A 43,147-nucleotide genomic window follows, 5' to 3' on the forward strand; every position below is an offset into this window, starting at 1 on the left:
GCGCAAAAGGAGTTGGTGGCGCAGCAGCAAACGCATGAGCAGGTGCAGATCATGCAAGAGCCACCGAAGGTGCGCTCGCTGGGGCTGTGAGGGATGGTGGGTCGCCGAAACTCCACAAGGATAACTTACACAACGGCGACTGATCAGCATTTTTAGCTATTGATAAGGTAGCTGACAACGCTTTTACCTTCTGCGCCAAGACTCAATTCAATGCCCCATAAAAAAGCCTGCACCGCCGTGATGGCAGGTGCAGGCAAAGGGCGGGGCACTGCCTCTTCAATGCATGTTCATGGTGGGTTCATGGCCAGTTCGTGGCGAACGCTTTTTTGAACACCATCATTTTTTCCTGGACGCTTCGTACGCTTGCACATAGCCCACGGCGATGGCCCGCACAGCGCGACCAATGGCTTCGTAAGCGTCGTCGTTCAGATTGGCAAACGACACCCGGGCCGACCAGCCTGGGGCATGAAAGCCGCTGCCATTGAGCAGCACGATGCCGTGGCCTTCGGCCAGCTTGAAGGCGATGTCCAGCGGGTGGATGTTTTTCTTCACCCAGTTCACCACGTCTTCGCCCACGTACTTTTTAAGCCAGAACTCGAAGTCGATGATGCCGTAATAGGCGTCGAAATACTGGTTCGGTTCGACCTCGATGCCCATGCCGTCGACCAGCAGCCTGAAGCGGTTTTGCACGATGGCGATACAGGCGTCCTGGTACGTGCGCTGGGTGTCCATCAGCTCGACCAGGGCAAACAGGCTCATCATCACCTGCTGCGGCAACGACAGGCCCGAGGTGTGGTTCAGCGCCACATCGCGGCTGTCGGCCACCACGCGGTCAATGAACTTGATGTGGCGCGGCTCCAGCGTCAACGGGCCGTAGCGGTAGTCGAGCTTGACCTGAACGTCTTCGGCGGCAGCGGCAATTTTCTTGTCCAGAATATTGTCTTCGTGCAAGGCAATCACGCCCAGCCGCCAGCCGGTGCAGCCAAAGTATTTGGAAAACGAATACACCCCCAGCGTGTTGTGCGGCAGCACGCTCATCACCGACTGAAAACCCTTGACGAAGGTGCCGTACACGTCGTCGGTCAGGATGATCAGATCAGGGCGTTTTTCCTTCACCAGCTTTTCCAGCCGCCCCAGCGTCTCAGGCTTCAGGGCCACGGCCGACGGATTGCCGGGGTTGACCAAAAATAGCGCCTTGACCTTCGGGTCTTCCAGCAGCTTGAAGTCGTTTTCGGTGTACTGAAGCTCGTCTTCTTGCTCGGCGTTCATGAACACGGTTTTAAGGGCGTAGTCTTCCAGCTCGGGCATTTCCAGATAAGGCGTGAAGATGGGCGTGGCCAGCGCGATGGTGTCGCCCGCGTTCAGCAAACGGTTGTTTTTCAGCGCCTTGAACAGGTAACACATGGCCGCCGTGCCGCCTTCGACCGGAAACAAATCGAACTTGCCCTCAGGGGGCTGGCCGCCCAACATGGCCCAGTCCAGATACTTGCGCACGATTTGTTCGTTGTGCACCAGCGCGCGGTCGGGCACCGGGTAGTTGTCGCCAATGACCGAGTCGGTCAGCTCGTGCACAAACTCATCGGGCTTGAAACCCAGGGTGTTGATGGCATGCGCCACCACCGCGCGCAAGGTGTCGGCCCCAGGCATGTGGGCCGCCTGCTGGCCGTCCAGCCATTGCATCAGCCGCCCGTGCGCGCCGCGCTTGGCGGGCATGCCGGCCAGGCCCACCGGGTCGTGAAAGACCCGCTTGGCTTCGGTCAGCGCAAACTGCCCCAGCAAAAAAAAGGCTTCGCGCGCGCGCGTGGCAATCCAGTTGGGGTTGCCGCGCCCGGCATTCAAAAAGGCGCGCGAGCCATGCCCTGTTTCGGCCTTGGCCAGTTGAATCAACTGATCCTTGATCTCGAACGGGCTGAGTTTGTCGAGTTTTTGATAGTCCACCAGTTTCATGTCGGATTTCTCCAGTATCAAATTTGAAAACTGCCGCACTCCAGGACTGCAAGTGCGGCACGCAACCGCACACATCCACTTCAATACGCCTCTTCAATGCGTCATTTCAGTGCGCAATCAACAACACAATCGCCAGCCCCCACAAGGTGAGCAGCGTGTTCGACACCGCATAGGGCACCGTGTAGCCCAGCATGGGCACGTTGCTTTTAGCCACCTCGCCCACCATGGCCACCGATGCGGTGCTGGTGCGCGCACCGCCGCAGCAGCCCAGGTTGATGGCAGGGTCAAACTTGAAGATGTATTTGCCAATGAACGGTGCCACCAGCATCGGCACGGCGGTGGCAAACAGCCCCCACAGGAAGATGGACACACCCGCTTCCTGCAAACCCTTGATAAAGGTTGGCCCGGCTGAAATGCCCACCACGGCAATGAACACGTTCAAGCCCACCGAATTCATGAACCACAGCGTGGCCGCTGGCACCGCGCCCATGCTGGGCAAAAAGCTGCGCAGCCAGCCAAACACAATGCCCGCAATCAGCACGCCGCCTGAAGTGGACAAGGTGATGGGAATGCCGTGCACCGGCATCTTCAGCGCACCGATCAGGCCACCCAGCACGATCGCCAGCCCCACCATGACCATGCTGGTCTGCGTGATCGGACGGTCGGCAAAGCCAATGGCCTTGATGAGCGCATCGGTGTGTTTTTTGGTGCCGGTGACCGAGATGATGTCGCCCCGGTGCAGCGCCGTCTTGGGCAACACCGGAATGTCGACCAGCAGCGAGCCGCGCTTGATGCCGTTGATGTACACACCGCGCGTGAACGGCTCTGTGGCCAGATCGTCCAACTGGCGGTTGGCGACCTTGCCGTTGGTGACCTGCACGCTCACGGTTTCCACCGGCACGTCCAGCAGATCGCGGTCATTCACGTCTTCGGCGTCGTTGGAAAAGTGTGACAGCACGTCGTAAGTGGCCGACACCGCCACCACGTCACCGGCTTGCAGCACCACCTCGGGCGTGGGGTCGATGATGTCCTGGCCGCGCCGGATGTTCTCTACAAACAGGCGTTCGCCACGAAAACTGCCCTCGGCCTGCGCCACCGTTTTGCCCACCACGCGGCTGTCAGCGTCCAGCAGATAGGCGCGCATCTCGTGCTGGTGCCAGGCCGATGCCGCATCGGCATTGGTGTTGCCGCCTTTCATTTGAAGCTCGTAGCGCGCACATTCCTTGGCCACATCAATGCCCAGCAAGGTGGGGCCAAGGTAAGCCAGAATCCAGCCGGTACCGATGGTGCCGAACAGGTAGCAAATGGCGTAGGCCACCGGAATGCTGTTCAACTCGGCCTTGGCCTGCGCCGGATCCATCCCCAGGTTGTTGATGGCGTCTGTGGCCACGCCGATCGAAGCCGAAATGGTTTGCGCGCCCGCCAGCAGGCCCGCAGCCAGACCGGGGCCGTAACCGGCCACCTTGGCCGCCACATAAACGCAGCCCAGGCACAGCAGACAGATCACCACCGCAAACAAAGCCTGCGGCGCGCCGTCGGAAGCCACGCCGCGCACAAACTGCGGCCCCACGCCATAGCCCACGGCAAACAGAAACATCAAAAAGAACAGCGACTTGACCTGCGGCGACACATCGATGCCCACCTGGCCAATCAGCACCCCGGCCAGCAAGGTGCCGGTCACCGCGCCCAGTGTGAACGAGCCGAACTTGACGGCCCCAATAAAGTAGCCCAGTCCCAGCGCCAAAAAGATGGACAACTCAGGGTAGTGCCTGAGCGTGTCAAAAAAATAGTCGATCATGAGAAGACTCCTGCGAATTCAGCAAAAAACTGCCCAGCGCTGTGCCATGCGCGCACCCTGGGCAGCGGTTTCAACAACGATTCATGACGCGCAGTGCCTTCAGCACTTGGTCACGGCCGTCACTTCGTCCGAATGCTGGCCGTGCAGCGCCGGCGGCGTGGCATTGCCGCCGTGCTTTTCCAGCCATTTGCAGGCGTTGATGATGTCGGTGGCCAGACCGCGAATCACCGTGCGGTTCAGGTGCGGGCGCACCACCACGCGCAGGCTGCGCACGTTTTGCGCGTTGGGTGGCATGCTGTAGGCCGACAGCACCCAGCCGCGCTCGCGCACCTTGGCAGACACATCAAATTCGCTGAAGTTGGTGTACTTCTCGTTCAGCGTCAGCGCCACGACGGGAATGCGCTGGGTGTGGTTCATGATCTTGAAGTAGCCGCTTTCCACCAACAAATCGCGCAGCAGTTGCGAGTTGTTGACCGTCTGGGTCATGATGGTTTTGTAGCCATCAAAACCCAGCCGCACGAACACGTAGTACTGGTAAGCGATCTGAAAGCCATTGCGGCTGAAGTTCAGCGTGGCCGTGGGCATCTCGCCGCCCAGGTAGTTCACATAGAAGATCAGGTCTTTGTGGAACACCGTGTCATCACGAAACACCACCCAGCCCAGCCCCGGCGGCACCAGGCCGAACTTGTGGCCCGAAGCGTTGATGGATTTGACCCGCGGCAGACGGAAGTCCCACTTGTAGTCGGGGTACACGAACGGGTTGACAAAACCGCCCGATGCGCCGTCGATATGCATGGGCACGTCGTGGCCAGTGCGCTTTTGGTAGTCGTCCAGCCACTTTTGTATGCCCTCAAAGTCATCGTCCTCGCCGGTGAAGGTCTGCCCGGCAATGGCCACCACGGCAATGGTGTTCTCATCCACGTAGTCGGCCAGCTTTTCTGCCGTCAGCGTGTATTTGCCTGGCTCCAGCGGAATGATGCGCGGCTCCACATCAAAGTAGCGCATGAACTTTTTCCACACGATCTGCACGTTGCCACCCGTCACCAGGTTGGGGCGGCTGGCGTCTTTGCCAGCGGCTTTGCGGGCCGTGCGCCAGTTCCACTTGTGCGCCAGCCCGGCCAGCATGCAGGCTTCGCTGGATCCCACGGTGGCCGTGCCATAGGGCGTGACACCTTCCGGGCCGTTCCAGAGCTGGTGCAGCCACTTGACCATGCGGTTTTCCAGCGCAAACAACTGCGGGTACATGTCATGGTCGATGTGGTTCTTCAGAAAATGGTGGTGCGCCACCTCTTCCGACTCCGGCTCGGTGAACGTGGTCACGAAGGACGACAGGTTCATCTCCGGCTGGGTGTCCGTCCAGGTCTCGCTGTTGACGATGGCCTGCGCCGCACGGGCATCCACACCATGTTCAGGAAACTTGTCCAACGGTAAATCCTCGTTGAACATGTGCCATGCATTGGGGGGGTTGTACGCCATGGTTCGATCCTTTCTTGAATATTACTTAAGTTAAATAAATATCACTCCCAACACCTTGGGAAGGTCTGCACAACCCCCGCTGCAGGGCGAGGTGACGCGTGAATGTTCACATGGCGAAACGAGCGTTGAATTTCTCATCGTTTTGCGCTGTTTTTGGTTCGCTTGACCCTGATTTTAGGCCCTTACCCACGCTGCAGGCGCACTCATGCTTGCAGCGCCTGCAAAATTCGTTTGCGCACCATCCACAGGTTTGACAGCGCAAACATCACCAACAACTGGCTGGTGTTCTTGGCCAGACCCCGGTAGCGCACCTTGCGATGACCAAACTGGCACTTGATCACCCGAAACGGGTGCTCGACCTTGGCCCGGATGCTGGCCTTGATCTGCTCCAGTTGCTCTTTGAGCGCGTTGACGGGTTGGCTCTGGTCCATGGCCTTGCGCTGGCCGGGCATCATGGCAATTTGCCAATCCACATCGGGGTGCTGCGCCTGGACTTCTTCGCGTTTGTGAACACCCCGGTAGCCCGAGTCGGCAAAGACCACCTCCTCTTGTCCATGCAGCAAGGCGTGTGCCTGTGTGATGTCATGGGCATTGGCTGCTGTGGTGGTGACGGTGTGCACCAGGCCCGAGTCGGCGTCCACGCCAATGTGCGTCTTCATACCGAAGTGCCACTGGTTGCCCTTCTTGGTCTGGTGCATCTCAGGGTCGCGCTCACCGCTGTGGTTCTTGGTGGAGCTGGGCGCAGAGATCAAAGTGGCATCAATGACCGTGCCTTGCTTGAGCATCAGCCCGCGCTCGGTGAGCTGGGCGTTGACCAGCGCCAGGATCTGCTGGCCCAGATCGTGTTGTTCAAGCAGGTGGCGAAAGCGCAAGATGGTGCTTTCATCAGGCAGGCGGGTAATGCCTGCATCCAGGTGGGCAAACTCGCGGTACAGCGGAATGTCATGCAGTGCTTCTTCCATGGCCGGGTCGGAGTGGCCAAAGAACTGCTGCAGCAGGTGAATGCGCAGCATCACTTCGATGGCAAAGGGCGGGCGCCCTGTGCGGCCCGCTGGCGCGTGCGGCGCAATCAGGGCCAGCAGATCAGACCAGGGGATGACTTGGTCCATCTCAGCCAAGAACGCACGCTTGCGCGTGCGTTTGGCTGCAAGCTCGAATCCAGTGGTGGCAAGGCTTGTCTGTTGCATCGCTCCACTGTCTCAGATCAGGCCGTCATGGGGCTGACTTTTGCAGACCTTCCTTACTAATAAATAAGCAGTAATATTAAAAGGTCGATCATGAAGCATTACTTTTTACATTTGCGCCTTTTCTGGTTGGCAGGGCTGTGCATGCTGATGTGGGGTGCGCGTCCGGCGTGGGCCGCCGATTGCATCAGCGGGGTGTACAGCACCTCGAGCAGTTGCACCGTGCCTGCGGGCGTGAGCAGTATCACCATTGAAGCCTGGGGTGGCGGTGGTGGTGGTGGCGCAGGCGGCTGGGTGGGTGATGCCAATTCTGGTGGTGGCGGTGGCGGTGGCGGCTCGTTCTGTCAGGGCACGTACACCGTTGCATCTGGTGCAACGCTGCAAATTCAGGTGGGCCAGGCAGGGCATGCAGGCGTGCAGGGTTCTGGTGCCGGGTCAAGCTTGAGTCAAGGCGGCGGCGGCGGTGGGATCTCGGCCGTGACGGGCGGTGGGGTTACCGGGTTGGTGGCCAATGGCGGCGGCGGCGGCAGTGGCGCGGGTGAATATTTCGGCGGATCACCCGGTGCTGGCGCATCCAACAGCGATGGCGGCGCAGGCGGCAATGCCAATGGCTTAAGCGCGGCAGATGGCGGTGACGGCGGCGATGGCGGGGTGCGTGGCGGTGATGGCGGCATGAGTTCGAGCATCGACGCGGGCATCAGCGGCACAGGTGGCGATGGCGGCAACGGCGGCAGCACGGGTGGCGATGGCGGCGATGGCGGCGATGCGCCAGCAGGCACCATAGGCGGTAATGGTGGCAACGGCGGAGGCGGTGCTACCGCTGGTGGTGCAGGCGGCACGGGTGGCACAGGTGACTCCACCGGTACCAATGGCGCAACAGGCCCGGTCGATCCAGCCACCTATATTGCCTACGGTGCCTGCACTGGATCAACGGCACTGGCAGGCCAGAGCGGCAGTGGCAGCGTAGGCGGCGCATCGGGCGGCGGCGCGATCAGCAACCCACCGACGGGCACGCCCGGCACTGGCGGCAGCGGCGGCATTGCCGGCACAGCCAGTGATTCGGGCACAGCGGGCTTTGCCGGATTGGTGCGCCTGAGCTTCACGCTGGCACCAGGGACGGCATCGACCGTGCCAGTGCCGGGGCTGACGGGCTGGCCGCTGGCTTTGCTGGCGGGCCTGCTGCTTTGGGTTGCGGCGCGTGCGCGCCCACGCCGCACCCGCTGAATTTCACGCGCCACCGGCGCACCTACAATGCCCGCATGATGGCGTCTGTAGATGTGTGCATTCGGGGGGCTGGCATCGTAGGCCGCACGCTGGCCTTGTTGCTGGCGCGCGAGCGTCTGCGCGTGGCGCTGGTGGCTGCGCCGCCGCGCCCTGACAACGTGCCCGATGTGCGCGCCTATGCCCTTAACCCGGCATCGCGGGCGCTGCTGCAAGGCTTGCGCTGCTGGCCCGACGAACGCGCCGCCACGCCGGTACTCGGCATGCAGGTGCATGGCGACGGCACGGGTCTGGTGCGTTTTGACGCCGCCACGCACAACGTGCCCGCACTCAACTGGATCGTGGACGTGCCCACACTAGAGCAGCAACTGGCTGAAGCCACGCGCTACCAAAGCGGCATCGAGATCGTCGAGCACCCCGTGCCCACACCTTTGACCGTGGTGTGCGAAGGCCGTGCCAGCGTCACCCGGGCCGAATTGGGCGTGGACTTTGACATCACCCCTTACCCGCAGCACGCCATTGCCACAAGGCTGGATTGCGAACGCCCGCACGGCCAGATCGCGCGCCAGTGGTTCAACACCGACGGCGACATCCTGGCTTTTTTGCCACTGGACGGCCCACAAGGCAGACAGGTGGCGGTAGTGTGGTCAGTCCACCACGCGCGTGCGCCCGAACTGCTGGCGCTGAATAACGACGACTTTGCCACCCGCCTGCTTGAAGCCAGCGGCGGTGGCCTGGGCGCGCTGCAAGCGGCCGCACCGCGCGCACGCTGGCCGCTCATGCGAGCGCGCGCCACGCGCTGGGTGGGCCGCATGCCTGCTCTGACCGAGGGCAGTTTTGCGCTGGCCGGTGACGCGGCCCACGCTATGCACCCGCTGGCCGGTCAGGGCCTGAACGTGGGTCTGGGCGACGTGGCCGCACTGGCCCAGGCACTGGCCGCGCGGGAATACTGGCGCAGCCCAGGCGATTTGAAGCTGTTGCGCCGCTACGAACGCGCTCGCCAGGGCGACTGGCTGCGCATGAGTCTGGCTACTGATGGCCTGCAACTGCTGTTTGGGCGGCCAGAAAGCGCCGCAGTCGCTTTGCGCAACTGGGGCATGAACCTGTTCGACGCCAGCGGACCTTTGAAATCGCGCGTAGCCAAAGTGGCCATGGGAACTGGTTGAACCTTTTGAGGTTCACACCACGTTGCAACATTTGTTGGGTCAATCGTTATGAAAAAACACGTCTTCGCCGCTGTTCTGCTGGCTGCGCCTTTGCTGGCCAGCGCGCAAGAAGCCACTATCCGCAAAAACCTGCCAGCGCGCATCCCTGGTCTGGCCGCCATTGACGAGGTGGCCAAAACCCCCATGGACGGGCTGTATGAGGTGCGCATCGACAACGAAATTGCTTACACCGACGCCGAAGGCAACTACCTGATTCATGGCACGCTGGTCGACACCCGCGCCATGAAAAACCTGACCGAAGAGCGCATCAACAAACTCAATGCCGTCAAATTCAGTGAGCTGGAGTTGAAAAACGCCTTCACCATGGTGCGCGGTAACGGCAAACGCAAGCTGGCGGTGTTTGAAGACCCCAACTGCGGCTACTGCAAACGTTTCGAGAAAGATCTGGCCAAGGTCGACAACGTGACGGTGCATCTGTTTCTGATCCCGATTCTGGGTGAGGACTCGATGACCAAATCGCGCCAGATCTGGTGCAGCGCCGACAAGGCCAAGACCTGGGTCGACTGGATGCAGCGCGACGTGACCCCAAAAGGCAATCCGGTGTGCAACACCGAGGCGCTGACCGCCAATCTGGAATTCGCACGCAAATACAGAATCACCGGCACCCCCACCGTAATCTTTGCCGACGGCACGCGCATTCCCGGTGCCATCAACACCCAGCAGATCGAGCAGCAACTGTCGCGCTGACCGCGTGGCGCGCTCCAGCGATTGACCATGCCTGTCGCCAAACCGCCATCACCAGCCGCGCACTACACCGTGCGCGTGGCTGATGCGGCGGCGCACCGCTTTGGCATCGAGTTGACCATCGCCCAGCCCGCTGCGATGCAACGCGTGTCGCTGCCGGTGTGGATACCGGGCAGTTACCTGGTTCGTGAATTTGAGCGCCATCTGAGCGGCCTCCACGCTGCGCAAGGCCGCAGTGCCTGCCCGCTGCACCAGGTGGACAAAACCACCTGGGACATCGCCTGCAACCCCAAGCGTCCGCTGCTGCTGCGCTACGAGGTGTATGCGTTCGACAACTCGGTGCGCGCCGCCTGGCTGGACGCGCAGCGCGGTTTTTTCAACGGCACCGGCCTGCTGCTGCGCGTGCATGGGCAACAAACGCAGCCGCACACCTTGACGCTGCAAGCACCGCGCGCGCACCCCAACTGGCACGCGGCCACCGCCATGACGGCGCTTGAAGTTGACGCGCACGGCTTCGGCACCTATCAGTGCGCCAGCTATGACGAGCTGGTCGATCACCCGGTGGAAATGGGCACGTTCTGGAGCGGCACGTTTGAAGCGCGCGGCATTCCGCATCGCTTCGTGGTGGCCTGTGCGCCGCCCGCATTCGATGGCCAGCGCCTGCTGCGCGATGCGCAGCGCATTTGCGAAACCGTCATCGACTTCTGGCGCAGCGACCCCGCGCAGCAGCCAGACCGTTATCTGTTCATGCTGAACGCCGTGGATGGCGACTATGGCGGCTTGGAACACCGCAACAGCACGGCGCTGATCTGTGGTCGCCGCGATCTGCCACGCAGCGGAAAATCCGGCCCATCGGGTACAGACCACGAGGGCTACACCACGCTGCTGGGACTGATCAGCCACGAATACTTTCACGCCTGGAACATCAAGCGCTTAAAGCCTGTCGAGCTGGCGCAGATCGACTACACGCGTGAAAACTACACCCGCCTGCTGTGGTTCTTTGAGGGCTTCACCAGCTATTACGACGACTTGCTGTTGCGCCGCGCGGGCCTGCTGGACGACGTGGCTTACTTCAAGCTCCTGACCAAGACGCTCAATCAGGTGTTGCAAGCGCCAGGGCGACACGTGCAGTCGGTGGCGCAAGCCAGCTTTGATGCCTGGGTGCGGTTTTACCGCCAGGACGAAAACACCCCCAACAGCACCGTCAGCTACTACACCAAGGGTGCTTTGGTGGCTTTGTGTTTTGATTTGACGCTGCGCCAGGAAGGCCGCACCACGCTGGACGAGGTGATGCGCGCGCTGTGGCGTCATTGCCAGGGCGGCCCGATGCACGAGGGCGACTTTGCCGCCGTGTTGGCCGAGCTGGCAGGCCGCTCGTTCGAGCGCGAAATCAGCGCCTGGGTGCACGGCACCGACGACTTGCCGGTGCGCCCCTTGCTGCAAGCGCAAGGCATTCAAGTGCGCGATGAACCTTCGCAATGGGCGCAAGCGCTGGGCCTGCGCGTGAGTGAATCGGGTGGCCGCGTGGTGCTTAAAGTGGTGCTGGATGGCGGCCCTGCCGCTCACGCAGGCATGGCCGCAGGCGACGAATGGCTGGGCATCGAGCTGTCCGCAAGCGCCACGCCAGGGCGCACGCGTACCGTGTCAGCCGCCCAGGGCTGGCGGCTGACACGGGTGGACGACGTGCCCCTGTACGCAGGCGATGCGCGCACCGTCACCGCCCTGGTCGCGCGCGATGCGCGCCTGCTGCGCCTGCCTTTGATGCTGCCACAACAGCCCACCACCTGGCGGCTGATTCCGCCTGATTCTTCCGGCCCAATCAACAGCGGCAGTGACCGCACGTGGCCCGGCTGCTGAACACAGCGTCCTGGCCATCAGGCCGCTGCGCGCTGTGGCTCAGCCTGGCGCTGACACTGTTGCTGCACGTGCTGGCGCTGGCACTGTTGCGCCACGCCTTGCAGCCTCCCAGCCTGCTGCTAGACATGGCTCCGGCCTTTTACACACGCACCATCACACCGGTCGCACCTGCCACGCCAGCGGTCGTGGTGCCAGCGCCCACCGACGCCCCACCGCCGCGCAGGCCCACGGCGCACATTCGCCAAACACCTGCGCAGCCTGCCAATCCGCCAGCTCCCATCCCCGCCGAACCCTCTTCAAACAACGCAACCCCAGCGGCAGAAGCACCGGAATTGCCCAAACCGCCCGCCAGCCAAGTTGCTCAAGCCATACCCGCCCTGTCCACGCCACCCGTTGTCGCGGCCAGCCATCCGCAACAGCCTCTTGTTGACGCTGCTGCAAGCGATGCTTCAGCTTCAGACGCGCAGCCCAAAGACATGAATCGGCTTGAAGCCACCATACAAGCACCCGCCGCAACATCCATCGCCGCTGCCAGTGCGCCTGCACTGGCCGCCTCCAGCCCTGACGTTGCCGAAGCCGAGGCTGCTTTTTTGACCACCTGGCCCAGCGACACCCGCGTCACCTACAAACTGGGCGGCAATTACCGTGGGCCGCTGGACGGAAGCGGCTACGTGCTGTGGCAGCGCGTGGGCACGCGCTACCAGGCCACGGTGGAACTCAGTGCCGGACTGCTGGCCTCGCTCAGCTTCAACAGCCAGGGCGAGATCACGCCCTTTGGCCTGCACCCCGAGGTGTACGAAGAAGACTTTCGCGGCCGCAGGCGGGGCGTGCGCCTGGGCGGCGATGAAGTGCAGTTGCATCGGGGCCAACGGGTGCCACGCCCGGTGGGCGTGCAGGACACAGCCAGTCAGTTCGTCGATCTGGGGCACCGCTTTGCCACGGGCCAGGTGGCGCTGGCGACGGGCACGCAAATCCGTTTCAGCATGGCGCGCCCCGGTGGCGTGGACGACTGGATTTACGACGTGGTCGGTCTGGAAACCCTGCACCTGCCCCAACTGGGTGCGGTGAGCGCCTGGCACCTCAAGCCGCGTCGGCTGGACAAGCCACGCGGCCCCTACAGCGCCGAAATCTGGTTCGCCCCCACGCTGCAATATCTGCCCGTGCGCATTCGCATCACGCAGGACGAAGACACTTACATTGAGCTGCTGGTCAAAACCATTGAGCAGCAATGAAATGAATCTGGTTGCATTGCTCCGCAAGTCATTTTGTTCAGCGTTGAATAAATAGGCACCGTGAAAGCAGCGCACGCCACAAAAGGTGTCCGCCCCGGGACAACCCGCTCAGACGAGTGCCCCAAGGTGTGGATACTTAAGGCACAAGCGCTGGCTTTCGCACCCCATGCCAGTTTTGATGACGACCACCCCGGAGACTACCCACCGCCATGACCCAAGCTACCCCCACCGCTGTCGCTGGCTCTCGCACCCCCCACATTCGCCATTACCAGAACTGGCTGCGCGACACACGCGGTCTGCAATTTGATGACTACCACGCTCTGTGGCGCTGGTCAGTGTCGGATCTGGACGCTTTTTGGCAAAGCATTTGGGACTATCTGGACATCCAGTCGCCCACACCGCACACGGCGGTGCTGGCCAAGAACGTGATGCCGGGGGCGGTGTGGTTCCCTGGCGCGCAAGTCAATTACGCGCGGCAGGTGATGCGCCACGTGCAGCCCGCGCACGCGGCGGGACAGCCAGCGCTGATCAGTGAGAACGAAAAAGGCCAGGTGAGCGAGCTGTCCTGGCCCGAGTTGCAGCGCCAGGTGGCCTCGTTGGCCTTGCACCTGAAGGCGCAGGGCCTGCAGCCGGGCGACAAGGTGGCGGCTTACTTGCCTAATATCCCTGAGACCATCATCGCCTTTTTGGCCACCGCCAGCATTGGGGCCGTGTGGAGCGTCTGCGCGCCAGACATGGGCAGCGGTGCGGTGCTGGACCGCTTCAAGCAAATTGCCCCTAAAGTGCTGATCGCCTGCGACGGCGTGACTTGGGCCGGACGCGACATCAACCGTCTGGATGTGGTGCAAGAGCTGCGCGCGGCACTGCCCAGCGTGCAGCACACGCTGCTGTATCGCAATCTTGGTACTACTGAAAATATAGCTGATATCGCAGATTTCACCAGTGCCACAGCCAGAAATGACGATCAAACAACGGGCTTCGAGCCAATGTGGCTGCCGTTCGATCATCCCCTGTGGGTGGTGTATTCCAGCGGCACCACGGGCTTGCCCAAACCCATCGTGCACGGTCACGGCGGCATGATGCTGGTGATGGCGATGCAGGGCCGCCTGCACAATGACATCGGATGCAGTTATGCGCCCGAGACTTTGGGCGAGCGCTTTCACTGGTACAGCTCCACCGGCTGGGTGATGTGGAACGCACAGATGGCTGGCCTGATGAGCGGCACCACCTGCGTCATTTTCGACGGCAGCCCCGGCGGCAGCAAAGACAAGCCCGACTGGACGGTGCTGTGGCGCTTTGCCGCACGCCACGGCGTCAGCTTTCTGGGCGGCGGCGCAGCGCTGTTTGCCAACTGCGCCAAAGCCGGGGTGAACTTGAGCCAGTGCGGCGATTTGTCGCGCATCTGGGCGCTGGGCAGCACCGGCTCGCCCCTGGCACCAGAGGTGCAGCAGTGGGGCACTGAGCAGTTCAGGCGCATCGCCCAAACGCCCGCGCAACAAGACATCTGGTGGGTCAACATTTCCGGCGGCACAGACTTTTGCGGGGCCTTCATTGGCGGCAACCGCGAACTACCGCAGCAGCCCGGTGTGATGCAGTGCCGTTTACTGGGTGCTGCCGTGGAGGCATGGAACGATGCGGGTGCCCCGGTGGTGGGCGAGGTGGGCGAGCTGGTTTGCAGCCAGCCCATCCCGTCCATGCCGCTGTATCTGGTCAACGATCCTGATGGCACGCGCTACCACGCCAGCTACTTCGAGATATACCCGCCCGGCCATGGCCGAAAGCCCGGTGGTGGCGACTTCGACAAAGCGGCCGGCAGCGTCTGGCGCCACGGCGATTGGTTGCGCATTGGCGATGAAAACGGCCAGGGCGAATGGTGCGTGATCTACGGCAGGTCTGATGCCACCATCAACCGCCACGGCCTGCGCATGGGCACCAGCGAGATTTACAGCGCCGTCGAAGGCGTTGACGAAGTGCTCGACTCGATGGTGGTCGATCTGGAATACCTGGGCAAAGACAGCTTCATGCCGCTGTTCGTGGTGCTGCGTCCGGGTATCGAGCTGAACGATGGGCTGAAAAAACGCCTGAGCGACGCCATTCGCACATCGCTCAGTCCGCGCTTTATTCCCGACGCCATCGTGCAGGTGAGCGAAATTCCGCGCACCCTGTCAGGCAAAAAACAGGAGTTGCCGATCAAAAAGCTGCTGCTCGGCCAGCCGCTGGACAAGGTGGTGAACAAAGAGGCCATGGCCAACCCTGGCTGTCTGCCCTGGTACGAGGCATTTGCCCAAGAGCACCAAAAAGAAGTGGCACAGCGCTGAGGCCCACTTCAAATCATTGAGCAAAAATAGCTGTCAGCGCAATAAATATATGCGTTTGCAGCTATTAAATTAAAAGCAAATAAATCGGATAGGTGGGCCACGATCTGCTTTGTCTCATCAACTGACGTCGTCCACCTTGACCACGCCGCGGCGAATCTGGTCCAACTCCATGGATTCAAACAGGGCCTTGAAGTTGCCCTCGCCAAAGCCTTCGTTGCCTTTGCGCTGAATGAATTCAAAGAAGATAGGGCCAAGCTGGTTTTCGCTGAAAATTTGCAACAGCAGCTCGCCCTGCGCACCATCGACCAGGATGTTGCGCGCTTGTAACTCACCAATCGGCTCTTTCAAATCCGGTATGCGTCCCGGCAGCAGCTCGTAATAAGTGTCGCTGGTGTTCAGCAGCTTGATGCCCGCCAGTTGCAGGGCGTCCACGGTGCCATAAATATCCGTGCTGGCCAGCGCAATATGTTGCACGCCTTCGCCGTGGTAGCTGTCGAGGTACTCGGCAATCTGGCCTTTGTTGTCGTTGCCTTCTTCGTTGATGGGGATGCGAATCTTGCCGCAGGGGCTGGTCAGGGCCTGGCTTTTCAGGCCGGTTTTTTGTCCCTCCAGATCAAAGTAACGGATCTCGCGGAAGTTGAACAGGCGCTCGTAAAAGCTCACCCACTCGGCCATGCGGCCACGGTGCACGTTGTGCGTCAGATGGTCAATCACTGTCATGCCGTAACCCTGAGGGTTGATGGCCGCCGCGCCACTGATGCCCGGCAGCGGCTCAAAGTCCACGTCGTAAAAACCAATGTTGCCGATGTCACCGGCTTGCGCGCCGTTCTTGCCACGCCAGCGGTCGATGAAGTAAATGATCGAGTCGCCAATGCCTTTGATGGCTGGAATGTTCAGCTCGCCCGGTGCGGCCGTTTCGGCATAGCCCCAGGCCCCCAGGCCAATGGCGCGTTCGTAAGCGGCTTTGGCGTCCTGCACCCGAAAGGCAATGGCGCAGATGCTGGGGCCGTGCAGCTTGGCAAAGCGCTGGGCAAAACTGTCTGCCTCGGCGTTGATGATGAAATTGATCTCGCCCTGCCGATACAGCGTCACGTTCTTGTGGCGGTGCTTGGCCACCGCCGTGAAGCCCATGCGCTCGAACAACGCGCCCATGGCCTGCGGATCAGGCGCGGCGTATTCGATGAACTCGAAGCCGTCGGTGCCCATCGGGTTGTCCCAAGGCTTGAAGGCGCTGGTGGGTTGGCTCATGGCTTGTCTCCTGTCTATGTGGTGATGGCGATCTTCGACGCCAGACACCTACTGTAGGGCGCAAGAGGCTCATGACACCAGCGTTTGGCGGCAATAATGGGCCAAATTACGCATAAAAAACGCGTCATACTCTTATATAACGATGATTTAATGCGTATAAATCGTTACCGTGGCTTCAACTCGCGATGAGCCTCGCATTGCATGGGCACCAACGCCATGACAGAACCTGCTTTAGACCGTCTGGACCGCGCCATCTTGCGCCAGTTGCAAACCGATGGCCGCACCACCTGCGACATGCTGGGAGTACAAATCGGCCTGTCGGCCAGCGCCGTGCTGCGCCGCATCAAAAAACTGGAAGACAGTGGCGTGATTGACCGCTACGTGGCCCTGCTCAAGCCCGAGGCGTTGGGCCTGGGGCTGATGGCCTATGTGAATGTGCGGCTGCAAAAGCAGGCCAGCCACGCCAAACGCAGCCCGATGGACGAGTTTTGCGCCAGCGTCCACACCTGGCCCGAGGTGGTTGAGTGCGTCGCCCTGACGGGCGAAATGGATTTTTTGCTGCGCCTGGTCATTCAGGATATGAATGAATACTCACGCTTCATGATGAACACTCTGCTGCGTCACCCCGCCGTGCAGGACTGCAAGACCAGTTTTGTGATGGATCGTGTCAAAACCACCACTGCATTGCCGATCGATGTCTGAATCACCGCATCGCCTGCCATCAAATTCAACGCTACCACTTGGCGCACGAAGCGCATGCAGTCCATGAAATCAAAAGACAATTTTGAGGCCGTCCTGTTCGACTGCGACGGTGTGCTGGTCGACAGCGAGCCACTCACCTTGGGCACCTTGCGCGACATGTTGGCCGAGCACGGCTGGAGCATGCCGCTGGCCGAATGCACACGCCTGTTTTTGGGCCGCATGGTGCGCAGCCAGAGCGCTCTGATCGAGGCGCACACCGGCCAGCCCCTGACCGATGCGTGGATGCACGCTTTCTACGCCCGCCGTGACGCCGCCCTGCACGCCCACTTGCAGGCCATGCCCGGCGCACTGGCCGCCGTGCAGGCTGCCCACGCGGCCACCAGCGGGCGCATCGCCTGTGCCTCGGGTGCCGACCGCGGCAAGGTTGAACTGCAATTGCACAAAGTCAGCCTGATGCCCTGGTTTGAAGGCCGCATTTTCAGCGGCCACGAGTTGCCCGCCAGCAAACCCGCACCCGATGTGTACTTGGCCGCCGCCGCCCATCTACAACGCGCGCCCGAGCGCTGCCTGGTGATTGAAGACACCACCGTCGGCGTGACCGCAGGCAAAGCCGCTGGTGCCACCGTGTGGGCGCTGTGTTCGCAAGGAGATGCCGATGCGCAACATGCTCTGCGCGAGTGTGGGGCGGATGCGGTGTTTGGTTCCATGCTGGAGTTGCCGGGGTTACTCACGCCACCTCGGTGAACTCGGGCGACGACCGTGGTTGCTGGTGATGACGGCCGCCACTACAGCGCGCCATCACCCAGCACAATGCCTTCGCGGCGCGGGTCAACACCGCCTTCCAGCACCGTCTTGCCGTCTTTTTGCACCCGCATGATGGTGGACACACCGCTGGACAGGGCCGAGTTGGACACCTGATGCCCCAAGGCCGTGAGGCCGTCGTTCAAACCTGTGAGGTCGAGCGTGGTGTTCGAGCCATCGACGTTGGTGCGCGCTGAGTTGCTGGCACCAAAGTTCACCAGCGATGTGGCTTGCTGGGCGTCGAGCTTCCAGTCCAGCGCGCCAATCACGGTTTTCAGCACATATTGAATGATGGTGCTGCCGCCCGGCGACCCGGTGGCCATCAAAAAGTTGCCGGGGGTAGTGCCGTTGAACACCAGCGTGGGGGCCATGGTGCTGCGCGGGCGTTTATTGGCAGCCACAGCGTTGGCGATGGGGTTGCCATCTGCGTCCAGCGGCTGGGCAGAGAAATCGGTGAGCTGGTTGGTCAGCAAGAAGCCATCCACCATGTGGTACGAACCCATGCTGGATTCCACCGTGGATGTCATCGATACCACATTGCCATAGGCGTCAACGATAGAAAAATGCGTGGTGCCGTGCTCGACGGTTTTATCGATGCCGGCAGCATCGGCACCAAAATCACCGGGGGCAGCGGTGCCCATGCTGGCGTCTGTCGAAATCAGCGATGCCCGACTTTGCAGGTACGCGGGGTCCAACATCGACGCCAGCCCGCTGCCTGGCAGGGGCACGAAGTCGGTGTCGGCCACATATCGGTCACGGTCGGCGTAGGCCAGCCGTTCGGCTTCAGACACCAGGTGCACGCCCAGCACGCTGGGAACCCCGCCTTCATTGCTGGGGTTGGTGGGCGCGTAGGCGCTGAGGTCAAAGTGGCTCAAGATGCCCAGGCTTTGCGCAATGGCAATGCCGCCAGAAGAGGGCGGTGCCATGGTGCAGACGTAATAGCTGCTGCGGTAGGTGGTGCAAACCGCGTCGCGTTTTTTGGCCTGGTAATTGGCCAGATCGTCCAGCGTCATCAGGCTGGGCGTGATGGGGGTTTGGCTGGCGTCGTCACCCACCGATTGCGCGGCCTTGGCAACGATGTTTTGCGCCAATGTGCCCGTATAAAGCGCATCGGCCCCTTGGTCGGCCAGCGTGCGCAGGGTTTGGGCGTAGGCCGCGTTGGTCATCGATTCGCCCGCCGCGCGTGGTGTGCCGTCGGCGTGAAAGTAAAGGGCCATGGCGTTGGCGTCCAGCGCCAGGTTGGCAGCGCTGCTCTGAATGGCGCTGCCCATGCGAGACGGGATTACAAACCCGTCAGAGGCTAGGCGAATGCCTTCGTCAAACAATTGGTTCCAGGCCAGTTTGCCGTACTCGTCATGGGCCATGTCCAGCATGCGCATCACACCGGGTACCCCGATGGAGCGCCCGCTGCGCCGTGCCGATGGCACGGGGGTGGCGGAGCTGGCATCGGCCTGATCTTGCCGCGTCAGGTAATAGCCGGTGGCGGCGGCCGGGGCGGTTTCGCGGCCATCGTAAGCGACGATTTTCTGGCTGGCCGCGTCGTAATGCAGCATGAAGGCGCTGCCCGCAATGGTGCTCGATTGCGGCTCCACCAGGCCCAGCACGGCTTGCACCGCAATGGCAGCATCCACGGCGCTGCCCCCGGCCTTGAGCACTTCGCACCCGGCCTTGGAGGCCAATGGGTTGTTGGCCACCACCATGTAACTGCTGGAATATTTGGCGCTGTAGCCGGTGCGGTAGCCCGACGGCGCTTCTGGTGCAGCCGGATCACCGGCAACGCCCGAACCCACCACCACGCTGGAGCCAGTGGACGACAGCACCTGGCAACTGTTGACATTGGTGTCGACGATCAGCGCGTCGCTGTTGCTGTCATCGTCGTTGTCGCTCGAGCTGCCACAACTGGCCAGCAAAACCACCATGGCCAGCGGTGCTAATTTAACGATGGGGTGAAGAGGCATGGCATCGGTCTCCAAATTGTTTTATGACGGGCGCTGGGCTGCATCCAAACAACACACCGGCGAAGCCCAGCAGAGCATCGTAATAGGGCGTCAACAGACTGTCTACAAACACATGCCGCGTGTGAACTTTGAGCTTCAGCGCATCTGAATTGCTACAAATTAAGCAGCTATCAACGCTTTTGTACTCTGCGTTAAGGCTTGATTTTCCTGGCCATTTCAGCCTATCAGTGCGCAGTCTCCAGAGCGACTTCGATGGCCGCGCCCAACGCCAGCAAATCGCGATCGCGCCCGCCTGCGGCTGCCAGCATCAACCCCACTGGTGCTTCACCTTCACGGTGGCAAGGCAGCGACAGTGCACAGCCGTCTAAAAAGTTGATGAAGCTGGGATTGCGCAGCATCAAGGCGTTGGCGGCAAAGTAAGCGTCGTCGCTGGCTTGCAGCTCGGCAATGGGCGGGGCGATGGTGGGCACGGTGGGCATGAGCAGCGCGTCAAAAGGGGCGATGCGTGCGCCCACCTGGGCGATCCAGTGCTGGCGCGCGGCTTGCAAATCGATGTAGTCGGCCGCGCTCATGCTGCTGCCCGCCTGAATGCGGGTGCCCACGCGCGGGTCGTAGTCGGCGGCGCGGTCGGCCAGTAGCGCGCGGTGCCAGGCCCAGGCTTCGGCACCAGCCAGGGTGCCACGGGCGTTGATCTGCGGCAGCTCGGCAAATTCAGGCACGGCGATGCGCGTCAGGCGTGCACCTGCGGCGTGCAGCAGGGCGCAGGCCCGCTCGAAGGCAGCGGTCACAGCGCTGTCCATGTCGCCCAGCACCACAGTCTCAACAATGGCCAAACGTGCATCGCGCAAGTGGCACGCGGGCAGTGGTTGCGGCGGCTCGCCCGCCAGCACGGCATCCACGGTGGCGCAACAGGCCACGCTGGCAGCCAGTGAGCCTATGGCATCGAGCGAGGTGGACAGCGGCAGCACGCCTTCGCGCGGCACACGCCGCTGCGTGGGCTTGAAGCCTGTGAGGCCGCACAAGGCAGCGGGGATGCGCACCGAGCCGCCAGTGTCGGAGCCGATGCCCACCACCGCCATACCGTCGGTCACCGACACCGCCGCACCAGACGACGAGCCGCCTGGGATACGCCGGGCGGCGCGGTCCCAGGAATTGGCGGGCGTGCCGTGATGCGGGTTCAGCCCCAGGCCTGAGAAGGCGAACTCGGTCATCTGGGTGCGCCCAACGATCACCGCGCCTGCGGCGATCAGGCGGTCAATGACTGTGGCGTTGCGTGCAGCAGGTGCAACGCTTTTCAGCACCACCGAGCCAGCGGTGGTGACTTGGCCTGCCACGTCGAACAGGTCTTTGACCGACACCGGAATACCTTCCAGCGGCGAGCGCACCATGCCCGCCGCACGCAGCGTATCGCTGGCGCGGGCAGCCGCCAGCGCGCGATCAGCATCCAGCCGCGTGAACACGCGCGTGCCTTCGCCGTCGGGGTCTTGCGCGCGCGCCAAGGCCGCGTCAGTCAAGGCCACGGCGCTGGTGCGGCCTGCACCCAAGTCGGCTTGCAGTTGTTGCACAGTGGGTAGCATGCAAAAATCCTTATGCAAGATGGGCCTGTGAAGCCTATTTAGCAAGCGCTGACAGCTATGATTTTTCAAGCTTAAAAACAGCCGTACCCGCCCGTAAGTTCGGCAGCCAGCGCACCGGCTGACCGTCGTGTACACCAAAGGCGTCGAGGATGCGCAGGCCGTTTTTACGCGCCAGCGCTTCAAAGTCTTTAAAGGTACCGACACGGATGTTGGGCGTGTCGTACCACTGATAGGGCAGGCGGCGTGTGACAGGCATGCGCCCGCGCAACACGCTCAGGCGGTTGGGCCAGTGCGCAAAGTTGGGAAAAGCGACGATGCCGATGCGGCCTACGCGCGCAGTTTCGCGCAGCATGACCTCTGCATTGCGCAGGTGTTGCAGGGTGTCGATTTGCAGCACCACGTCAAAGCTCTGGTCTTTGAAGGCGTTCAGCCCTTCGTGCAGATTGAGTTGCAGCACATTGACGCCACGCTGCACGCAGGTCAGCAAGTTGGCATCGTCGATCTCGATGCCGTAGCCGCTGCAACGGCGTTGTTTGACCAGTTGCTCCAGCAGCGCGCCGTCGCCACAACCCAGATCGAGCACGCGCGCGCCTTCGGGCACCAACTGGGCGATGACGCTGCGAATAGGGGCATCGCTCATGTGGCAGCTCCTTCGATGCTTTGAAAATAAGAGCGCACAACGCCCATGTAACGGGCATCATCCAGTAAAAAAGCATCGTGTCCGTGGGGTGCGTCGATTTCGGCGTAGCTCACGTCGCGCCGGTTGTCCAGCAGAGCTTTGACCATCTCGCGCGAGCGCGCGGGCGAAAAGCGCCAGTCGGTGGTAAAGCTGACCAGCAGGAATTTGCAAGTGGCGCGTGCCAGCGCTTGCGTCAAATCGCCACCAAAGGTGCGTGCGGGATCGAAGTAGTCCAGCGCGCGGGTGATCAGCAAGTAGGTGTTGGCGTCAAAGTAATCACTGAACTTGTCGCCCTGGTGGCGCAGATAGCTTTCAATCTGAAATTCCACATCTTGCGTGCTGTACTTGTAGCCGCTGGTGTGCTGGGTGACGGCTTGGCGAAGTTCTCTGCCGAACTTTTCGTTCATCACATCGTCGCTGAGGTAGGTGATGTGCCCAATCATGCGCGCAATGCGCAGGCCACGCTTGGGCACCACGCCGTGGCGGTAGAAGTGGCCGGCGTGAAAGTCGGGGTCAGTCACGATGGCACGGCGCGCCACCTCGTTGAAGGCGATGTTCTCGGCCGTCAGATTGGGCGCGCTGGCCACCACCACGGCGTGGCGCACCCGGCTGGGGTATTGCAGCGCCCAGCTCAGTGCCTGCATGCCCCCTAAGCTGCCGCCCATGACGGCGGCCAGTTGCTCGATGCCCAGTGCATCCATCAGGCGCGCCTGCGCGGCCACCCAGTCTTCCACCGTCATGACGGGGAAGTCGGCACCGTAAACCTCGCCAGTGGCGGGGTGCCTGTCCATCGGCCCGGTGGAACCAAAGCACGAACCCAGGTTGTTGACACCGATGACGAAAAAACGGTTGGTGTCCACCGGTTTGCCGGGGCCGATCATGTTGTCCCACCAGCCTTCGCTTTTATCTTGATCCGCATACATGCCCGCCACGTGGTGCGAAGCGTTCAGCGCGTGGCAAATCAGCACGGCGTTGTCGCGCGCGGCGTTCAGCGTGCCGCAGGTCTCGTAGACCAGTTGATAGTCCTGGATCGACGCGCCGCTTTGCAAAGGCAGCGGGGCATCGAAATGCATGGTTTGGGGTGTGACGATGAACGACATGGCAATCAAGAGGTGCCCCTGCGCTGCCTGCTATGAGCGGCCTTGCAGCAACAAAAAAACCCGGTTTGCGCCAAATCGAAACCGGGTTGCATGCGTGTGGCTCGGATTTAGCGGTATTTGTTAAGCGCCCGCAAGCAGAGGCAAATCGGCGCTAGCGGCAAAGTATATCAACCCCAACCCAACATGGCGGCCAACCCCAGCAACAGAAAGATGATGGCCGACACCACATGCACCGCGCGGATCGGCACTTTCTTGACCAACCGCTCACCCAGCCACACCACCGGCGCATTGGCCAGCAGCATGCCCAGTGTGGTGCCTGCCACCACGGCGGCCCACTGCTGGTATTGCGCGGCCAGCGCGACAGTGGCGATCTGGGTTTTGTCGCCCATTTCGGCTAAAAAGAAGGCCACCAGCGTGGTGCCGAAAACGCCGAATTTCGAGGCATTGCTGGGCGTCTCGTCATCGTCCAACTTGTCTGGGATCAGCATCCACACCGCCATGGCGATGAACGATCCGCCCAGCACCCAACGCAGCACTTCAGGCCCCAGCACTTGCGTGACCCCACTGCCCACCGCGCCTGCCAGCGCATGGTTGCACAAGGTGGCCACCAGAATGCCCCAGACGATGGGCCACGGCTTGCGGAACCTGGCTGCCAGCATCAACGACAGCAATTGCGTTTTGTCGCCCATTTCAGCCAGCGCTACGATGCCTGTGGACAGTAAAAAGGCTTCCATGAACGAAGGGGTGTTTCCAGCAAAATATGCCTTGAACGAAGGCAATGTATGTGATGTTTGCTATTAAATTAGTTGCAACAAAATGCTTGTCAGCGTGACTGGCAACGTCATTTTAAAGATGGGGCCAACTGCCCTCAGGCAATGTTGTGGTGTGCGTTTCATCCGACATTGATCAGACAGCCATGAATTAAATGCTTGACTTTCGCTGATCTGGCGCATAATCGCGCGAATGTGCGTATTCAAAAGTTCGGCTTGGCGCACATGATGCGGCTTTGCGGTGAATACAGTCAGTTGCCCTTTGTGTCCTGGATTTCAGGGGTGCTTGAAGGCGTTTTTCGGACTCCATCGCGTTTTTCTTGTTTTTGAGGAGTCCCGTTAATGGGTAATAAACTGTACGTCGGCAACCTGCCTTATTCGGTGCGCGACGACGATCTGGCGCAAGCATTTGGCCAGTTTGGTGGTGTGACCAGTGCCAAGGTCATGATGGAGCGCGACACTGGTCGCTCCAAAGGCTTTGGTTTTGTCGAAATGGCCAGCGATGACGAAGCGCAGGCTGCCATTCAAGGCATGAACGGTCAATCGTTGGGTGGCCGCAACGTGGTGGTCAACGAAGCACGCCCAATGGAGCCACGTCCACCCCGTTCGGGTGGCTACGGTGGCGGCGGCGGTTATGGCGGCGGCGGTGGCTACGGTGGTGGTCGCCGCGAAGGCGGTGGCGGCGGTTATGGTGGCGGTGGTCGCCGTGAAGGCGGTGGCGGCGGTTATGGCGGCGGTGGCCGCGGTGGCGACAGCAACGACGGCAGCTTCCGCAGTCCCTACGGCACTGGCCCGCGTGGCGGCGGTGGCCGCCGTGAAGGCGGTGGCGGCGGTTATGGTGGCGGTGGCCGCCGCGAAGGCGGCTATGACGGCGGTGGCCGCGACGACGACAGCTATTGATTTAATAGCCACTTGCGCAATAGCGACAAGCGTCAAATACCAAAAAGGGTTCCGTTCTGGAACCCTTTTTTCATGCCTGCACCGCGTTGATGCGCAAAAGCCGAGGTGCCAGGCGCGGCCTGCCGCCAGCGCTCGTCACGTCATTGGCCATCACGCGCCTTGCGTGGGCGGCCTGCCAACAAGCGGTCAAACAGCGGATTGGGCAGCAAGCGCAGCAGCTTGGCCACCACGCCCATGGGCCAGGGAATGACGCGGTAGCTGTCGCCCGCCGCAATGGCCGCAAAAGCACGGTCGGCAAAGCGGTCGGCAGGCATCAGAAAAGGCATATTGAAACGGTTGCCGCGCGTCAAAGGCGTGTCGATGTAGCCCGGCAGCAAGGTCACCACCTTGACGCCAGAGCCGCGCATATCGCCGCGCAGGCTTTCGCAGTAACTGACGGCGGCAGCTTTGCTGGCGCAATAGGCACCGTGTCCGGGCAGCCCGCGAATGGCCGCCACGCTGGCAATGCCCACCAGCGTGCCGCTGCCGCGCTGGCGCATGGCGTCGATAAACGGGTGAAAGGTGGCCGCCATACCCACGTTGTTGGTGGTCAGCACGCGGGCCATCACATCCAGATCGGTGCGCACGGTCGAATCCATGCCGATGCTGATGCCGGCGTTGGCAATCACCACATCCGGCAGCCCCTGGGCGGCGGCGCAGGCTTGGCCTGCGGCGACGATGCTGTCCACCACGGCCACGTCGGCGCGGTAGACCTAGGCCTGTTCTTCAGACCAGCCTTGGTCTGCAACCCAGGCACGCAACTCATCCTGACGCCGCGCCACCAAGGCCAGCCGCCAGCCTGCCTCAGCAAACCGCTGCGCCAGCGCCTGGCCAATGCCGCTCGATGCGCCGGTGATGAAAACCAGTGGACTCATGGCAAAAAGATGTTCCCCAAGTCAGCGGCGCGGCTGAATCACGCCGCGCACGCGCCCTTGCAGGTTGGCGATACCCGTCTGGTCGCTGTAGTCGAACACGTCGCCGGTAAATTGATCGTCGCCGCGCTGCAACTCCACCGGCTGGTCGGAGCTGACGCGGTCTTCGTCCATGAAGGCGTGCAGAAATTCACCCCTGAACTCCAGCCGCGGCTCCACACCGCCGCCGTGCTTGGCCACGGGTTCGCGCACCACACGGGCTTTGCCGTACAGCTTGACCTCTGAAACACCCGCGTTGGAGATGGCGCGCTGGGCAGTCACCACGGTGGGATGGCCTTGCTCGTCGATGGACTGAATGCGCGGCTGCATCACCTCCAGTGTGTCGTCTGCCGGGTAATGGCGACCCTCGGTGCCCCGCAGTTCAGATTTGAGGCGGCCTTCGGGGGTGAAACTGCGCACCCAGAAGTCCTGCATGAAATAGTCGGGTTTGGCCGACACTGCTTTTTCAACTCTAGGCTCCAGAAACTGCGGCGCGCTGCGCACCAGCCACCAGGTACCCAGCGCAAACAAGCCCATCAACAGCACAGGAAGCCAGGCCGACAACTGATCCCGGCCATAGCGCAACATGCGGCGGCGATCCATCACGCAGCAGCCTCTGGTGTGGTTGCAGGGCCGCACGCCGCTTCAAGCAGGCGACGGTAATGGCCGCCGGCCACCAGCAGCAGGTCGCAAAATTCACGCGCCGCACCTGCGCCTGCCTGAGCTGAGGTGATGTACTGCGCAACGGCGCGCACCTCTGCATGGGCCTGAGGCGGCGCGCAGGCAAAGGCCGCGCGCTGCATCACAGGCAAGTCGGGCCAGTCGTCACCAATGGCGGCGGCCTGCGCCCAGTCCAGCTTCAACTCGGCCAGTAAGTCTTCGGCGGCGGGGCGCTTGTCTTCGGTGCCCAGGCGCAGGTGCCGCACACCCAGCGCTTTCAAGCGCAGGCGCAACGGGGCGGAGTCGCGCCCCGAGATCACGCACGGCGTGATACCCGCCTGGGCCAGCAGCTTCAGGCCGTGGCCGTCCAGGGTGTGAAAGCGCTTGAGCGCTTCACCCTCGGCACTGAAATACAGGCCACCGTCGGTCAGCACGCCATCGACGTCGAAAAAAGCCACGCGCACGCCTTGCGCGCGCAGCAGCAAATCGGGCGGAAAGGTCAAGGCGGGCTGAACCACTGATGCCATCAGATCACCTTGGCGCGCATCAGGTCGTTGCTACTGACTGCGCCGATCAGTCTGGCGTCGGCATTCAGCACCAGCAGCACGGTGATGCGGTGCTGCTCCATCACCTCGGCGGCCTCGGCAGCCAGAGCGTCGTCGCGCACGGTGTGCGGCTGCGAATGCATGACTTCGCTTGCAATCAGCGCGCGTAAATCGCGGCCTGTCTCGATCAGGCGGCGCAAATCGCCATCGGTAAAGATGCCCAGCAGGCCGCGCTGTGCATCCACCACGGCGGCTGCGCCCAGGCCTTTACGGGTCATCTCCTGCATCAGCGTACTGAAATTGGCTGATGCAGGCACACAAGGCACGGCGTCGCCGCTGCGCATCACGTCAGCCACGCGGGTCAGCAGGCGGCGGCCCAGCGCACCGCCAGGGTGCGAGCGGGCGAAGTCTTCGGCGCGAAAGCCGCGTGCGTCCAGCAGTGCCACCGCCAATGCATCGCCCAGCGCCAGTTGCGCGGTGGTGCTGGCGGTGGGAGCCAGGTTGAGCGGGCAAGCTTCTTTTTCGACGCTGCTGTTGAGTAACACGTCGGCATGGCGCGCCAGCGTGGAGGTGGCCCCGCCGGTAATGGCCAGCAGCGGCGCACCCAGACGCTTGACCAGCGGCAAGATGGCGGTGAGTTCTTCGCTTTCACCGCTGTTGGAGATGGCCAGCACCGCATCGTGCGGCTGGATCATGCCCAGATCGCCGTGGCTGGCTTCGGCCGGGTGCACAAACATGGCGGGGGTGCCGGTAGAGGCCAGCGTGGCGGCGACCTTGCGGCCGATGTGGCCGCTTTTGCCCATGCCCATCACCACCACGCGCCCGCGCATGTTCAAGATCAGCTCAACCGCGCGGGCAAAAGCCACATCCAATCGGGTTTTCAGGCCCAGCACGGCGGCAGCTTCGATGTCCAGCGTGTCGTGGGCCAGGCGAATGGCCTGGGCGGAGTCAAAAGGCATACAGCGGATTTTATCGAGCATCAGCCGGGGCTGTGGTCAAGAAGCTGCCGCCGGAGCTGCGGCTGCGCTAGCATCGGAGGCATGAACGCGTTAAACCTGACGCTGCTGTACCTGCTGGCCGCCGTGATGGGTGTGGCCTTTTGTCGCTGGCTGAAGCTGCCCGCCATTTTGGGCTATCTGCTGGCCGGGGTGCTGATGCAGCCGCACACCCTGGGCCTGACTTTTGGGCAAGACAGCGAGAGCATCAAGTATCTGGCCGAATTTGGCGTGGTGTTTTTGATGTTTGTGATTGGGTTGGAATTCAACCTGCCCAAACTGCGTGCCATGCGCCAGCACGTGTTTGGCCTGGGAATGGCGCAGGTGACGCTGACCATGGCGCTGGTTACCCTGGGGTCGGTGCTGCTGGCCTGGGCGCTGCCGCAGGTCTGGGCGATCAACTGGCAGACTTCGGTGGCGCTGTCAGGTGCAGTCGCCATGAGCAGCACCGCCATCGTGGTGAAAATGATGGCCGACCGGCTGGAGCTGGATTCCGAGCACGGCCAGCGCGTGATGGGCGTGCTGCTGTTTCAGGACTTGGCGGTGGTGCCCTTGCTGGTGCTGATTCCCGCGCTGGGGGCCGAGCCAGACAAACTGCTTGGCGCTTTGGCCGTGGCGGGCGTCAAGGCCGTGCTGCTGATTGGCGTGCTGCTGTGGGGCGGCCAGCGCGTCATGCGCTGGTGGCTGACCATCGTGGCGCGGCGCAAAAGCGAAGAGCTGTTTGTGCTCAACCTGCTGCTGATGGCTTTGGGCATGGCCTGGATGACCGAGCACGCGGGCCTGAGCCTGGCGCTGGGGGCGTTCATCTGCGGCGTGCTGATTTCCGAGACCGAGTTCAAAGTACAGGTCGAATCCGAAATACGCCCGTTCCACGACGTGCTGCTGGGGCTGTTTTTCATCACCATCGGCATGATGCTGGACTGGCGCCAGGTGGTGCTGCAATGGCCGCTGGTGCTGGTGCTGACCACGTTGCCCGTGCTGTTCAAGCTGGGGTTGGTGGCGCTGCTGGCCAAGGTGATGGGGGCCAGCAGCGGCGTGGCGATGCGCACCGGCCTGTATGTGGCGCAGGCGGGCGAATTCGGCTTTGTGCTGCTGACGCTGGGCATGCGGGAAGGCTTGCTCAAGCCCGAACTGTTCAACCCCGTGCTGGCGGCCATGGTGCTGTCGATGCTGGCCACGCCCTTCATCATCTTGGGCAGCAACCGCATCGTCATGCGCCTGGTCACCAGCGAATGGTTGCAGCAGTCGTTGCAAATGACGCGCATTGCCAGCCAGTCCATCAACACCAAGGGACACGTGCTGATTTGCGGCTATGGACGCAGCGGTCAGGCCATGGCGCGCCTGCTGGAGCAGCAAGGCATTCCTTACGTGGCGCTCGATCTGGACCCCGACCGCGTGCAGCGCGCCAAAGCAGCCGGCCAGTCGGTGGCTTTTGGCGATGCAGGCAAACCGCAGGCGCTGATTGCGGCGGGCCTGAACCGCGCCAGCGCAGTCGCCATCACCTATCTGGAGCTGCCCAACGTGATGAAGGCGTTGGCCATCATTCACCAGACCGCACCCCACGTGCCCATCATCGTGCGCACCCAGACCGACCGCGATCTGGACAAACTGCGCGCCGCCGGTGCCACCGAAGTGGTGCCCGAATCGCAAGAAGGCTCGCTCATGCTGGCCAGCCACGCGCTGGCGCTGGTGGGTGTGCCCATGCGGCGCGTGCTGCGCATCGTGCAAGAGCAGCGCGAGCAGCGCTACGATTTGCTGCGCGGCTACTTCCACGGCGTGGACGATGCCAGCGATGACGAGATGCAAGAAGACCGCCTGCACACCTTTGTGCTGCCGCAAGGGGTAACAGGCCAGCAACTGGGCGCCCTGCTGGCCGAAATAGGCGAAGTGCGCGCCATCAGCCTGCGCCAGCGCAGCGGACAACCCCTGTCGACCGACGACGACACCACCTTGCAAGGCGGCGAAACCCTGGTGCTCTCAGGCAAGGCCGATGCGCTGGCGCAGGCTGAAAAAATTCTCAACACCTGACTTAGCCGCCTTTGGCCTTTGCCGCAGCATCGCCGATACACAACGCTACGCACAACACCCCATGATCGACACCGCCAGCGCCCCGTTTTCCGTCACCGACTACCTGCGCCAACACATCCGCACCGTGCCCGATTGGCCCGCGCCGGGCGTGCAGTTTCGGGACATCACACCGCTGCTGCAAAACCCGCGGGTTTTTCGCGTGCTGATCGACGCCTTTGTGCACCGCTACATGGATCCCGCCCTGCGCCCTGACGTGGTGGCCGGGCTGGACGCACGCGGCTTCATCTTAGGATCAGTCGTGGCTTACGAACTGAACGTGGGCTTTGTGCCCATCCGCAAAAAAGGCAAACTGCCCTTCACCAAAGTGGAAGAAACCTACGAGCTGGAATACGGCAGCGCCACCGTCGAGCTGCACACCGACGCCGTGACGCGCGGCCAGCGCGTGCTGCTGATTGATGACCTGATCGCCACTGGTGGCACCATGCTGGCGGGCAAAAAACTGCTTGAAAAGCTGGGGGCCCACGTGACCGAAGGCGCGGCCATCGTCGACTTGCCCGAGCTGGGCGGCTCAGCCCGCCTGCGCCAGGGTGGGCTGGCTCTGTTCACGCTGGTGGATTTTGCGGGGCATTAAGAGCGTGTTCAAAGTCTCACCAAACTGTGCGCAGCACAACAAAACGCTTCTATTTATATAGCTTATATCGCTGCGCCATCAAGCGTTAGACACAGGTTTTATTTGCAATCAATCCAGGCCGCGCAATTGCTGCCGCAGCGCAGCCACCTCTTCCATCAAATCGGTGGCCAGCGCGGCCAGTTGCGGGTCGGCGTCGTACACGTGTTCCAGCTCGGCAACGCGGCGCGCACGCACGATGGTGGTGCTGGCAAAGCGCCACTCCATCGTGCTGTCGCCGCTGGCCGGTTGCAGCACACCAGCGCGCACATGGGTGGCGATCCAGTCGGGTTCCAGCCGCGCACAGCGGGCCAGTTCATCCAGCGTCAGCGCTGCGTCGTCCAAAAGTTCGGCCATGTGGGCGGAGATTGTCACTGTGGATCGGTTCATGTCGATATCCTTTTGCGTCAGGCACGGCGCGGGTCAAAGCCGGGGTAGGCATCGCGCAGGCCCGTCCAGGCCGTTTTTTGTGCGTCGGTGACGGCACCAGGCACGGCTATTTCAAGCTCCAGATACAAGTCACCCGGCGCGCTGCCGGATGAGGCGCTGGCAGGAATGCCGCGCCCTTTCAGGCGCAGCTTGCGGCCGCTGCCTGAACCCGCAGGGACGGTCACTTCCACGGTTTTGCCATCGGGCGTTTGCACCTGCACGCTGCCCCCCAGAGCGGCTTCCCACGGGGTGACGCGCAACTTTTGCGTGACATCACGGCCCTCAACGCGGTAACGCGCATCGGCACGAAATTGCACCTGCAAGAACAAATCGCCCGCTGCACCGCCATTAAAACCGGGCGTGCCTTGCCCTGCCAGACGGATCATCTGGCCTTCTTTGACGCCCTGCGGAATCTTCACTTGCAGCGTGCGCTGCTCGGGTGCCACATGGCCTTGCGCATCCACGCGCGCGCTTTGCAGGTTGATGCTGCGCTCGGCCCCGTGGTAGGCATCGGCCAGATTCAGCTCGATGCGGGCGTGGTGGTCGTCACCGCGCATGGATTGCGGCGCGCGCGCGTGGCCGTGTGCGCCTGCCGCACCAGCACCGCTGGTGCGTGCGTGACCAAACATCTGTTCAAAAAATTCGCTGTAGTCGCCTTCACCGTTGCCGAAGTGGGCGCGAAAGCCTTTCGGACCACCATCACTGCCACCGCCAAATTCGTAACCGGTGTTCCAGCCGGGTGGTGGCCGCACGTCATCGCCTGAGCGCGCACCTGCCGCCCAGGCCTGTGCGCCCACACTGTCGTAGGCAGCGCGCTTTTCGGCATCGCCCAGCACGGTGTTCGCCTCGTTCACCTCGGCCATGCGCTGGGCGGCATCGGCTTCTTTGCTGACGTCGGGGTGGTATTTGCGGGCCAGCTTGCGGTAGGCTTTTTTGATGTCGTCCTGGGTGGCACTTTTGTCCACGCCCAGGATCTGGTAATAGTCTTTGAACTCCATGCGTGAAATTGGCTCTCTTTGGTGTGTGGGCTGGCTTTTAAATGGGGTCTACAAGCATTTTTGCAACCTGCGTGTGCGTCCGCCAAAAAGCCCGGCTCACATGCTACAACCGATCATCAAGGATGGCATCATGCTGCTTCAATCACCGCGCTTTCTCTCTCGCCGTCAGGCTTTGCTGGGCTTGATGGGCGCTGGCATGGGTGTGGGCGGGTCAGCCTGGGCGGCCAAAGAGCTTGCCACCCCACTGACCGTCTGGAAAGACCCGCAATGCGGCTGCTGTGGCGACTGGATCGACCACATGAAAACCCACGGCTTTGCCATCACCGTGCACGATACGGGCAACGCGGCGGCGCGTACGCGCCTGGGGTTGGATCGGCGTTATGCGTCCTGCCACACCGCGCTGGTGGGCGGCTACGTACTGGAAGGCCACGTGCCTGCGGGCGACGTGCGCCGCTTGCTGAAAGAAAAGCCCGTCGCACTGGGCCTGGCGGTACCGGGCATGCCCGTTGGCTCGCCGGGCATGGATGGCCCGGTCTACAAGGGCCAGCGCGACCCCTACGATGTGCTGCTGGTGGGGCGCGACGGCCGCAGCCGCGTGTTTACGTCGTATGCGGGCGCTTGAACCTGCAAAAAGCCGGAGTGCCTGCCATCCGATGGCCGCAGAGCAAGCCCAGTCGGCGAACGCTGTGGCTGGGCTATGCCTGGCCACCAGCGTTGTCCCCCTTTTTGGGGAAGCCGCGTCAGCAGCACAGGGCGCGCGTTATCACAACGGATGTTCAGTGTAAAAGCGCCCGCCGTGAAACAGCAGCGGCGCAGCACCCGGCTGGTGGCCTGCGCGCTCAACCTGGCCGACGAAGATGACGTGATCGCCTTCGTCGTAGCGGCTTTTGTTCAGGCATTCAAAGTGCGCCACCGCGCCCTCAATCAGCGGCGCGCCCGCCACTCCAGGCCGCCAGGCCGTGCCCTGCCAGCGGTTGCCCACGGGGGCGGCAAAGCGTTCGGCCAGCGACTGCTGGTCGGCCGAGAGGATGTTGATGGCGTAGTGCGATCCAGCGCGAAAGGTGGGAATCGAGGCCGAGCGCTGGCTCAGGCTCCACAGCACCAGCGGTGGATGGATCGATACCGAATTGAACGAGTTGGCCGTCAGCCCTACCAGCGCACCATCGGGCGCACGCGCCGTGACGATGGTTACCCCGGTGGCGAACATGCCCAGCGCGGCGCGAAAGTCCTGTTCAGACAAATCGGTGGGGCAGGTGGCTGGATGACAAGGCATAGGCTGACATTGAACGAGCGGCCATCATAGTCAGCACGCCTCAACCCTGAAGTCACTCAGGTGATGACGGCTGGTTGTGGCGAATGCAGCTTGCTTGAATGTGCGCAGGCAAGGAGTATTAACATGGCGGTATGTCTTCCACCCCCTTCCTGCCCCCGCCTCGCTCGCGCCAGTGGTCTGATCTGGTCACCACCGATTTCGAGCAGATGGATTTGCGCCGAGCCATTGCCGTGCTGCCCCTGGGCGCGACCGAGCAGCACGGCCGGCATCTGCCGCTGTCGGTTGATGCCAACTTGGCGCACAGCATGGTCGAAGCCAGCGTGCGCGCCTTGCCCGAGGATTTGCCGGTGCTGTTTTTGCCGGTGCAGCGTGTGGGCTACAGCCCTGAGCACGCAGCCTACCCCGGCACACTGAGCCTGAAGGCCGACACCGTGATTCGTCTGTGGACCGACATGGCCGAGAGCGTGCACGCCAGCGGGGTGCACAAGCTGGTGCTGTTCAACACGCACGGTGGCAACGTCGGCCTGCTGGACGTGGTGGCGCGCGATTTACGCGCCCGGTTGGGCATGCTGGTCTACAGCGTCAACTGGTTTGACCTGCCGCTGCTGGATGCCGACGGCAACGACGTGATGCAGCGCTTTTCAGACGAAGAGCGGCGCTTTGGCGTGCATGCAGGTCAGGTGGAAACCAGCATCATGCTGGCGCTGAAGCCGCGTCTGGTGCGCCGCGCCAAGGCGCGCAACTTTGCCTCGTCGTCGCAAACGCGGGCGCGTGACTTTCGCATTTTAGGCAATGGCAAAACCGCCAAGCTGGCCTGGATGGCGCAAGATTTGCACGCCAGCGGCAGTGTGGGTGCGGCGGCCAGCGCCAGCGCGGAAGACGGCCTGGCTGTGTTGGACGCCGCAGGCCGCGCGCTGGCCGATTTGCTGAAAGAAATCGACCAGCTGCCCTCAGACACACTGCGCAACCGCTGAAGTCAAGCGGCGCGGGCCGTGCACAGCTTTCAGGTGCGCCTCAGGTGTAAGTGACCCAGTCGCGGTAAGGCAGCTCGTCCAGATGCGGCAAGCTGTTGTAAGTCATCAACGTGTGCCGCCTGGGGCTGAAGTGAAACTCGGTCACCGCCGTGTTGCGGATGCGCAGGTTCAATTCCACCGCCATCTGCGGTGGCGCTTGCAGCACGTGCGCCACCGCCGTGGCAATCGGCCCGCCGCTGGACACCAGCAGTGCGTTGCCCTGGCAATGCGTCTGCACATGCGCTAATGCGCTGGTAACGCCGCGCAAAAAATCGGTGTGGCTGGGCATACCCACCGGCTGCACATCGCCCGCCATCCAGCGCGACAAACCCTCGCGCAGCAGGCGAAAGTGCTGGCGGTAGCGCTCAGGCGTGTCCGGCTTGGGCAACGGATCAGGATGCACAGCCGCAATCACGGCGTGGCTGTCGTATTCATTCAGGCCCGGCCATTCGGTGCGTTCCAAGGGCAGCCCCGCGCCCTCGGCCAGATGGTGCCAAGTTTGAACCTGACGCCGCAGCGAGCCGGTCAGTACTGCATCAAATCGCAAACCCTCGCCCCAGCGCGCGCGCCAGTACTGGCCCAGACGCTGGCTTTGCTGCTGGCCCAAAGGACTTAACTGGTCGTAGTCGTCCGCGCCGAAACTGGCCTGCCCGTGGCGCACAAGGTAAAGCGTTCCCATGCGGGCATTGTGCGTGGCACCAGACCGCCACGTGCACCATGCGGGTCATGCCGGGGACAGCAGGCGCTGCCAGAGGCGGGATGCCAAGCAAGCTTTGCGTTCTTATTGACATTGCCCATCAGGCTATTGTTTGGCGAGTATTTCAGCCAACAACGCCGCATCCACATTGGCCCCGGTCAGTGCCAGGCCCACCTGCTGGCCGCGCAGCGCTTGGCGCTCTTGCAGCGCTGCGGCCAATGCTGCCGCGCCCGCACCTTCGGCCAGGTTGTGGGTGTCGGTGTAGATCGCGCGCATGGCCGTGGCCACTTCATCGTCGCTGATGAGCACCACGTGATCCAGCCCTCCAGCCAGCACTGCCAGCGCTTGCGGGTCGGCGCGGCGCACGGCCATGCCATCTGCAATGCGGGTGGTTGCGGCGGCTTCGACCACATGGCCTGCCGCCAACGAGTCGGCATAGGTGGTGGCATGTTGGCTGACCACGCCGACGATGCGCACGCCGTGGTTCAGCGCCCGCTTGGCGGCAATGGCCGCGCACGCGCCCGATCCCAAGCCGATGGGCACGTAGGCCACGTCCAACTGCGGCACGGCGCGCAAAAATTCCAGCCAGTACGTGGTCGCGCCACACACCAGGTCGTGGTGAAAGCTGGGCACCATCAGCACGTCCGTGCTGCGCTCGGCTCGGGCCCCACGCTCGGCAGCCAATTGGCGCGCATGGTCGGCGCTTTCGGTGAAGTCGGTGCCGTGCTCGATCAAGTGCACGCCCAATGCGCGCATGGCGGCGTTTTTCTCCACCGAGTTGCCACGCGGCACGACGATGGTGCAGCGCACGCCGTGGACGCGGGCCGCCCAGCCGATGCTCTGGCCGTGATTGCCGCGCGTGGCGCTGATCACTTCGCGCGGCAGTTCGCCACGCCGCGCCAGTGCGTCAAAAAACACCAGCCCGCCGCGAATCTTGAACGCGCCCACGGGCGTATGGTTTTCGTGCTTGACCCAGCAGTCGGCACCCAGCCGCTCGGACAGCAAAGCCCAGCGGTACTGCGGCGTGGGCGGAAATTCGCGGTAGACCACCTGGGCGGCGGCTTCGATGTCGGACAGGGTGGGCAGGGATAAAAGGCTCATGAAGCCGCACCGGTGGAAATGGATGACAACGTGATTTCACCCCGCGGCGTGTGCAGCGTGGCCAACAGCTCGGGGCGTTCAGATTGATGAACGGGGATGGCAGGCATGCCCACCGCATGCAAGGCAGCGTGCAAAGCGGTGGCGCGCGGGTGGCGCAGTGCCAGCGACTGCAGTTGCAGCCCGACGCCGGGCATGGCCTGGGCCGGATGCACGTCGCCCCATTCAATCAGCGTGGGCAGGCAGCCATCCATCAAGCGCTGGCCGTCGGGCCGCACGGTGATGCGCCATTGCAGCAGGCCCGCAGGCGTCTGGCGGCTGACGGCCAGCACGTCGCCGCGGTCAATGCCTTGCACCGCCAGCGCGGTGGCGGCGGCCTGCGTGTCGGGCACGCGGGCTACCCAGTGCGTCAGGCACGGGCCATGGCAGCGCACGTGCTTACGCAGCGCGGTTTGATCCATGTCGTACCAGCGGGTTCGGGGTGGCGCACCTGTAGCGCTGGTGGGGGTGGCTTGCGGATTGATGGCGATGATTTCCAGATAAGCCAGCGGATGCGCTGCGCTGCTGATGTCCAGCAAGCGGTTGTGGGTGCCAAACAGCGGGTGTTCGCCACCAGGGCCGGGCGTGACGCCCAGCGCGCTTTGACACCAAGCCACGCCTGCGTCCAGGGTGTCGGCCATGATGACCAGGTGGTCGAGTTGCGGCACGAGAGAAAGCCCGGCGCTCATAGCACGACCTCGCCGCTGATGCAACGCACGCAGTCGCCGCCCACCCACACCTGGCCTGCCGCATCACGCTCGACGTGCACGCGCCCGGCACGGCCCAGCGCCGTGCCTTGGGCGGCGACGTAGCGCGCGGGCAGCGCACCGGCTTCCATCAGCCACTGGGCCAGGCTGGCGTTCAGGCTGCCCGTCACGGGGTCTTCCGGCACGCCGATGGGGGCGGCAAAGGCGCGCACTTCGATCAGCGGCGCGTCAGAAGCCGAACCAAAGGCGCGCGCCTCTCGGCTTGATTTGGCTATCAACGAAGCCGCAAAGGGCGCTTGATGTCGGCCCGCCACGCCCACTTTTTGCCCCAGACCGGCCAGTCCCGCATGGTCAGGCTCCAGCGCCAGCACGGTGTCGGCACTGTCCAGCCACAGGCCGAGCCACTGCGGGCCGTTGTCGAGCAGGCGCGCTTGCTGTATCTGCGCAGGCTTGATCCCCAACGCCGCCGCCACATCGGCCAGTGCGGCTGGCGCAAGGGCGCTGGCCTGTATCGGCGGGGCGGCAAAGGCCAGGCGTGGGCCGTCCTGGCGAATCGTCACCAAACCCCTGGCGCATTGCTGCACGATGCGGTCTGCCGCCTGGGGCTGCCCACCTGCGGCCAGCCAGGCAAAGCACGAACCCAGCGTGGGGTGGCCTGCAAACGGCAACTCGCCGCCGGGGGTGAAGATGCGCAATTGGTAATCCGCCGCTGCATCGGTAGGCGGCAGCACGAAGGTGGTCTCCGACAAATTGGTCCAGCGCGCAAAGCGCTGCATGGCCGCATCGTCCAGGCCAGTGCCGTCCAGCACCACGGCAACCGGGTTGCCCAGCGTGGCCGTGGTGGTGAAGACGTCGATTTGGGCAAACGGGCGTGCATAGGGTGTTGGCATTGAAATTCCTGTTTTGATAGCAATTCAAGCAGTCGACACAAGCGAAAAACTTGTTTTTTCTTATGAAGCCGCAGCACGAATCACCCGCGCCAGCGCCGCCATGCCCTGGTCGATCTGCGCCGCCGTGCTGGTGACGAACGACAGGCGCAGCGTGCGCGCGTCGGGCTGGTGGGCATAAAACGGCGTGCCGGGCACGAAGGCCATGCCCGCATCCACCGCCTTGGGCAACAGCGCTTGCGCATTCAAGCCTTCGGGCAGGCGCAGCCAGACGAACATACCGCCTTGGGGCTGCGTCCACGCCACATCCAGGCCCGCCATGTGTTGGCCCAGCGCGGCCATCATGGCGTCGCGCTGTGCTTTGTACAGCGCGCGGATGGTGGGCACGTGGCGGTCCAGAAAACCGCCCTTGAGCACCTCGATCACCACCCGCTGGTTGAAGCCGGGCGTGTGCAAATCGGCCGCCTGCTTGGCCTGCAACAGCTTGGGGTAGAGCGCAGGCGGCGCAATCACGTAGCCCAAACGCAGGCCAGGGGCGAGGATTTTCGAGAACGACCCGAGGTAGATCACCCCTTCTGGCCAGCGCGCCAGCAGCGGGGCGGGTGGCGGCTGGTCAAACCACAGCTCGCCATAAGGGTTGTCTTCAATGATGGGCAGGCCCCCACCAGCGCTTGCGCGGCACACCGCCAGCACGGCTTCGCGCCGCGCCTCGGGCATGGTGCGGCCAGTGGGGTTTTGAAAGTTGGGCAGCAGGTACATAAAGCGCGGCGGTTCAGCGCCGCTTTCAAGCTGCGCCGCCAGCGCTTCGGGCAACACGCCTTCGTCGTCGCTGGCCACGCTGATCACCTGCGGCTGCATGGGCGTGAAAGCTTGCAGCGCGCCCAGGTAGGTGGGCGTTTCGACCAGCAGCGGGCTGCCGGCGTCGATCAGCACCTTGGCCACCAAATCCAGCCCCTGCTGGCTGCCGGTGGTGATGAGCACCTGGTCGGGCGACACCGTGGCACCTTGCTTGGCCATTTCACCCGCCACCCACTGGCGCAGCTCGGGCAGCCCTTCGCTGGCGGCGTATTGCAGCGCGGGCTTGGCGATGGCGCTGCCTTCGCCCAGCACGGTGGCGCAGGCCGCGCGCATGGCCTCCACCGGAAAAGTCTCGGGCGAGGGCAAACCGCCCGCAAAGTTAAGGATGCCGGGGCGCTCGGTCACCTTGAGGATTTCACGGATGGCTGAGGGGTTCATGGCCGCAGCGCGGGCGGCCAGGCGCCAGGGGGAGGTGGTGGGTGACTCGGTGTGGTTCATGGTGACACTCTCTTGGACAAATCAGGCGCGAATCAGTGGGATCAGCGACAGCACCAGCAGCAGCGCCATCGTGATGTTGAAAGCATGCACGTATGAGGGCTTGGTCAACAAGCGCTGCAAGCCGACGCCGAACGCCGTCCACACGCTCACACAAGGCAGATTCACCACGGTAAACACCAGCGCCAGCACGGCGATGGCGGCCACCGTGGGGTCGCTGGGCAAATAAGTGGCAATGGCCCCCAATGCCATGATCCACGCCTTGGGGTTGACCCACTGAAAAGCCGCTGCGGCGGTAAAACCCATCGGCCTGGCCGCCGCCCGCTGACTGGCTTTGGGTGCCGCTGCCGTGGCAATGCGCCACGCCAGATACAGCATGTAAGCGCCGCCCACCCAGCGCAGCACCTCATGAATGGCCGGATACGCCCTGAGCGCCGCGCCCAGGCCCACGCCCACCACCAGCACCATCAAGCCAAAGCCCAGGCTGATACCCAGCATGTGCGCCGCCGAGCGCGCAAAGCCGAAGTTCAGCCCCAAGGCCAGCAGCATCATGTTGTTCGGCCCCGGCGTGATCGAGGTGGCCACCGCGTAAGTCAGCAGCGACAGCAACGCGCCTGCTTCCATCGTCATGACCGCCTCTGCCGCACCAGCGGGCGCGCCAGTCGGCGGCTGGCCACCACCGTGGCCACCACCGCCAGTGCAAAGCCCAGCGACAGCGCGTCCAGCCGCTCGCCCAGCAGCGGCACGGCAAACAGCATGCTCAAAAACGGCTGCAGCAGCTGCACCTGGCTCACGCGCAATGCGCCACCCCAGTCCAGACCGCGAAACCAGGCAAAAAACCCGGCCCACATCGACACCGTGCCCACGTACACAAAGCCCAGCCAACTGCTGGCGCGCACTGGCTGCACGGCCGTGTCAGGCCACAGCCACAGCGCAGCGGGCAGGCTGACCGGCAGCGCCAGCGCGCACATCCAGCAGATCACGCGCTCAGCCCCCAGCGCGGGCGTGACCTGCGCGCCGCACACGTAGCCGACCGATGCGGCCACCACCGCGCCCAGCAGCAGCCCATCCGCCGCCGTCAGCCCAAAGCCCCCCGCGCCGTGCGCACGCAACCACGCATACACCACCACCAGCGCGCTGCCCAGCACTGCACACAGCCAAAAGCCCAGCCGCGCGCGCTGGCCCAGAATCAACGCCGCTGCCACCGCGGTCACCAGCGGCAACAGCGCCGTGATCACCGCCGCATGCACCGCCGTGACGTGGCGCAAAGCCAGCGCCAGCAGCAACGGATAGCCCACCACATTGCCCGCCACCGCACCCAGCAGCGGCAGCCAGTGCCGCCGCGCAGGCCAGTGCGAGCGGGTGGCCAGCAAGAACACCACCGACAGCAGCCCCGCCAGTGCGGCGCGGCCGACGGTGACGAAAGCCGGTGCCAATTGCGGATCGCCCGCGCTGCCCGTGGCCAGGCGCGTGGCAGGCAACGTGATGGCAAAGCAGGTCACGCCCACCACGCCCAGCCAGAACCCGGCCATCAGGCGTGCATCGCCAGTCAGCGCGCGAGTGGTCATGCCAAGCTCCCTGCCGTCGCGCCCAGCCCACAGATACCGAGGGCTGCGGAGCAAGCCGCCCCAGCAATCGCCGTGGCCGGGGTTTGCCCGGCCGCTGGCGATGCCCCCTTGAGGGGGGTGGCGCAACAGCGCGCAGCGCGTGGAGCCTGGGGGTGGGCTTCTTTCCACATCATCCACAGCGCGGTCACGGCCAAAGCCACGGCCATCACGCGGTTGAACCACAACAGCCGTTGTCCGCGCCCCAGCCAACCGCGCAGGGCCGATCCCACCAGCGCATACAGCAGGTTGCTGGCAAAGGCGTACACCACCATCACCGGCAGCACCACCGCCAGGCGCTGGGGCCAGTCGGGCTGGCCGCTGACCCAGCCGCTGGCAATGGCGATGGCCAGCATCCACGCCTTGAGATTGACAAACTGCAACAGCACACCTTGCCCAAAGCCCACGTCCAGCCGGTGGCTCTGGAGGGCGGTCAAGGTGCCGCTGCAAGCCAGCCGCCAGGCCAGCCACAGCATGTAGCCCACGCCAAGACCCAGCACCGCCCAGCGCAACGGGGACCACGCCAGCACCACCGTCCCCACGCCCAGCGTGCTCAGCACCAGCTGCATCGACCACCCCACCGGCACCGCGCACACAAAGCGCAGCGCCGGGCGCAGCCCCCGGTTGGCGGCCATGGCGGCGGACAGCGTGGTGTTCGGCCCCGGCGTAAAGCTCATCGCCGTGGCCAGCAGCAGCAGTGCACCAAATTCGGTGCTGCTCATGGCCGGGCAGAAGGCAAGCAGGTTGTCATGCGGTGCACTTTAGCCAAACAAACCCATACACTACCCATACAGTTTTACTGTGCAGCCGATCAACTGTATGGCTCTTGCCGCCCACACACCCACCCACCAATCATCCGCCATGCTGCTGCGCACCGCCACCCAGTCGTTGACCGAACAATTGGCCACCCGCTTTGCCGAGCGCATCCGCGACCGGCTGCTGGCCCCCGGCGCGCGCCTGCCCAGCGTGCGCCAGTGCGCTGCACAACACCGCTTAAGCCCCTCGACGGTGGTGGCCGCTTACGACCGGCTGCTGGCGCAAGGCTTGATCGAGGCGCGCCGCAACCGTGGTTTCTTTGTGCGCGATTCAGCCTCAAAATCGCCTTCAACGCTTGCTGGCCAAACGCAATCTGCTATTGTTTCAAGAGCAAGTGGCGAACTTCAAACCCAGCGTTCGCACGGCGCACCCTTGAGCGCCGCCACCCTGATGCGCGGCATGTTCCAGCCCATCAGCGACAAGCCGCAGCCCGGCATGGGCGTGCTGCCGCCCGACTGGATCGATACCGACATCATCTCTGCTGCCGTGCGCAAAGTCGCCAGCAGCGCCGCCCTGCGCCAAACCAGCGTGCGCTACGGCGAACCGGCGGGCGACGTGGCGCTGCGCCGCGCGCTGGCCGCGCGCCTGGGCGATCTGGGTATCCACGCCAACACCGCGCAGATTTTGACCACTGTGGGCGCCACGCAAGCGCTGGACCTCATCAGCCGCACCCTGCTCAAACCCGGCGACACCGTGATGGTCGAAGAACCCGGCTGGGCGGTGGAATTCGCCCGCCTGGCCGCGCTGGGCATGCGCATCCTGCCCGTGCCGCGCGGCCCGCAAGGGCCTGATCTGGAAGTGATGGCGCGTTACTGCACGGCGCACGCGGGCACGTCCGCCGCGCCGCGCCTGTTCGTCAGCGTCAGCGTGCTGCACAACCCCACCGGCGCGTGCCTCACGCCCGCCAGCGCCCACCGCGTGCTGCAACTGGCGCAGCAGCACAATTTCTGGATTGCCGAAGACGACAGCTACAGCCACCTGGCCCCGGCACACGCCACGCGGCTGGCACAGCTCGATGGTTTACGCCGCACCCTCTACGTGGGCGGGTTTTCAAAAATCCTGGCCCCCGACTGGCGCATCGGCTTTCTGGCCGCACCCGCCGAATGGGTTGAGCCACTGCTCGACACCAAGCTGCTCACCTCGCTGACCACCCCCAGCCTACTGGAGCGCGCGCTGGCCCACTGCATCGAGCAAGGCCAGTTGCGCCGCCACGCCGAACGCATCCGCACCCGGCTGGACGCCGCCCGCAGCCGCAGCGTCAAACTCGCCCTGCAAGCGGGCTGCACCTTTGCCGCCGAACCCGCCGGGCTGTTCGGCTGGGTCGACACCGGCGTGGACACCGAGCAGCTCGCCCTGCGTCTGCTCGACGACGGCTACCTGCTCGCCCCCGGCGCGCTGTTCCACGCCAGCCGCGCGCCCAGCACGCTGATGCGCATCAACTTCGCCAGCACCCAGAACGCCGCCTTTTGGCGCGTGTTTGAGCAAGCGCGTGGGGCGCTGACTGGAGAACACGCAAGGACTTGAGCTTGCACCCCATCCGCGCATACTTTTGATGCGCGCGTTGCATTCAGGTTGAAATGAGGCCGTTTTTTGTGGATTTTTTGTTGCTTCAAAAACAGAGAGACCAAAGGGCTTGCCATGCCAAGCGGCGCACCACAAGCTAGGGAAGGTCTGCACAACCCCCGCTGCAGGGCGAGGTGACGCGTGAATGTTCACATGGCGAAACGAGCGTTGAATTTCTCATCGTTTTGCGCTGTTTTTGGTTCGCTT

37 protein-coding genes and 2 pseudogenes are annotated in these 43,147 nt (G+C 63.2%); 14 read left to right on the forward strand and 25 right to left on the reverse strand.

The features are described 5' to 3' along the window. Nucleotides 1-336 precede the first annotated feature (336 nt). From ACK5NW_RS10410 to ACK5NW_RS10425, 4 genes are all read right to left on the reverse strand, one after another. The gene (locus tag ACK5NW_RS10410; protein ID WP_416927744.1) at nt 337-1,947 is read right to left on the reverse strand and encodes a bifunctional aspartate transaminase/aspartate 4-decarboxylase; all 1,611 of its coding nucleotides are present in this window, start codon (nt 1,945-1,947) and stop codon (nt 337-339) included. Nucleotides 1,948-2,053: 106 nt separating this feature from the next. Continuing rightward, the gene (gene aspT, locus ACK5NW_RS10415) at nt 2,054-3,745 is read right to left on the reverse strand and encodes an aspartate-alanine antiporter (protein WP_416927746.1); all 1,692 of its coding nucleotides are present in this window, start codon (nt 3,743-3,745) and stop codon (nt 2,054-2,056) included. 99 nt (nt 3,746-3,844) lie between these two features. Beyond that, entirely contained in the window at nt 3,845-5,221 is a 1,377-nt protein-coding gene (locus tag ACK5NW_RS10420; RefSeq protein ID WP_416927748.1) for a glutamate decarboxylase, read from the reverse strand. 203 nt (nt 5,222-5,424) lie between these two features. Then, a complete protein-coding gene (locus tag ACK5NW_RS10425; RefSeq protein ID WP_416927750.1) occupies nt 5,425-6,408 on the reverse strand; it encodes an IS5 family transposase in 984 nt (327 codons plus the stop codon). A gap of 90 nt (nt 6,409-6,498) precedes the next feature. Here ACK5NW_RS10425 and ACK5NW_RS10430 point away from each other — a divergent pair, with 90 nt between their 5' ends. The 6 genes from ACK5NW_RS10430 (at nt 6,499) to ACK5NW_RS10455 (ending at nt 14,943) form a co-directional block, all read left to right on the forward strand. Beyond that, complete coding sequence (locus tag ACK5NW_RS10430) at nt 6,499-7,629, forward strand: hypothetical protein (protein ID WP_416927752.1); 1,131 nt, start codon at nt 6,499-6,501, stop codon at nt 7,627-7,629. Nucleotides 7,630-7,664: 35 nt separating this feature from the next. After that, nucleotides 7,665-8,792, forward strand: a complete 1,128-nt coding sequence (locus ACK5NW_RS10435) for an FAD-dependent monooxygenase (protein ID WP_416927754.1) — start codon at nt 7,665-7,667, stop codon at nt 8,790-8,792. Between the two features lie 48 nt (nt 8,793-8,840). Next, nucleotides 8,841-9,539: a DsbC family protein gene (locus ACK5NW_RS10440; RefSeq protein WP_416927756.1), complete on the forward strand. Its 699-nt coding sequence runs from the start codon at nt 8,841-8,843 to the stop codon at nt 9,537-9,539. A 27-nt stretch (nt 9,540-9,566) separates the two neighbouring features. Further along, the gene (locus tag ACK5NW_RS10445) at nt 9,567-11,393 is read left to right on the forward strand and encodes a M61 family metallopeptidase (RefSeq protein ID WP_416927758.1); all 1,827 of its coding nucleotides are present in this window, start codon (nt 9,567-9,569) and stop codon (nt 11,391-11,393) included. Continuing rightward, the gene (locus ACK5NW_RS10450; protein ID WP_416927760.1) at nt 11,378-12,625 is read left to right on the forward strand and encodes a DUF3108 domain-containing protein; all 1,248 of its coding nucleotides are present in this window, start codon (nt 11,378-11,380) and stop codon (nt 12,623-12,625) included. The genes ACK5NW_RS10445 and ACK5NW_RS10450 overlap by 16 nt, the downstream gene beginning before the upstream one ends. Before the next feature lie 209 nt (nt 12,626-12,834). Then, nucleotides 12,835-14,943, forward strand: coding sequence for an acetoacetate--CoA ligase (locus tag ACK5NW_RS10455; RefSeq protein WP_416927762.1), 2,109 nt, complete (start codon nt 12,835-12,837; stop codon nt 14,941-14,943). 117 nt (nt 14,944-15,060) lie between these two features. On the opposite strand, the gene hppD is transcribed toward ACK5NW_RS10455, so the two are convergent. Beyond that, entirely contained in the window at nt 15,061-16,191 is a 1,131-nt protein-coding gene (gene hppD, locus ACK5NW_RS10460; protein ID WP_416927764.1) for a 4-hydroxyphenylpyruvate dioxygenase, read from the reverse strand. A 216-nt stretch (nt 16,192-16,407) separates the two neighbouring features. Between hppD and ACK5NW_RS10465 the strand changes: the two genes are divergently transcribed. Both ACK5NW_RS10465 and ACK5NW_RS10470 read left to right on the forward strand, forming a co-directional pair. Next, nucleotides 16,408-16,893, forward strand: a complete 486-nt coding sequence (locus ACK5NW_RS10465; RefSeq protein WP_416927766.1) for an Lrp/AsnC family transcriptional regulator — start codon at nt 16,408-16,410, stop codon at nt 16,891-16,893. A gap of 63 nt (nt 16,894-16,956) precedes the next feature. Further along, a complete protein-coding gene (locus tag ACK5NW_RS10470; RefSeq protein WP_416927768.1) occupies nt 16,957-17,637 on the forward strand; it encodes an HAD family hydrolase in 681 nt (226 codons plus the stop codon). A 41-nt stretch (nt 17,638-17,678) separates the two neighbouring features. On the opposite strand, the gene ACK5NW_RS10475 is transcribed toward ACK5NW_RS10470, so the two are convergent. The 5 genes from ACK5NW_RS10475 to ACK5NW_RS10495 form a co-directional block, all read right to left on the reverse strand. Then, nucleotides 17,679-19,652: a gamma-glutamyltransferase family protein gene (locus tag ACK5NW_RS10475; RefSeq protein ID WP_416927770.1), complete on the reverse strand. Its 1,974-nt coding sequence runs from the start codon at nt 19,650-19,652 to the stop codon at nt 17,679-17,681. Nucleotides 19,653-19,876: 224 nt separating this feature from the next. Next, a complete protein-coding gene (locus tag ACK5NW_RS10480) occupies nt 19,877-21,229 on the reverse strand; it encodes an amidase (RefSeq protein ID WP_416927772.1) in 1,353 nt (450 codons plus the stop codon). A gap of 55 nt (nt 21,230-21,284) precedes the next feature. Beyond that, nucleotides 21,285-21,869 carry a methionine biosynthesis protein MetW gene (gene metW, locus ACK5NW_RS10485; protein ID WP_416927774.1) on the reverse strand — a complete coding sequence of 195 codons (585 nt, stop codon included), beginning with the start codon at nt 21,867-21,869 and terminating at the stop codon, nt 21,285-21,287. Then, nucleotides 21,866-23,008 (reverse strand): homoserine O-succinyltransferase MetX, encoded by a 1,143-nt coding sequence (metX, locus tag ACK5NW_RS10490; protein WP_416927776.1) that lies wholly within the window; start codon nt 23,006-23,008, stop codon nt 21,866-21,868. Before metX ends, metW begins: the two co-directional genes overlap by 4 nt. Nucleotides 23,009-23,175: 167 nt before the next feature. Beyond that, a complete protein-coding gene (locus ACK5NW_RS10495) occupies nt 23,176-23,742 on the reverse strand; it encodes a TMEM165/GDT1 family protein (RefSeq protein ID WP_416927778.1) in 567 nt (188 codons plus the stop codon). A gap of 378 nt (nt 23,743-24,120) precedes the next feature. Between ACK5NW_RS10495 and ACK5NW_RS10500 the strand changes: the two genes are divergently transcribed. Continuing rightward, nucleotides 24,121-24,678, forward strand: a complete 558-nt coding sequence (locus ACK5NW_RS10500) for an RNA recognition motif domain-containing protein (RefSeq protein ID WP_416927780.1) — start codon at nt 24,121-24,123, stop codon at nt 24,676-24,678. A 140-nt stretch (nt 24,679-24,818) separates the two neighbouring features. On the opposite strand, the pseudogene ACK5NW_RS10505 reads toward ACK5NW_RS10500, so the two are convergent. The 4 genes and pseudogenes from ACK5NW_RS10505 to ACK5NW_RS10520 form a co-directional block, all read right to left on the reverse strand. Next, a pseudogene (locus ACK5NW_RS10505) lies at nt 24,819-25,592 on the reverse strand (SDR family oxidoreductase). Between the two features lie 21 nt (nt 25,593-25,613). Next, nucleotides 25,614-26,231, reverse strand: coding sequence for an LPS export ABC transporter periplasmic protein LptC (lptC, locus tag ACK5NW_RS10510; RefSeq protein ID WP_416927816.1), 618 nt, complete (start codon nt 26,229-26,231; stop codon nt 25,614-25,616). After that, nucleotides 26,231-26,815 (reverse strand): KdsC family phosphatase, encoded by a 585-nt coding sequence (locus ACK5NW_RS10515; RefSeq protein WP_416927782.1) that lies wholly within the window; start codon nt 26,813-26,815, stop codon nt 26,231-26,233. The genes lptC and ACK5NW_RS10515 overlap by 1 nt, the downstream gene beginning before the upstream one ends. Further along, nucleotides 26,815-27,792, reverse strand: a complete 978-nt coding sequence (locus ACK5NW_RS10520) for a KpsF/GutQ family sugar-phosphate isomerase (protein WP_416927784.1) — start codon at nt 27,790-27,792, stop codon at nt 26,815-26,817. Before ACK5NW_RS10520 ends, ACK5NW_RS10515 begins: the two co-directional genes overlap by 1 nt. Nucleotides 27,793-27,873: 81 nt before the next feature. Here ACK5NW_RS10520 and ACK5NW_RS10525 point away from each other — a divergent pair, with 81 nt between their 5' ends. Both ACK5NW_RS10525 and ACK5NW_RS10530 read left to right on the forward strand, forming a co-directional pair. After that, entirely contained in the window at nt 27,874-29,856 is a 1,983-nt protein-coding gene (locus tag ACK5NW_RS10525; protein ID WP_416927786.1) for a cation:proton antiporter, read from the forward strand. A 61-nt stretch (nt 29,857-29,917) separates the two neighbouring features. Continuing rightward, nucleotides 29,918-30,487 carry an adenine phosphoribosyltransferase gene (locus tag ACK5NW_RS10530; protein ID WP_416927788.1) on the forward strand — a complete coding sequence of 190 codons (570 nt, stop codon included), beginning with the start codon at nt 29,918-29,920 and terminating at the stop codon, nt 30,485-30,487. Between the two features lie 108 nt (nt 30,488-30,595). Here ACK5NW_RS10530 and ACK5NW_RS10535 read toward each other — a convergent pair whose 3' ends face one another. Continuing rightward, nucleotides 30,596-30,913, reverse strand: a complete 318-nt coding sequence (locus tag ACK5NW_RS10535) for a MerR family transcriptional regulator (protein WP_416927790.1) — start codon at nt 30,911-30,913, stop codon at nt 30,596-30,598. A gap of 17 nt (nt 30,914-30,930) precedes the next feature. Continuing rightward, a complete protein-coding gene (locus ACK5NW_RS10540) occupies nt 30,931-31,950 on the reverse strand; it encodes a DnaJ C-terminal domain-containing protein (RefSeq protein WP_416927792.1) in 1,020 nt (339 codons plus the stop codon). 130 nt (nt 31,951-32,080) lie between these two features. Between ACK5NW_RS10540 and ACK5NW_RS10545 the strand changes: the two genes are divergently transcribed. Next, nucleotides 32,081-32,572: a DUF411 domain-containing protein gene (locus tag ACK5NW_RS10545; protein WP_416927794.1), complete on the forward strand. Its 492-nt coding sequence runs from the start codon at nt 32,081-32,083 to the stop codon at nt 32,570-32,572. 141 nt (nt 32,573-32,713) lie between these two features. On the opposite strand, the gene ACK5NW_RS10550 is transcribed toward ACK5NW_RS10545, so the two are convergent. Next, nucleotides 32,714-33,223 (reverse strand): flavin reductase family protein, encoded by a 510-nt coding sequence (locus ACK5NW_RS10550; RefSeq protein ID WP_416927796.1) that lies wholly within the window; start codon nt 33,221-33,223, stop codon nt 32,714-32,716. Between the two features lie 131 nt (nt 33,224-33,354). Here ACK5NW_RS10550 and ACK5NW_RS10555 point away from each other — a divergent pair, with 131 nt between their 5' ends. Further along, nucleotides 33,355-34,197, forward strand: a complete 843-nt coding sequence (locus tag ACK5NW_RS10555; RefSeq protein WP_416927798.1) for a creatininase family protein — start codon at nt 33,355-33,357, stop codon at nt 34,195-34,197. 40 nt (nt 34,198-34,237) lie between these two features. On the opposite strand, the gene ACK5NW_RS10560 is transcribed toward ACK5NW_RS10555, so the two are convergent. The 8 genes and pseudogenes from ACK5NW_RS10560 to ACK5NW_RS10595 form a co-directional block, all read right to left on the reverse strand. Further along, nucleotides 34,238-34,915: a histidine phosphatase family protein gene (locus tag ACK5NW_RS10560; protein ID WP_416927800.1), complete on the reverse strand. Its 678-nt coding sequence runs from the start codon at nt 34,913-34,915 to the stop codon at nt 34,238-34,240. A 123-nt stretch (nt 34,916-35,038) separates the two neighbouring features. Continuing rightward, the gene (locus ACK5NW_RS10565; protein ID WP_416927802.1) at nt 35,039-36,034 is read right to left on the reverse strand and encodes a threonine dehydratase; all 996 of its coding nucleotides are present in this window, start codon (nt 36,032-36,034) and stop codon (nt 35,039-35,041) included. Next, complete coding sequence (locus ACK5NW_RS10570; RefSeq protein WP_416927804.1) at nt 36,031-36,759, reverse strand: VOC family protein; 729 nt, start codon at nt 36,757-36,759, stop codon at nt 36,031-36,033. Before ACK5NW_RS10570 ends, ACK5NW_RS10565 begins: the two co-directional genes overlap by 4 nt. Next, nucleotides 36,756-37,667: a PhzF family phenazine biosynthesis protein gene (locus ACK5NW_RS10575; protein WP_416927806.1), complete on the reverse strand. Its 912-nt coding sequence runs from the start codon at nt 37,665-37,667 to the stop codon at nt 36,756-36,758. Before ACK5NW_RS10575 ends, ACK5NW_RS10570 begins: the two co-directional genes overlap by 4 nt. A 60-nt stretch (nt 37,668-37,727) precedes the next feature. Next, nucleotides 37,728-38,960 (reverse strand): PLP-dependent aminotransferase family protein, encoded by a 1,233-nt coding sequence (locus ACK5NW_RS10580; RefSeq protein ID WP_416927808.1) that lies wholly within the window; start codon nt 38,958-38,960, stop codon nt 37,728-37,730. Between the two features lie 21 nt (nt 38,961-38,981). After that, the gene (locus ACK5NW_RS10585; RefSeq protein ID WP_416927810.1) at nt 38,982-39,587 is read right to left on the reverse strand and encodes a LysE family translocator; all 606 of its coding nucleotides are present in this window, start codon (nt 39,585-39,587) and stop codon (nt 38,982-38,984) included. Continuing rightward, nucleotides 39,584-40,525: a DMT family transporter gene (locus ACK5NW_RS10590; protein ID WP_416927812.1), complete on the reverse strand. Its 942-nt coding sequence runs from the start codon at nt 40,523-40,525 to the stop codon at nt 39,584-39,586. Before ACK5NW_RS10590 ends, ACK5NW_RS10585 begins: the two co-directional genes overlap by 4 nt. 167 nt (nt 40,526-40,692) lie before the next feature. After that, nucleotides 40,693-41,283: pseudogene (locus ACK5NW_RS10595) on the reverse strand (LysE family translocator); the annotation flags it as partial. A gap of 139 nt (nt 41,284-41,422) precedes the next feature. Here ACK5NW_RS10595 and ACK5NW_RS10600 point away from each other — a divergent pair. Beyond that, nucleotides 41,423-42,901 (forward strand): PLP-dependent aminotransferase family protein, encoded by a 1,479-nt coding sequence (locus tag ACK5NW_RS10600; protein WP_416927814.1) that lies wholly within the window; start codon nt 41,423-41,425, stop codon nt 42,899-42,901. Nucleotides 42,902-43,147 lie beyond the last annotated feature (246 nt).

The sequence above is a fragment of the Ottowia sp. genome (assembly GCF_047975795.1).
Taxonomy (GTDB): Bacteria; Pseudomonadota; Gammaproteobacteria; order Burkholderiales; family Burkholderiaceae_C; genus Ottowia.

Excerpts from the sequence above, each read along its gene's own strand:
- ACK5NW_RS10425 (WP_416927750.1), bottom strand. The coding sequence starts at position 6,408 with ATGCAACAGACAAGCCTTGCCACCACTGGATTCGAGCTTGCAGCCAAA.
- ACK5NW_RS10435 (WP_416927754.1), top strand. The coding sequence starts at position 7,665 with ATGATGGCGTCTGTAGATGTGTGCATTCGGGGGGCTGGCATCGTAGGC.
- hppD (WP_416927764.1), bottom strand. The coding sequence starts at position 16,191 with ATGAGCCAACCCACCAGCGCCTTCAAGCCTTGGGACAACCCGATGGGC.
- ACK5NW_RS10420 (WP_416927748.1), bottom strand. The coding sequence starts at position 5,221 with ATGGCGTACAACCCCCCCAATGCATGGCACATGTTCAACGAGGATTTA.
- ACK5NW_RS10410 (WP_416927744.1), bottom strand. The coding sequence starts at position 1,947 with ATGAAACTGGTGGACTATCAAAAACTCGACAAACTCAGCCCGTTCGAG.
- ACK5NW_RS10535 (WP_416927790.1), bottom strand. The coding sequence starts at position 30,913 with ATGAACCGATCCACAGTGACAATCTCCGCCCACATGGCCGAACTTTTG.
- ACK5NW_RS10480 (WP_416927772.1), bottom strand. The coding sequence starts at position 21,229 with ATGCTACCCACTGTGCAACAACTGCAAGCCGACTTGGGTGCAGGCCGC.
- ACK5NW_RS10515 (WP_416927782.1), bottom strand. The coding sequence starts at position 26,815 with ATGGCATCAGTGGTTCAGCCCGCCTTGACCTTTCCGCCCGATTTGCTG.
- ACK5NW_RS10530 (WP_416927788.1), top strand. The coding sequence starts at position 29,918 with ATGATCGACACCGCCAGCGCCCCGTTTTCCGTCACCGACTACCTGCGC.
- ACK5NW_RS10555 (WP_416927798.1), top strand. The coding sequence starts at position 33,355 with ATGTCTTCCACCCCCTTCCTGCCCCCGCCTCGCTCGCGCCAGTGGTCT.
- metW (WP_416927774.1), bottom strand. The coding sequence starts at position 21,869 with ATGAGCGATGCCCCTATTCGCAGCGTCATCGCCCAGTTGGTGCCCGAA.
- ACK5NW_RS10545 (WP_416927794.1), top strand. The coding sequence starts at position 32,081 with ATGCTGCTTCAATCACCGCGCTTTCTCTCTCGCCGTCAGGCTTTGCTG.
- ACK5NW_RS10570 (WP_416927804.1), bottom strand. The coding sequence starts at position 36,759 with ATGAGCGCCGGGCTTTCTCTCGTGCCGCAACTCGACCACCTGGTCATC.
- ACK5NW_RS10560 (WP_416927800.1), bottom strand. The coding sequence starts at position 34,915 with ATGGGAACGCTTTACCTTGTGCGCCACGGGCAGGCCAGTTTCGGCGCG.
- ACK5NW_RS10580 (WP_416927808.1), bottom strand. The coding sequence starts at position 38,960 with ATGAACCACACCGAGTCACCCACCACCTCCCCCTGGCGCCTGGCCGCC.
- ACK5NW_RS10470 (WP_416927768.1), top strand. The coding sequence starts at position 16,957 with ATGAAATCAAAAGACAATTTTGAGGCCGTCCTGTTCGACTGCGACGGT.
- lptC (WP_416927816.1), bottom strand. The coding sequence starts at position 26,231 with ATGGATCGCCGCCGCATGTTGCGCTATGGCCGGGATCAGTTGTCGGCC.
- ACK5NW_RS10600 (WP_416927814.1), top strand. The coding sequence starts at position 41,423 with ATGCTGCTGCGCACCGCCACCCAGTCGTTGACCGAACAATTGGCCACC.
- ACK5NW_RS10500 (WP_416927780.1), top strand. The coding sequence starts at position 24,121 with ATGGGTAATAAACTGTACGTCGGCAACCTGCCTTATTCGGTGCGCGAC.
- ACK5NW_RS10550 (WP_416927796.1), bottom strand. The coding sequence starts at position 33,223 with ATGCCTTGTCATCCAGCCACCTGCCCCACCGATTTGTCTGAACAGGAC.
- ACK5NW_RS10540 (WP_416927792.1), bottom strand. The coding sequence starts at position 31,950 with ATGGAGTTCAAAGACTATTACCAGATCCTGGGCGTGGACAAAAGTGCC.
- ACK5NW_RS10445 (WP_416927758.1), top strand. The coding sequence starts at position 9,567 with ATGCCTGTCGCCAAACCGCCATCACCAGCCGCGCACTACACCGTGCGC.
- ACK5NW_RS10525 (WP_416927786.1), top strand. The coding sequence starts at position 27,874 with ATGAACGCGTTAAACCTGACGCTGCTGTACCTGCTGGCCGCCGTGATG.
- ACK5NW_RS10520 (WP_416927784.1), bottom strand. The coding sequence starts at position 27,792 with ATGCCTTTTGACTCCGCCCAGGCCATTCGCCTGGCCCACGACACGCTG.
- ACK5NW_RS10590 (WP_416927812.1), bottom strand. The coding sequence starts at position 40,525 with ATGACCACTCGCGCGCTGACTGGCGATGCACGCCTGATGGCCGGGTTC.
- ACK5NW_RS10585 (WP_416927810.1), bottom strand. The coding sequence starts at position 39,587 with ATGACGATGGAAGCAGGCGCGTTGCTGTCGCTGCTGACTTACGCGGTG.
- ACK5NW_RS10495 (WP_416927778.1), bottom strand. The coding sequence starts at position 23,742 with ATGGAAGCCTTTTTACTGTCCACAGGCATCGTAGCGCTGGCTGAAATG.
- ACK5NW_RS10475 (WP_416927770.1), bottom strand. The coding sequence starts at position 19,652 with ATGCCTCTTCACCCCATCGTTAAATTAGCACCGCTGGCCATGGTGGTT.
- metX (WP_416927776.1), bottom strand. The coding sequence starts at position 23,008 with ATGTCGTTCATCGTCACACCCCAAACCATGCATTTCGATGCCCCGCTG.
- ACK5NW_RS10565 (WP_416927802.1), bottom strand. The coding sequence starts at position 36,034 with ATGAGCCTTTTATCCCTGCCCACCCTGTCCGACATCGAAGCCGCCGCC.
- ACK5NW_RS10455 (WP_416927762.1), top strand. The coding sequence starts at position 12,835 with ATGACCCAAGCTACCCCCACCGCTGTCGCTGGCTCTCGCACCCCCCAC.
- ACK5NW_RS10465 (WP_416927766.1), top strand. The coding sequence starts at position 16,408 with ATGACAGAACCTGCTTTAGACCGTCTGGACCGCGCCATCTTGCGCCAG.
- ACK5NW_RS10575 (WP_416927806.1), bottom strand. The coding sequence starts at position 37,667 with ATGCCAACACCCTATGCACGCCCGTTTGCCCAAATCGACGTCTTCACC.
- ACK5NW_RS10440 (WP_416927756.1), top strand. The coding sequence starts at position 8,841 with ATGAAAAAACACGTCTTCGCCGCTGTTCTGCTGGCTGCGCCTTTGCTG.
- ACK5NW_RS10430 (WP_416927752.1), top strand. The coding sequence starts at position 6,499 with ATGAAGCATTACTTTTTACATTTGCGCCTTTTCTGGTTGGCAGGGCTG.
- aspT (WP_416927746.1), bottom strand. The coding sequence starts at position 3,745 with ATGATCGACTATTTTTTTGACACGCTCAGGCACTACCCTGAGTTGTCC.